The organism is Pseudomonas ogarae (assembly GCF_014268695.2).
Lineage (GTDB): Bacteria > Pseudomonadota > Gammaproteobacteria > Pseudomonadales > Pseudomonadaceae > Aquipseudomonas > Aquipseudomonas kilonensis.
On record NZ_CP077086.1, the window covers coordinates 2257189 to 2314859 of the forward strand.

The 57671-nt window shown below is 61.3% G+C and carries 50 protein-coding genes (2 of these 50 only partly in view); 37 read left to right on the top strand and 13 right to left on the bottom strand.

All coding sequences use genetic code 11. The features are described 5' to 3' along the window. The 5 genes from nirB to HU749_RS10085 form a co-directional block, all read right to left on the bottom strand. Positions 1–850 carry the start of a nitrite reductase large subunit NirB gene (nirB, locus tag HU749_RS10065; RefSeq protein ID WP_018605254.1) on the bottom strand. The gene continues 1604 nt to the left of window position 1, outside the view, so 850 of the gene's 2454 nt are visible here — the first part of the coding sequence; the start codon lies at positions 848–850; its stop codon lies off the left edge, out of view. Positions 851–1276: 426 nt separating this feature from the next. Then, complete coding sequence (locus HU749_RS10070) at positions 1277–2947, bottom strand: bifunctional protein-serine/threonine kinase/phosphatase (RefSeq protein ID WP_046063806.1); 1671 nt, start codon at positions 2945–2947, stop codon at positions 1277–1279. Between the two features lie 9 nt (positions 2948–2956). Continuing rightward, positions 2957–4168: a nitrate/nitrite transporter gene (locus HU749_RS10075; protein WP_014337339.1), complete on the bottom strand. Its 1212-nt coding sequence runs from the start codon at positions 4166–4168 to the stop codon at positions 2957–2959. A gap of 337 nt (positions 4169–4505) precedes the next feature. Beyond that, positions 4506–5081, bottom strand: a complete 576-nt coding sequence (locus HU749_RS10080) for an ANTAR domain-containing response regulator (protein WP_003199539.1) — start codon at positions 5079–5081, stop codon at positions 4506–4508. Between the two features lie 14 nt (positions 5082–5095). Then, positions 5096–6307: a CmpA/NrtA family ABC transporter substrate-binding protein gene (locus tag HU749_RS10085; RefSeq protein WP_018608725.1), complete on the bottom strand. Its 1212-nt coding sequence runs from the start codon at positions 6305–6307 to the stop codon at positions 5096–5098. A gap of 180 nt (positions 6308–6487) precedes the next feature. Here HU749_RS10085 and HU749_RS10090 point away from each other — a divergent pair, with 180 nt between their 5' ends. The 18 genes from HU749_RS10090 (at position 6488) to HU749_RS10175 (ending at position 24006) form a co-directional block, all read left to right on the top strand. After that, complete coding sequence (locus HU749_RS10090; protein ID WP_079302180.1) at positions 6488–7225, top strand: helix-turn-helix domain-containing protein; 738 nt, start codon at positions 6488–6490, stop codon at positions 7223–7225. A 4-nt stretch (positions 7226–7229) separates the two neighbouring features. Next, a complete protein-coding gene (gene sctC, locus HU749_RS10095) occupies positions 7230–8879 on the top strand; it encodes a type III secretion system outer membrane ring subunit SctC (protein ID WP_186650249.1) in 1650 nt (549 codons plus the stop codon). Next, positions 8876–9982 (top strand): type III secretion system gatekeeper subunit SctW, encoded by a 1107-nt coding sequence (gene sctW, locus HU749_RS10100; protein ID WP_186650252.1) that lies wholly within the window; start codon positions 8876–8878, stop codon positions 9980–9982. Before sctC ends, sctW begins: the two co-directional genes overlap by 4 nt. Positions 9983–10005: 23 nt before the next feature. Then, positions 10006–12057 carry an EscV/YscV/HrcV family type III secretion system export apparatus protein gene (locus HU749_RS10105; protein WP_079302177.1) on the top strand — a complete coding sequence of 684 codons (2052 nt, stop codon included), beginning with the start codon at positions 10006–10008 and terminating at the stop codon, positions 12055–12057. Positions 12058–12122: 65 nt separating this feature from the next. Then, positions 12123–13409 (top strand): type III secretion system ATPase SctN, encoded by a 1287-nt coding sequence (gene sctN / locus HU749_RS10110; protein ID WP_186650255.1) that lies wholly within the window; start codon positions 12123–12125, stop codon positions 13407–13409. Then, on the top strand, positions 13393–13848 hold the full coding sequence (locus HU749_RS10115; protein WP_095974060.1) for a SpaM family type III secretion system protein: 456 nt from the start codon (positions 13393–13395) through the stop codon (positions 13846–13848). The genes sctN and HU749_RS10115 overlap by 17 nt, the downstream gene beginning before the upstream one ends. Next, the gene (locus HU749_RS10120) at positions 13845–14744 is read left to right on the top strand and encodes a SpaN/EivJ family type III secretion system needle length determinant (protein WP_095974061.1); all 900 of its coding nucleotides are present in this window, start codon (positions 13845–13847) and stop codon (positions 14742–14744) included. The genes HU749_RS10115 and HU749_RS10120 overlap by 4 nt, the downstream gene beginning before the upstream one ends. Further along, the gene (locus HU749_RS10125; protein ID WP_079302173.1) at positions 14741–15664 is read left to right on the top strand and encodes a FliM/FliN family flagellar motor switch protein; all 924 of its coding nucleotides are present in this window, start codon (positions 14741–14743) and stop codon (positions 15662–15664) included. The genes HU749_RS10120 and HU749_RS10125 overlap by 4 nt, the downstream gene beginning before the upstream one ends. Further along, positions 15657–16316 carry an EscR/YscR/HrcR family type III secretion system export apparatus protein gene (locus tag HU749_RS10130; RefSeq protein ID WP_079302172.1) on the top strand — a complete coding sequence of 220 codons (660 nt, stop codon included), beginning with the start codon at positions 15657–15659 and terminating at the stop codon, positions 16314–16316. Before HU749_RS10125 ends, HU749_RS10130 begins: the two co-directional genes overlap by 8 nt. 8 nt (positions 16317–16324) lie before the next feature. Beyond that, positions 16325–16579: an EscS/YscS/HrcS family type III secretion system export apparatus protein gene (locus HU749_RS10135; protein ID WP_014337351.1), complete on the top strand. Its 255-nt coding sequence runs from the start codon at positions 16325–16327 to the stop codon at positions 16577–16579. A 4-nt stretch (positions 16580–16583) separates the two neighbouring features. Beyond that, positions 16584–17387 (top strand): type III secretion system export apparatus subunit SctT, encoded by an 804-nt coding sequence (sctT, locus tag HU749_RS10140; RefSeq protein WP_186650257.1) that lies wholly within the window; start codon positions 16584–16586, stop codon positions 17385–17387. Beyond that, positions 17362–18396 (top strand): EscU/YscU/HrcU family type III secretion system export apparatus switch protein, encoded by a 1035-nt coding sequence (locus HU749_RS10145; protein ID WP_186650260.1) that lies wholly within the window; start codon positions 17362–17364, stop codon positions 18394–18396. The genes sctT and HU749_RS10145 overlap by 26 nt, the downstream gene beginning before the upstream one ends. A 278-nt stretch (positions 18397–18674) precedes the next feature. After that, complete coding sequence (gene sicA / locus HU749_RS10150; protein WP_079302169.1) at positions 18675–19157, top strand: type III secretion system translocator chaperone SicA; 483 nt, start codon at positions 18675–18677, stop codon at positions 19155–19157. Positions 19158–19159: 2 nt separating this feature from the next. Continuing rightward, positions 19160–20929 (top strand): type III secretion system translocon subunit SseC family protein, encoded by a 1770-nt coding sequence (sctE, locus tag HU749_RS10155; protein WP_186650263.1) that lies wholly within the window; start codon positions 19160–19162, stop codon positions 20927–20929. Positions 20930–20954: 25 nt separating this feature from the next. Further along, positions 20955–22046 carry an IpaC/SipC family type III secretion system effector gene (locus tag HU749_RS10160; protein WP_225919148.1) on the top strand — a complete coding sequence of 364 codons (1092 nt, stop codon included), beginning with the start codon at positions 20955–20957 and terminating at the stop codon, positions 22044–22046. Positions 22047–22058: 12 nt separating this feature from the next. Further along, complete coding sequence (locus tag HU749_RS10165) at positions 22059–23156, top strand: IpaD/SipD/SspD family type III secretion system needle tip protein (RefSeq protein WP_186650266.1); 1098 nt, start codon at positions 22059–22061, stop codon at positions 23154–23156. A 75-nt stretch (positions 23157–23231) separates the two neighbouring features. After that, entirely contained in the window at positions 23232–23477 is a 246-nt protein-coding gene (locus HU749_RS10170) for an acyl carrier protein (protein WP_186650269.1), read from the top strand. Between the two features lie 226 nt (positions 23478–23703). Beyond that, a complete protein-coding gene (locus HU749_RS10175; RefSeq protein WP_225919149.1) occupies positions 23704–24006 on the top strand; it encodes a winged helix-turn-helix domain-containing protein in 303 nt (100 codons plus the stop codon). A 290-nt stretch (positions 24007–24296) separates the two neighbouring features. Here the strand turns inward: HU749_RS10175 and HU749_RS10180 are convergent, their stop codons facing one another. Next, positions 24297–25874, bottom strand: coding sequence for a hypothetical protein (locus HU749_RS10180; RefSeq protein WP_186650271.1), 1578 nt, complete (start codon positions 25872–25874; stop codon positions 24297–24299). A 433-nt stretch (positions 25875–26307) separates the two neighbouring features. On the opposite strand from HU749_RS10180, the gene HU749_RS10185 reads away from it, so the two are divergent. The 11 genes from HU749_RS10185 (at position 26308) to HU749_RS10235 (ending at position 34856) form a co-directional block, all read left to right on the top strand. Further along, complete coding sequence (locus HU749_RS10185; RefSeq protein WP_079302163.1) at positions 26308–27567, top strand: winged helix-turn-helix domain-containing protein; 1260 nt, start codon at positions 26308–26310, stop codon at positions 27565–27567. After that, positions 27564–28028 (top strand): transglycosylase SLT domain-containing protein, encoded by a 465-nt coding sequence (locus HU749_RS10190; RefSeq protein WP_186650274.1) that lies wholly within the window; start codon positions 27564–27566, stop codon positions 28026–28028. The genes HU749_RS10185 and HU749_RS10190 overlap by 4 nt, the downstream gene beginning before the upstream one ends. A 130-nt stretch (positions 28029–28158) precedes the next feature. Then, positions 28159–29334 carry a PrgH/EprH family type III secretion apparatus protein gene (locus HU749_RS10195; RefSeq protein WP_186650277.1) on the top strand — a complete coding sequence of 392 codons (1176 nt, stop codon included), beginning with the start codon at positions 28159–28161 and terminating at the stop codon, positions 29332–29334. 3 nt (positions 29335–29337) lie between these two features. Then, positions 29338–29601 carry a type III secretion system needle filament subunit SctF gene (gene sctF / locus HU749_RS10200; RefSeq protein ID WP_014337362.1) on the top strand — a complete coding sequence of 88 codons (264 nt, stop codon included), beginning with the start codon at positions 29338–29340 and terminating at the stop codon, positions 29599–29601. A gap of 58 nt (positions 29602–29659) precedes the next feature. Further along, complete coding sequence (sctI, locus tag HU749_RS10205; RefSeq protein ID WP_079302160.1) at positions 29660–29968, top strand: type III secretion system inner rod subunit SctI; 309 nt, start codon at positions 29660–29662, stop codon at positions 29966–29968. After that, a complete protein-coding gene (locus tag HU749_RS10210) occupies positions 29965–30684 on the top strand; it encodes an EscJ/YscJ/HrcJ family type III secretion inner membrane ring protein (RefSeq protein WP_079302159.1) in 720 nt (239 codons plus the stop codon). The genes sctI and HU749_RS10210 overlap by 4 nt, the downstream gene beginning before the upstream one ends. Further along, positions 30671–31237 (top strand): OrgA/MxiK family T3SS sorting platform protein, encoded by a 567-nt coding sequence (locus tag HU749_RS10215; RefSeq protein WP_079302158.1) that lies wholly within the window; start codon positions 30671–30673, stop codon positions 31235–31237. Before HU749_RS10210 ends, HU749_RS10215 begins: the two co-directional genes overlap by 14 nt. Next, positions 31209–31916: an oxygen-regulated invasion protein OrgB gene (locus HU749_RS10220; protein ID WP_079302157.1), complete on the top strand. Its 708-nt coding sequence runs from the start codon at positions 31209–31211 to the stop codon at positions 31914–31916. Before HU749_RS10215 ends, HU749_RS10220 begins: the two co-directional genes overlap by 29 nt. Beyond that, positions 31906–32343 carry a hypothetical protein gene (locus HU749_RS10225; protein WP_225919151.1) on the top strand — a complete coding sequence of 146 codons (438 nt, stop codon included), beginning with the start codon at positions 31906–31908 and terminating at the stop codon, positions 32341–32343. Before HU749_RS10220 ends, HU749_RS10225 begins: the two co-directional genes overlap by 11 nt. Positions 32344–32389: 46 nt before the next feature. After that, positions 32390–33739: a hypothetical protein gene (locus tag HU749_RS10230; RefSeq protein ID WP_095961982.1), complete on the top strand. Its 1350-nt coding sequence runs from the start codon at positions 32390–32392 to the stop codon at positions 33737–33739. A gap of 97 nt (positions 33740–33836) precedes the next feature. Continuing rightward, entirely contained in the window at positions 33837–34856 is a 1020-nt protein-coding gene (locus HU749_RS10235) for a quinone-dependent dihydroorotate dehydrogenase (protein WP_186650280.1), read from the top strand. A gap of 267 nt (positions 34857–35123) precedes the next feature. Here the strand turns inward: HU749_RS10235 and rmf are convergent, their stop codons facing one another. Beyond that, positions 35124–35339, bottom strand: a complete 216-nt coding sequence (gene rmf, locus HU749_RS10240) for a ribosome modulation factor (RefSeq protein ID WP_003223300.1) — start codon at positions 35337–35339, stop codon at positions 35124–35126. A gap of 531 nt (positions 35340–35870) precedes the next feature. Here rmf and rlmKL point away from each other — a divergent pair. Both rlmKL and HU749_RS10250 read left to right on the top strand, forming a co-directional pair. Further along, entirely contained in the window at positions 35871–38141 is a 2271-nt protein-coding gene (gene rlmKL / locus HU749_RS10245; RefSeq protein WP_079302155.1) for a bifunctional 23S rRNA (guanine(2069)-N(7))-methyltransferase RlmK/23S rRNA (guanine(2445)-N(2))-methyltransferase RlmL, read from the top strand. A gap of 143 nt (positions 38142–38284) precedes the next feature. Next, complete coding sequence (locus HU749_RS10250; RefSeq protein ID WP_186650283.1) at positions 38285–40669, top strand: sensor domain-containing diguanylate cyclase; 2385 nt, start codon at positions 38285–38287, stop codon at positions 40667–40669. 134 nt (positions 40670–40803) lie between these two features. On the opposite strand, the gene dacB is transcribed toward HU749_RS10250, so the two are convergent. Continuing rightward, positions 40804–42270 carry a D-alanyl-D-alanine carboxypeptidase/D-alanyl-D-alanine endopeptidase gene (gene dacB / locus HU749_RS10255; RefSeq protein ID WP_186650286.1) on the bottom strand — a complete coding sequence of 489 codons (1467 nt, stop codon included), beginning with the start codon at positions 42268–42270 and terminating at the stop codon, positions 40804–40806. 231 nt (positions 42271–42501) lie between these two features. On the opposite strand from dacB, the gene HU749_RS10260 reads away from it, so the two are divergent. Continuing rightward, positions 42502–42846 (top strand): YggL family protein, encoded by a 345-nt coding sequence (locus HU749_RS10260; protein ID WP_003199553.1) that lies wholly within the window; start codon positions 42502–42504, stop codon positions 42844–42846. A 158-nt stretch (positions 42847–43004) separates the two neighbouring features. Here HU749_RS10260 and HU749_RS10265 read toward each other — a convergent pair whose 3' ends face one another. Beyond that, the gene (locus HU749_RS10265; protein ID WP_079302153.1) at positions 43005–44195 is read right to left on the bottom strand and encodes a benzoate/H(+) symporter BenE family transporter; all 1191 of its coding nucleotides are present in this window, start codon (positions 44193–44195) and stop codon (positions 43005–43007) included. Positions 44196–44439: 244 nt separating this feature from the next. On the opposite strand from HU749_RS10265, the gene HU749_RS10270 reads away from it, so the two are divergent. Next, positions 44440–45204 (top strand): GntR family transcriptional regulator, encoded by a 765-nt coding sequence (locus HU749_RS10270; RefSeq protein ID WP_003183531.1) that lies wholly within the window; start codon positions 44440–44442, stop codon positions 45202–45204. A 122-nt stretch (positions 45205–45326) separates the two neighbouring features. Here the strand turns inward: HU749_RS10270 and guaD are convergent, their stop codons facing one another. From guaD to xdhA, 4 genes are all read right to left on the bottom strand, one after another. Then, entirely contained in the window at positions 45327–46631 is a 1305-nt protein-coding gene (gene guaD, locus HU749_RS10275; protein WP_079302152.1) for a guanine deaminase, read from the bottom strand. Between the two features lie 19 nt (positions 46632–46650). Then, a complete protein-coding gene (gene xdhC, locus HU749_RS10280) occupies positions 46651–47493 on the bottom strand; it encodes a xanthine dehydrogenase accessory protein XdhC (protein WP_079302151.1) in 843 nt (280 codons plus the stop codon). Between the two features lie 120 nt (positions 47494–47613). Then, a complete protein-coding gene (gene xdhB / locus HU749_RS10285; protein ID WP_095974066.1) occupies positions 47614–50013 on the bottom strand; it encodes a xanthine dehydrogenase molybdopterin binding subunit in 2400 nt (799 codons plus the stop codon). Further along, positions 50006–51460 (bottom strand): xanthine dehydrogenase small subunit, encoded by a 1455-nt coding sequence (xdhA, locus tag HU749_RS10290; protein WP_186650288.1) that lies wholly within the window; start codon positions 51458–51460, stop codon positions 50006–50008. The genes xdhB and xdhA overlap by 8 nt, the downstream gene beginning before the upstream one ends. 346 nt (positions 51461–51806) lie before the next feature. Here xdhA and HU749_RS10295 point away from each other — a divergent pair, with 346 nt between their 5' ends. The 4 genes from HU749_RS10295 to ligA all read left to right on the top strand — a co-directional run. After that, positions 51807–52466: a GntR family transcriptional regulator gene (locus HU749_RS10295; protein ID WP_053186814.1), complete on the top strand. Its 660-nt coding sequence runs from the start codon at positions 51807–51809 to the stop codon at positions 52464–52466. 2 nt (positions 52467–52468) lie between these two features. Then, on the top strand, positions 52469–55957 hold the full coding sequence (smc, locus tag HU749_RS10300; protein WP_186650290.1) for a chromosome segregation protein SMC: 3489 nt from the start codon (positions 52469–52471) through the stop codon (positions 55955–55957). A 258-nt stretch (positions 55958–56215) separates the two neighbouring features. Beyond that, positions 56216–57061 carry a cell division protein ZipA gene (gene zipA, locus HU749_RS10305; RefSeq protein WP_079302147.1) on the top strand — a complete coding sequence of 282 codons (846 nt, stop codon included), beginning with the start codon at positions 56216–56218 and terminating at the stop codon, positions 57059–57061. Between the two features lie 134 nt (positions 57062–57195). Next, positions 57196–57671 carry the 5' portion of an NAD-dependent DNA ligase LigA gene (gene ligA, locus HU749_RS10310; protein ID WP_186650292.1) on the top strand. Its footprint extends 1882 nt past the window's final position, so 476 of the gene's 2358 nt are visible here — the first part of the coding sequence; the start codon lies at positions 57196–57198; the stop codon falls past the right edge of the window.

Genomic DNA, 57671 nt, shown 5'->3' on the forward strand with positions numbered 1-57671 from the left:
GGTGGCTGGCGCATTCACCGATGGCGTAGATGCGCGGGTCGTAGGTTTGCATCGTGTCGTTGACCAGGATCCCGCGGTTGCACGGGATGCCGGATTTTTCCGCCAGTTCGGTATTGGGACGAATGCCGGCGGCCATCACCACCAGGTCGGCGGGGATGATGTCGCCGTTCTTGAACTGGACCGAGCCGACCCGGCCATTGCCGGCATCGTGCAAGGCCTGGGTCTGTTCGCAGAGGCGGAATTTCAGGCCACGGTTTTCCAGGGCGGTCTGCAGCAGTTGGCCGCTGGTCTTGTCCAGTTGCCGTTCCAACAGCCATTCACCGATGTGGACGACGGTCACGTCCATGCCCCGCAGCTTCAAGCCGTTGGCCGCTTCCAGGCCGAGCAGGCCGCCGCCGATCACCACCGCGTGCTTGTGGGTCTTGGCGGTGTTGATCATCGCCTGGGTGTCGGCGATGTCGCGGTAGCCGATCACGCCTTCCAGGGTGTTGCCAGGAATCGGCAGGATGAAGGGCGTGGAGCCGGTGGCGATCAGCAGGCGGTCGTATTCGGCTTCGCTGCCGTCTTCGGCGATGACCCGGCGCTTGACCCGGTCGATCTCCACCACTTTGCGGTTGAGCAGCAGCTTGATGTTGTTGTCCAGGTACCAGCTCAGGTCGTTGAGCACGATCTCTTCGAACGTCTGTTCACCGGCCAGCACCGGCGAGAGCAGGATGCGGTTGTAGTTGGTGTGGGGCTCGGCGCCGAACACCGTGATGTCGTACAGCTCGTTGCTCAGCTTGAGCAGTTCCTCGAGGGTTCGAACCCCGGCCATGCCGTTGCCGATCATCACCAGTTTGAGTTTTTTCATCAGGGTTCTCCGCAAGCTCAGGTCCGCTTTATCACGGCGATCGGACTGGCTCGGTCATTTTTACGAAAACAAAAAAAGGCGTCCCGCTAGCAAGCTAGCGAGGACGCCTTTGTCCTGGTCCCGTTCTCTCGGGAAGCACCGCCTTCATCGTTGGAGGCGTTGCTTTATGTATGGTGAAAGAGGTTATGCAGTGGTTGTGCCAACTGGCTCGAAGGCGCGAATTTATTGAGCAGCGGGCTGGTTGAGCGGATTGGGGAGGGATTTATTGCACCGAATCAAAGCGTGTTGCCCGGTAATGGAGCGTGGAAGGGCTGGCGAGAAAGCTTTTGTGGCGAGGGAGCTTGCTCCCGCTCAAGCGCGCAGCGGTTGCCTGTTTTTTGGGTCTGCTTCGCAGCCCAGCGGGAGCAAGCTCCCTCGCCACGGTTGTCATGAGTGAAACACCAGGAACAGCAACACAATATTCACCACCAACGACACCAGCGCCAACGTCCGCCAGACCTTCAGTGGTTCCCTTTCCAGCAGCGGCCTGGGCCTTACGCTCAAGCTGCGGCGCTCGCCCTGTTCCAGCAGCAACAACCATTCCTCGGCCGTCTCAAAACGCTGCTCCGGATCCGCCGCGACGGCACGTTCCAGGCTCTGCCCGAGCCATTCGGCCAAGTCCGGCCGATAGCGACTGGCACTGACCGGCACGCCAAAGCGCGGGCGTTGAAAGGCTTCGATTTCGCCGTAGGGATAGTGCCCGGTCAGCAGGAAATACAAGGTCACGCCGACGGCATACAAATCCTGCTGCGCCGTGGGTGCGGTGCCGCCGAAGGCTTCCGGAGCGATGTAGCTGGGGGTGCCGGGCAAGACGTTGGCCTGGTCCTCGGACAGGCCCGGGCAGTACGCCAGGCCGAAATCCAGAAGGCGCAACTCGCCGTCGTCGCCCAGGTGCAGGTTTTCCGGCTTGATGTCGCGGTGGTAGATCTGCCTTCGATGCAACAGGCCTACCGCCCGTACCAGCCGCTGCGCCAGGTCCTGCCATTGAGCCAGGGGCAGCGGACCGCCCTGGTTGAACAGCTCGGCCAGGGTCGCACCTGGATACTCACGCATCACGTAGTACAAATGCTGACGCTGGGGAGCGCCATGGACCTCGGGAAACTGCCGCCCGGCGACGCGCTTGAGAAACCACTCCTCCGAGAGCAATGCCTGCCCAGCCCGGCTATCGTCCCGTAGCTGCACGGGCAAGGTTTTCAGCAGCCAGGGTTGGCCCTGGCCGTCGCGTACCCGGTAGAGCAACGATTGCTGACTCTGGCCGAGCAGGCTTTCGATCTGCCAGCCCTCGAACACCTGGCCCGGTTTCAGCGCAGGCGGCAGGGGCCATTGCTGCAACTGGATCAGGGCATCGCCAATGCTGGCTTCGCCCACGGCATCGACCCGCACCAACAAGGCGCTGGCGTTGTCCTGGCTACCGGCCAGGTGCGCGGCGTTGACCAGCGTCTGGGCCGCAAGGTCCAGGTCCGGTTGGTCGCGCAGGATGCCGGCGATGGCCGTGTCCCCCAGGACTGCCCAGACGCCATCGCTGAGCAATACGAAGGTTTCGTCGGTGCGCAGTTCCCCGTCGAGGAAGTCGAGGATCAGGTGTTGGTCCAGCCCCAGGGCCCGCTTGAGCACATGTTGCATGCCTTGCTGTTCCCAGACGTGATCTTCACTGACCCGTTGCAGATGATCGGCGTGCCAGCGGTAGACCCGGCAATCACCGACATGCGCGAGGGTGAAGCGCCGGCCCCGCAGGACCAGGGCGCTGACGGTGGTGAGCAGCGGTTGCCCGCCACCGTTGGCTTGCAGCCAGCGGTTCTGGGCCAGCAACAGCCGGTCGAGCGCCTGGGCCACGCCCCAGGTTTGCGGCGTGGAATAGTAGTCCAGGGCCAACGCCTGCAAGGTCGAGCGGGCGGCCAATCCGCCATCGGCGCATTGGCTCACGCCGTCGGCGATGGCGAACAGGTAACCCTTGCTGGCGGCCAAGGCCGGGGCGGGGGTGACCAGGCGCAGGGCGTCCTGGTTTTCCTCCCGTGGGCCGATGGCGCTGGCTTCGGCGAAACTCAATTGCAGGCTCATGGTTGCAGGTTATACCCGAGCAGCGGTGACAGCTGCCGAACCCCAAGTGGTTCTCCAGCGACGCTTGACGCCGTACAGGCCGAACCAGGCCAGGACACCGAGGCTGGCAAACAACCACAGGGCCAGTTGATAGCTGCCGGTGCTCTGCTTGATCGCGCCCATGCCTGCCGCCAAGGCGAAGCCGCCGATGCCGCCGGCCATGCCGATCAGCCCGGTCATCACGCCGATCTCGCGACGGAAGCGTTGTGGCACCAGTTGGAACACCGCGCCGTTGCCCGCACCCAAACCGAGCATGGTGCAGACGAACAGCGCCAGGGCCGCGTAGGAGCTCGGCAGGTTGAAGCCCACTGCGGCGATGCAGACGGCCGCTACGGTGTACATGCCCAGCAAGGTGCGGATGCCGCCGAAACGGTCCGCCAGCGCGCCGCCCAATGGACGCATCAGGCTGCCACCGAAGACGCAGGCGGCGGTGTAGTAGCCGGCCGTGACGGGGCTCAGGCCATACTGGTCGTTGAAATAGCCGGGCAGGGCGCTGGCCAGGCCGATGAAGCCGCCGAAGGTCACGCTGTAGAAGAACATGAACCACCAGCTGTCACGGTCGCCCAGGGCCTTGAGGTAGTCGGCCATGGATTTGGCTTTCGGCCGCTCGGGGGCGTTCTTGGCCAACCAGGCGAAGAGCACCAGGGTCAGCACCAGCGGGATCAGCGCAAAGCCGAACACGTTGCTCCAACCGAAGGCCACCGCCATCACCGGTGCGATCAGCGCCGCGAGCACGGTGCCCGAGTTACCGGCGCCGGCAATGCCCATGGCCTTGCCTTGATGCTGTGGCGGATACCACTGGGAGGCCAGCGGCAGGGCTACGGCGAACGAAGCGCCGGCCACGCCCAGGAACAGGCCGAGCAGCAGGGCTTGTTCGTAGCTGTGGATGCCCAGTTTCCAGGCGCAGAACAGCGCTCCGATCACGATCACCTGGCCCACCATGCCGGCGGTTTTTGGCGAGATCCGGTCGGCCAGCAGGCCCATGAACAAACGCAGCACGGCGCCAGCCAGGATCGGCGTCGCGACCATCAGGCCGCGTTGCTGAGTGGTCAGGTGCAGGTCGGCAGAGATCTGTACCGCCAGTGGACCGAGCAGGTACCAGACCATGAAGCTCAGGTCGAAGTAGAGGAAGGCCGCGAACAGTGTCGGGGTATGGCCGGATTTCCAGAAGCTTGAATTCATCGCGCACCTCAGCTGTAAAAGTCTCGAGAAATGAGTCAGTGCTTTGAGCAGTGCGCCGTCTGTGGTCGCACCACCGGTCCCGAAGGGCCAAAACAAAAAAACGCCGCAACCCGGATCGCCAGAGAGGCAAGAAGGGTGTGCGACGTCTTTGTCGTAGGTGGGGCAACCGCCGTTGGTTACCTGTGGGTTTGCTTAAGCGAGATCTGTGCCAACCTGGGAGATTGGGGGGGAGGCCTATCGCGAGCAGGCTCGCTCCCACGATGGGATCAGAGGTGTTCTCCGAACCTGTGGGAGCGAGCCTGCTCGCGATGGGGGCAAGGCAGGCGCTACAAGGCTTTCAGCCTAGCAGCTCATTCATGGCAATGATCTGTTCCGCCACCTGGATCAGCTTCTGCTGGCGGCTCATGGCCTGGCGGCGCATCAGGGTGTAGGCCTGTTCCTCGTTGCACTCCTTCATCTTCATCAGCATGCCCTTGGCCAGTTCGATGCGCTTGCGCTCAGCCAATTGCTGGTCCCGGGCCAGGAGTTGGGCGCGCAGGGCCTGGTCGCTTTCGAAGCGGGCCATGGCTACATCGAGGATCGGTTGCAGGCGCGCGGCGTGGATGCCTTCGACGATGTAGGCGCTGACGCCCGACTTGATCGCCTGGCGCATCACATTGGGGTCGTGCTCGTCGGTAAACATGACGATCGGTCGTGGCTGGTCGCGACTGACCAGCACCACTTGCTCCATCACATCGCGCCCGGGTGACTCGGTATCGATCAGGATCACGTCCGGACGCACCGTTTCGACGCGCGCCGGCAGGTCGATGGTCAGGCCGGATTCGTCAATGACTTCGAACCCGGCCTCAATCAGGGCAGCCTTGAGGCGACCGACTTTTTTCGCGGTGTCGTTGATCAGCAGGATACGCAGCATGGTCGTGGCTCCTGTCAGCGGCTGGCGAGAAGGGGAGCCGCATCGCTCAAGGCGTGCAGTTTGAAGCTGCGGGCGTACCCGGCCGGGTCCGAGCCGTCCCAGGTGGTGCCGTCGATCAGTTGGCTGCTGCGCATGTCCTGGCGCGGGGACGCGATGTCCAGTGCCGCGCAGGCTTCGCGGTAGAGCTTGAGTTGCTGGACGCCCTGGGCCACGGCCAGGTAATCCGGGTCTTCGCGCAGCAGGCCCCAGCGGCGGAACTGGGTCATGAACCACATGCCATCGGACAGGTACGGCAGGTTCACCTCGCCGTTGCCATGAAAGCGCATGGCGTGGGGATCCTGCCAACTGTTGCCCAAGCCGTCGGCATAGATGCCCAGCAGGCGCGGCTCGATGCAGTCCAGCGGAGCGTCGAGGTATTCGGGCGCACTTAACAGTTGCGCGGTGCTGCGACGGTTTTCGCTGCTTTGTTCGATGAAGCGGCTGGCTTCGAGGATCGCCATCACCAGGGCCCGGGCGGTATTGGGGTATTGCTCGACGAACGCGCGGGTGCAGCCCAGGACTTTTTCCGGGTGATCGGGCCAGATGGTCTGGGTAGTCGCCAGGGTAAAACCGAGGTTCTGCTTCACCGCGCTGGCGCACCAGGGCTCGCCGACGCAAAAACCGTCGATACGCCCGGCTTGCAGGTGCGCGATCATTTGCGGCGGAGGCACGACCACGCTGTCGACATCCGACAACGGGTGGATGCCCTGGGCGGCGAGCCAGTAATAGAGCCACATGGCGTGGGTGCCGGTGGGGAAAGTCTGGGCGAAGGTCAGTTTCGGGCGAGTTTGGTGCACGTGCCGTTCCAGTGCCTCAGGACTGGTCACGCCCTGGGCCTGCAGGCCATGGGACAGGTTGATGCTTTGGCCATTCTGGTTCAGCCCCATCAGCACGGCCATGTCGCTCGCCGCGACCCCGCCGATGCCCAGGTGCACCGCGTAGATCAGGCCATACAGGCTGTGGGCTGCATCGATTTCACCGCTGACCAGCTTGTCGCGCAGGTTGGCCCAGGACGCCTGGCGCTTGAGGTTCAGTGTCAGGCCGTAGGGCTGGGCGAAGCCCTGGGTGGCGGCCACGACGACCGGGGCGCAGTCGCTCAAGGCCATGAACCCGAGGTTGACCGCGCTCTTTTCCGGGGCATCGCTGCCGTTGACCCAGGCCAGGGGGTTGGCTGGAACTTCATTCATCGCGCTTCACCTTCCACTTAATCAGTTTGGCACTCATTTGGCCTTTGGCACCGGCGCCGATGAGCAGTAATGGTGCAAGGCATATGCCAGCCGAGCCCTCATCACCTTTCCATCAAGATTCCAGGCGTCGTGTCTTTCATCCTGTCGGTCCTTCCAACGCCACTTAGCAAAGGAGACGGCATGCAGGACACATCCATTCGCGCCACAGCATTGCCTGATCTGGGCGAGCGCGTGCTGCACCTGCGCGTGGCCCGGGCCCCGGTTCAACTGAGCGCCGGGCGGTTGGGCCGCAGCCACTGCCTGCCCGTCGGTTGGGAGGGGTTGGTGGTACAGAGCGATTCGCTGCGCTTCTGTGGCGGCGAGTTGCATGTCACGCCGGTTTGCGAAGCGACGCTGGTCAAGCTGCAGGCGTTCCTGGACATGAGCGATGCCCTGGTGGATGCCGGGCAAAGACTGGACGCCGGGCCATGGGCCCTGTTGCCGGTGGCAGGGGAAACCGTCCGCTCGCCGCAACGGTTCGAACGCTGGTACATCGGCCAGGCGATGAGCGGCACGCCGGCCTATCACGCGGTCGCCCACCTGCTGCGTCATCACGAGAGCTACGGGCTCGTGCGTTTCCTTCTGGAGCAAGGCACCCGCAGCGAAAAGCTGAACACGCTGGCGCAACGCTACGGCGTATCGGTTTCGCATTTTCGCAGGCTTTGTCGCCAAGCCCTGGGCTCTGCGGCCAAGCCGGCCTTGCGTGGTTGGCGCACGGCCCAGGCGCTGTTGAACATGAGTCTTCAGGGCGGCTCGTTGACCGATGTCGCGTTGGAGTTCGGCTTTGCCTCGTCGTCACATTTTTCCAAGGAAATCCGCGAACTGGTGGGTTTCGCGCCCAGCAGCCTGGCGGATATCACCTACCTTCCAGGCAAGTGAGCCGATGAGCCGCCAACCGTTATCCCTGTCCCGGTTATCCGCCTGCTTCAGCATGGTGATGCTGTTCGCATCCGGTGCCGCAAGGGCCGATGTCTATACCTTCGAAGCCCGCGAACAGAGCGCGCGGACCTTTTTCAGCGAGCTGTCCGGGTCACTGGGCAAGCCAGTGATCGTCAGCAAGGCCGCGGCGGCCAAGCGCATTGGCGGTACGTTCGACCTGCGCATGCCGCAACGGACCTTCGAGCGAGTCAGCGCACAGATGGGGTTGATCTGGTACAGCGATGGCCAGGCGACCTATCTGTATGACGCCTCGGAAATCAAGAGCGCGATGATGTCGCTGCAGACCCTGACCGTCGCCAAGCTCCAGGCGTTCCTGGGGCGTTCGGGCTTGCACGATGCGCGTTATCCGCTGCGTCACGACGGTTTGCGGACCTTCCATGTGTCGGGTCCGCCGATGTATGTCGACCTGGTGGTGCAAGCGGCCGGGCTGATGGACAACCAGCGCTCGGAGCTGTTGCTGGGCAAGCAGCAGATTGGCGTCATCCATGTGCGCAATACCTTCGTCAGCGACCGCCGCTATGAACTGCGCGACGACAAGGTGACCATCCCCGGTATGGCCACCGTGATCGAGGACCTGTTGCGTGGCGAGAAGCAGCAGGTCGAGCCGTCGGTGGCCCAACCCGCCACCCCGCGGCCGCGGGGCGCGATGCCGGTGTTTCCCCTCGAAGGCCTGGCGAACAGCTCTTCGGACCAGGATCCGACGGCACCGCGAATCATTGCGCGCGAGGTGGCCGCCGGCAACATTCGGGTGGTGGCCTACCCGGACACCAACAGCCTGTTGGTCAAGGGGCTGCCCGAGCAGGTGCGCTTTATCGAGAATCTGGTCAATGCCCTGGACACGCCGAAACGCCATGTCGAGTTGTCGTTGTGGATCATCGATCTGCACAAGGACGAACTCAATCAGTTGGGTATCAACTGGCAAGGCGCGGTGAAGTCAGGCGGGCAATTCAGCGCCTCGCTCAACGCCGGTTCGGCCACCACCCTCGACGGCGCCTCGTTCGTGACCCAGGTCATGGCGCTGGAGCGCACCCACCGGGCGAACGTGGTCTCGCGACCGGTGATCCTGACGCAAGAAAACGTGCCGGCGATCTTCGACAACAACCGCACGTTCTACGCCCCGCTGGTGGGGGAGCGCAGTGTCGATCTGCAGCACATCACCTACGGCACGCTGGTCAGCGTACTGCCGCGCTTCGCCCAGGCGGACGAGATCGAGATGTCGCTCAATATCGAGGACGGCAACGAAGTCGAGAATCCCGGCCGGGGCGAGCAACAGAGTGCGTTGCCGACGGTCGGACGCACGCGCATCAGTACCGTGGCGCGGGTGCCCCAGGGCAAGAGCCTGCTGGTGGGCGGCTTCACCCGTGACGATCATGGCGAGCAGGTTGGACGCGTGCCAGTGTTGGGATCGATTCCGTGGATCGGCCGCTTGTTCAGCTATCGCCAGAACCGCTCGGCCAACACGGTGCGGGTGTTCCTGATCCAGCCCAAGGAAATCCGCGACGCTCTTGAACCCGTGGAGACGGGCATGCCGTTGCTCAGTCCTGAGCAGCACGAACGTGTGCGCCGAATGTACTTCCGGATGTCAGGGCAATGATCCTGCCCCCGGTTTCCCTGGGTGGCCGGGCCGCCCAGGCGCGGCTGAACGCCGAGAAGGCCGCCGAACATCCACAACCGCAAGTCGACGCCGAGGCGGGGCTGGACGACAGCGCAACGGCGGCGGTGGCGCAGCGCATCGTGCAGATCAGCGACGAGCTGTCAGCGGCGCTGACGCAGTTCCGTGGTCGGCGCTTGTTCGAACTCAAGTCCGAGACGCTGACCGACACCTTCGAACGCGTGCTCGAGGACGACACCGTGCCCAAGGCTCGACAGGTGCTGAGCCTGGCGCGGCTGGCGGACAAGCCCGTGGCCTGGTTGCTGCAAATGGCGCGCAGCCTGTTCCCCGATGACAGCGACCTGGCGCTGGTGCTGCGGGCATTGTTGCGCCGTCGGAACCTGGAAACCCGCACCCGCCAGCGGCTCGAAACGCTGTTGCAGACGGTGGTTGCCCAAGGCTCGCCCAAGCGCATGAATGCCGGGATCAACGCGGCGCTCAAGGCCAGGATGTTCGGCAGGAGCATGGCGGTGCGGGCCGGCCTGCTGCGCGAGACCTACCGGGATTTTCTCGAGTCCGACGAAGGCCCACTCAGTTGCTACCAGGACTGGATTGCCCTGTACGGCCCGGCACAGCGCACGAATGTGCTGGCCTTCATCGAAGCCGCGCTGCTTACCGACATCAGCGCCCAGGACCCCAGTTGCTCGCGCATCGAGTTCGGCCAACTGTTGACCCGGGTCACCGACCTCAAACGCCTGCGCTCGGCCGACGCGCTGTTTATCGGCACCGTGCTCGGCGATGCATTGCTCTGCCGGCACAACCCCCACGAGGCCGACTGGCTGGTGTTCATGTTCGGCGTGTTGACCTACCCCGATGACCTCGACCAGCTGTTGCTCGGCGCGTTGGGCGAGCAGGTGCTGCTCAGTGCCCACCGGGAGCGCTCGACGGTGTTGCAGGCCGTGCGTCGGCTCAGCCTGCAATTGCCGACGCCGCTGTTTGCCGATGAAGAGGCGCCGCAACGCCTGGCCATTCAATTCACGCGCCTGGCCGACGTTGCCTATGCCCACGAATGCATCGAACAGCGCCGGTCCGGCGGTCACCCATGATCTTGCCCCGGAGCTAGGCCTGAATGCTCAACGTGTTCTTGCGCAATGTCGGCGCGCGCCCGGAGCTGCTGATCCTCACCTTGATGGTGATGATCATCGCCATGCTGATCATCCCCTTGCCGACAGTGCTGGTGGACTTTCTCATCGGCCTGAACATCGTCATCTCGCTGTTGGTGTTCATGGGCTCGTTCTACATCGAACGCATCCTCAGCTATTCGACGTTCCCGGCACTGCTGCTGTTGACGACCTTGTTCCGGCTGGCGCTGTCGATCAGCACCAGCCGGCTGATTCTCAGCCAGGCCGATGCCGGCGAGATCATCGCGTCGTTCGGCGACTTCGTGATCGGCGAAAGCCTGGTGGTGGGTTTCGTGATTTTTTCCATCGTCACCATTGTCCAGTTCATCGTGATTACCAAAGGCTCGGAACGGGTCGCCGAAGTGGCGGCGCGCTTTTCCCTGGACGGCATGCCCGGCAAGCAGATGAGCATCGACGGCGACCTCAAGGCCGGTGCCATCGATGCGGCCCAGGCGCGGGAAAAACGCAGCGTGCTGGAGCGTGAAAGCCAGTTGTACGGCTCTTTTGATGGGGCGATGAAATTCATCAAGGGCGATGCCATCGCCGGCATCATCATTATCTTCGTCAACTTCATCGGCGGCATGGCCATCGGTGTCGGGCAATTGGGCATGGACCTGTCCACGGCCTTGTCCACCTACACGCTGTTGACCATCGGCGATGGCCTGGTCGCGCAGATCCCCGCGCTGCTGATTGCCATCGGCGCCGGCTTCATCGTCACCCGAGTCAACGGTGATGACAGCAACCTGGGGCGCAACATGCTCACCCAGATGCTGGGCAATCCGTTCGTGCTCGGTGTCACCGCGTTGCTGGCGGTGGGCGTGGGCCTGTTGCCCGGTTTTCCGCTGCTGACCTTTCTCTCGATTGCCAGTGTGCTGGGGCTGGTGGTGTTTGTGCGCCATCGCAAGTCCTTGCGCCAGGCCAGCCCGGGCGAAAGCCGCAACGAACCTGCCGAGCCAGGCGCGGGGCAGGGTGAGTCGGGGTTGCTCGATGACGTCGACAACATTGCCACCGAAACCATCGCCCTGATGCTGCTGGTGCCCACGGTGCGCTTGCAAGCGCTGGAGAAGGAGCGTTGGGCAGCGCGCTTTCGCAGCCAGTTCTTCGTCGATTACGGGCTGCGCATTCCCGAACCGCGGCTACGGGCCAGCGAGGCGTTGCCGGCCCATCAAGTGGCGGTGCTGATCAATGAAGTGCGCGCCGAGCAGTTCGATATTCATTTCGATCACTGGCGCCTGCTGGACTATTCGCCGGAGCTGGAGCCGTTGGGCTTTGCCCTGGTGCGTGGCAACGACAGCAATCGCCTCGGTGGTGTCTGGGTCAACGCCGCCGACCGCGAGCGCGTGCAGCAGTTGGGCTATCACCTGCGACCTGCCGACGAAGAATGCTATCGCTGCCTGGTCACGCTGCTGGCGCGCAACATCCAGGAGTTTTTCGGCGTGCAGGAAACCAAGCAGTTGCTCGATGAAATGGAAGCGCGCTACCCCGACCTGCTCAAGGAAGTCTATCGCCACGTCACGGTGCAGAAGATCGCCGAAGTGCTGCAGCGCTTGATCGGCGAGCGCATCTCCGTGCGCAACATGAAGCTGATCCTCGAATCCCTCGCCCATTGGGCCTCCCGGGAAAAGGATGTGCTGGCGCTGGTCGAGCATGTTCGTGGCGCGATGGCCCGCTACATCAGCAACAAGTTTGCCCAGGGCAACGATCTGCGGGTGCTGCTGTTGTCGGCGGAGTTCGAAGACGTGGTGCGCCGGGGCATCCGGCAAACCTCGGGTGGCAGTTTCCTCAATCTGGAACCGGCCGAATCGGAAGAACTGATGGACCGCCTCAGCGTCGGCCTGGACAGCGTGCACATCGCCCACAAGGACATGGTGCTGCTGTGTTCGGTCGATGTGCGGCGCTACATCAAGAAACTGGTCGAGGGACGTTTCCGGGAGCTGGACGTGATGTCGTTCGGCGAAGTCTCCGAGACCGTCTCGGTCAATGTCATCAAGACGCTTTGAGGAGATCTGCCCATGCTGGACACCTTGGTACTGGCCACCGAAACGCTGCTGCGAAGCCTACGTCGATGAGCCTGCGTCTGGAAAGACTGGCGGCTCATCCCCTGCGTTTGAGCGGCCCATTGATCGAAGCCGCACTGAGCGAGGTGGTGGTGGGCGAAATCTGTGAGGTGCGCCGGCATTGGCGTTCGCCCCACGTCGCCGCCAGGGCGCAGGTCATCGGCTTCAAGCCTGGCGCGGTGCTGCTCAGTTTGCTGGGCGAGGCGAAAGGCTTGTCCCGGGAGTCGATGATCGTGCCCACCGGCTCGACCCTGCAACTGACCTGCAGTGATGCCTTGCTCGGCAGTGTTGTCGATCCCCAAGGCGTTATCGTCGAACGCCTGGCGCCGTCGACGGCGGTCGCCCAACGGGACTGTCCGGTGGATGCCGACCCGCCGTCGTATCAGCAACGGCGGCCGGTGGTGGAGCCGTTGCGCACCGGCATTCGCGTCATCGACGGTTTGCTGACCTGCGGTGTCGGCCAGCGCATCGGCATTTTTGCCGCCGCCGGCTCCGGTAAAACCACCTTGATCAACATGCTGATCGAGCACACGAACGCGGAGGTTTTTGTCATTGGCCTGATTGGCGAGCGCGGGCGCGAAGTGACCGAGTTCATCGAGCATTTGCGCCAATCGCCCATGTGCAACCGTTGCGTGGTGGTGTACGCCACGTCGGATTTTTCCTCGGTGGATCGCTGCAACTCGGCGCTGCAAGCCACCACCATTGCTGAGTATTTTCGCGACCAGGGCCGGCGCGTGGTGCTGTTGCTGGACTCGTTGACCCGCTACGCCCGCGCTCGCCGCGACCTGGCCTTGGCGGCCGGTGAAGCACCGGCGCGGCGTGGTTATCCAGCCTCGGTGTTCGATGCCTTGCCGCGCTTGCTCGAACGTCCGGGCGTGACCGCGTCGGGCAGCATCACCGCCTGGTACACGGTGCTGCTGGAAAGTGACGACGAGCCGGACCCGATCGCCGAGGAGATTCGCTCCATCCTCGACGGCCACGTCTACCTCAGCCGGGCCCTGGCCGCCAAGGGGCACTACCCAGCGATTGATGTCTTGCACAGCGTCAGCCGGGTGGCGACGCAAGTCACCTCGCCACAGCTTCGGCAACTGGCGGCCGCGACCCGCGACACCCTGGCGCGTCTGGAACAATTGCAGGTGTTGCTTGACATGGGTGAGTACAGCCCGGGCGTGGACGCGGCCAATGACCACGCGCTGCAACGTCGCGATGCCCTCAACCAGTGGCTGCGCCAGCCAACGGATCAATGCGTTGAACCGGATGAAACCTTGCGGAGCCTGCATGAACTCATTGCTTGATCGACGGCGCCTGCTGGCCTTCAGTCAGTTCCGTCGGCAACGCGGCGAGCAGGCGCTGTTGCGTGTCCAGCGTCAGTTGCAGCCGCTGTTGCAGGAGCAGTCCGGTTTCGAGGAGCAGGAGGCTGCGCTGCAACGTTTGTTGAGCAGTCATCGGGCCAATGACTGTGTGCTGGATCACGGGCGGTTGTTGGCGTTGTTGCGAACCCAGGCGGTCATCCGTCGGCGCATCGATCTGCTGCGAGTCGAACGTGACCGCGTGGATCAGCAGCGCCGGCAGGTCGAGCAACAGCTGCAGGTGCAGCGCGAACACCTGCGTGGGCTGCAACGCAAACACGACAAGTATGAGCGTGCTGTCCAGCAGCTGTTGCGTGGGCAACGTCTTGAGGCGGTGCGCCGCGAAGAACGAGAGCTGGAAGAGTTGATTGGAGTTCGGCGATGAAAGAGGTCTGTGTGCCGCCAACCCGTCTGGTCCACGCCCTGGAACCGGTCGACGAAGGCCCGCTGGATGAGCTGCAAGATCTGCTCGTCCCGGTGCCGGAGGATGAGCTGCCGCAAGGCGTGCTGGACCTTGTGGTTGCGCTGGTTCGGCAGCAGCGACCCCCGATGGAAACCGCCCGTGTGCTGGCCTGGCATGCGATGAGCGTGGGGGAGGAAACGCAGGCGCTCGATCGTGATGAGGCGCAGCCGATTGCCCGGGAAACGCGGGCGGTTGAAGCCGATGGCAGGCGATTGGCGGCCCGGGAAACGATGGCTTTTCCTCAGGCAGGACCGCTGTTCAGCGAGCCCACACAGCGTCCGTTACTGCAACGTCCGTCACCGCAACGCCTGGAGCCTGTTGTTGCTGTCATCGATAAAGCCACAGCGCCGAGGGATGGGGTGTCGATCGAGCCGCTGCCACTGGACCCTGTCATTGTTCCCCATGCACGGTCGGCCCCCCGTATCGACGAACAGTTGTCCCAAGCGCCGTTGAGCTTTCAGGGCACGCGCCATGGGGCACCGATTGCACCGGCGGCCCTGCCTGCACCAGCGCTGCCGCCAGCACCTGAGGTCATGGTCGAGGTCTTGCCGGACACGGGCCGGGGCTTGCTGCAAATACCGTTCAGTCGAGGGGCGGCCAGTGGACAGATCACGATCAGCCGGCTGCCTGAAGAGCCCACTCGGAACCTGACGCTCAGCCCAAGCAATGCCCTGGTGTTCGAGCAACTCAAGGCACCTTTCGAGCTGGCCCGGGAGCCCGCCTGGCGCTTGACTGACAGTGGCGGTGAGCAGCCGCGCCAGGGTTCGCAGCAGGCGCCGGATGAGGAGCAGGACGAACAGGGCGAGCGTCCGGCATGAGCGCGTTGCAGCTACGCCGGGTCGACCCTCTGGCGCATGCCCAGGCCCAGGCGATTCAACGCTGGCGGCGTGCCGGGCGCGATGCGGGGTTGGGTCGGGTGCCAGAGCGCTCCGGCTATTTGCGGTTTTGCGCCCAGGGTGACGGCGGCGACTGGCAAGGGCTGATCGCGGCCCATGACTGGCTACATTGCGCGCTTCCACAGTTGCGGTCTTTGCTGACGAGCGAAACGTCGTGGACGAATGTCCTCGGATTGTTTCGTGCCGCGCCGCGCCCCTTGCTGCTGGAAGTGGATGAGCTGCACTACCGGGCGCTGTCCGACATCGAAGGCGTCGCTGCGGCGCGATTGCCAACCCACGACCTGCCATGGCTCGACACGCCTCGGGGACGGGTGTGGTTGCTGCAATTGCCGCCGGTATCCGTTGCCGGCGAACGCTGGGGCGTCGGCTCATGGCTGGATGCATTGCCATTGCGTCTGGAACTGCTCCTCGGCTTCAGCCACTTGAGTCTTGCCAGTCGACTGCGCCTGGATGAGGGCGATGTCCTGCGCATCGTCCAGCGAACTCAGTGGTGCTGCCTGGCCGACCGTTGCCTTGGCACTTTTACCTTTACCCAAGAGGGGCTACACATGCAACCGACCGTGAGCGATGCCAGTCCAGAGCAGCCGCCGGAACCCGACGCGGCTATCGACCTGGGCGCGCTGCCGGTGCGCCTGGAATTCCTGCTCGCCACCCACCCAACCGACCTGGCAACCCTGTCGCGCATCATCGAGGGGCAACTCATCCCGTTGGCCGAAGATGCCGCGCGGCACATCGAGGTGCGCGCCAACGGCAAGCCGGTGGCCCAGGGGGAACTGGTGCAGTTGGACGGCCAGTTGGGGGTCGAGTTGTTCAAGGTCTATCGAGCGGGCGCCGATGAATGACGTCTCGCTGATCGCGCTGCTGGCGTTCGCTTCGCTGCTGCCGTTCCTGGTGGCGGCGGGCACCTGCTACATCAAGTTCTCCATCGTCTTCGTCATCGTACGCAACGCGTTGGGCCTGCAGCAGGTGCCATCGAACATGGCGCTCAATGCGATTGCCCTGATGCTGGCGATTTTCGTCATGACGCCGGTCATGAAGCAGGGCCATGACTACTACAAGACCGAGGCGGTGACCTTTACCGACATTGCGTCGGTGGTGGACTTCGCCGAGAACGGCCTGGGCAGCTACAAGGATTACCTGCGCAAGTACACCGACCCGGAGCTGGCGCAGTTTTTCGAGCGGGCCCAGGCGTTCCAGGATGAAACCGACGCGGGCTTGCCTGCCGATGAAGAGGTTGAGGCCTCGCTGTTTTCGCTGTTGCCGGCCTATGCGCTGAGTGAAATCAAAAGTGCCTTCAAGATCGGCTTCTATCTGTACCTGCCCTTCGTGATCGTCGACCTGGTGATCTCCAGCATCCTGCTGGCGCTGGGCATGATGATGATGAGCCCGGTGATCATTTCCGTGCCGATCAAACTGGTGCTGTTTGTCGCACTGGACGGCTGGGCGTTGCTGTCGACCGGGCTGGTCAAGCAATACCTGACCTTGCTGGCCTAGGTGCGCCGATGAACGATCTGGTCTATGCCGGCAACAAAACCCTGTACCTGATTCTGCTGATGGTGGCCTGGCCGATCATCGTCGCCACGGTGGTCGGCCTGGTGGTCGGGTTGATCCAGACCGTGACGCAGCTGCAGGAGCAGACGCTGCCGTTCGGCTTCAAGCTGTTGGCGGTGGCGGCGTGCCTGTTCCTGCTTTCGGGCTGGTATGGCGAAACCTTGCTGGATTTCAGTCGTGAAGTCATTCGCCTGGCGTTGAGTTAGGTCGATGTCGGTGGCGTTGTTTTTCGAGCTGTACGCCTGGTTCGCTGCGGCGGTGTTGGGCGTGGCGCGTCTGGCGCCGATTTTCTTCATGTTGCCGTTTCTCAATAGCAGCGTGCTGACCGGCGTCGCGCGCCAGGCGGTGATTGTGCTGGTGGCACTGGGCTTCTGGCGCTACGTCGGCGTGCCTACGCCAGCCCTCGACAGCGTGGCGTTCCTCGGTCTGGTGCTGCGTGAGGCGGGTATCGGAGTGCTGCTGGGCGTGCTGCTGGGCTGGCCGTTCTGGGTGCTGCATGCCATGGGCAACCTGATCGACAACCAGCGCGGGGCCATGCTCAGCAGCACGGTGGACCCGGCCAACGGTGTCGATACCTCGGAGTTGGCGAATTTTCTCCAGTTGTTTGCCGCAGCGGTTTATCTCGAAGGTGGCGGCATGTTGTTGATGCTCGAAACCGTCGGCCACAGCTATCGCCTTTGCGCGCCAGCGAGCAGTTGTGAGTTGCACCTGCCCGCGCTCTATTCGTTGCTTGATGCGCTGGTGAGCAAGACCCTGGTCATCAGTGCGCCGGTGGTGGCGACCTTGCTGGTCAGCGAGGCGCTGCTTGGGTTGCTCTCGCGGTATGCGCCGCAGATGAACGCTTTCTCGGTGTCGCTGACGGTCAAGAGCCTGGTGGCGCTGGTGGTATTGATGCTGTATTTCGGCGTGCATCTTCCCGATGAAGTCCTGCGCATGGGCACGCTGTCCGACGGCTTGGCGCAGTATCTGGATGGCGGGGAGGGCGGAGATGTCATCCAGCGCCTCGAAGACTGAAAAGCCCACCGCCAAGCGCCTCAGGGATGCGGCGCGCAAAGGGCAGACGTTCAAGGCCAAGGACCTGGTCATCACCTGCCTGACCCTGTGCGGCATCACCTACATGGTCTTCAACAGCTCGTTGAGCGAGATCATGGAGGTCTACCGGCGCATCATCGCCAGCGATTTCGACGCTGAGCTGCAAGCCTACTCGGCGATGCTGGTGCTGCTTGGCCTCAAGGTGTTGCTGCCGCTGTTGCTGGTGTGCGTGCTGACCAGTGCGTTGCCGGCCTTGCTGCAAAGCGGTTTTGCCTTGGCCAGCGAGGCGTTGAAATTGAATCTGGGCGCGTTGAACCCGGTCAATGGCTTCAAGAAACTGTTCAGCCTGCGCACCGTCAAGGACACGTTCAAGGCGCTGTTGTACCTGGGCAGTTTCGCCATGGCGCTGTGGATCGTCTGGCTTACCCAGCGGCAATTGCTGTTCGCCCAACTGTTCGCCCAGGCGCCGGCGTTGTTCGCGATCTGGGGGCATTTGTTGCTGGTGCTGGTGCTGGCGTTCCTGGCCTGCGTCCTGTTGATCGTCGTGCTCGATGCCCTCAGCGAATACTGGCTGTTCATGAAAGACCAGATGATGGACAAGGATTCGGTCAAGCGTGAACACAAGGAGCAGGACGGCAACCCGCAGATCAAGGGTCGTCGCCGCGACTTGCACATGGAGCTGTTGTCGGAGCAGGTCAAATCCGATGTGCGCAGCTCGCGCATGATCATCGCCAACCCCACCCACATTGCCATCGGCGTGTATTTCCGCCCGGAGATCACCTTGCTGCCGTTTATCTCCCTGATGGAAACCAACCAGCGCGCCCTGGCGGTTCGGGCCTACGCCAAGGAAGTGGGTGTGCCGGTGATCAACGACATCGCCTTGGCCCGCCGCATCTTCAAGACCCACCAGCGCTACAGCTTCCTCCAGATGCAGGAAGTCGAGGAGGTGCTGCGGCTGCTGATCTGGCTTGAGCAGGTTGAGCAGGCGTGAAGCCAAGCAAAGCCAGGCACAGCCCTTGTGGCGAGGGAGCTTGCTCCCGCTGGGGCGCGAAGCGGCCCCAAAGCCTGGCGACGCGATGTTTCAGGTGGATTGAGTGGCCTTTTGGAGGGGCTGCTGCGCAGCCCAGCGGGAGCAAGCTCCCTCGCCACAAAGAGCGATCTGGTTTTTTCGTTGCACCGCAGCATGAGCGCAATTTGGCAGCGTGCTTGCCGGCGTTTTGGCTCAATGCATCGGTCAGCGACGCTGGCGTTTTTTCAGGAGTGTGGCTGATGAGTCGCGATAACAAACAAGACGAGCAGGTGGCCCTGGAAGTCGTCGATGCAGTGCTCGGTGGTGCGGCGTTGAAAGACGTGCAAGGCATCAGCGACGAGCACATGGGCAGTCTCTATGCCTTCGCCTTCCAGTTCTATGAACAGGGGCGATTGGATGATGCCGAGAAGTTCTTTCACTTCCTGTGCATCTACGACTTCTACAACAGCCATTACTGGATGGGACTGGCTGCGGTGCACCAGCTCAAGCAAAACCACCAAAAGGCGATCGACCTTTATGCGATCGCTTTTGCCCAGGGCAAGAACGACTATCGGCCAATGTTGTACACCGGCCAATGCCATCTGGCCCTGGGCAAGGTCGGAAAGGCCCGGTTGTGTTTCGAATACGTGCTTGAACAAGCCACGGAAGACGATCTGCGCGAGCAGGCCAAGGTGTATCTCGACACCCTGGCTCACATGGAACAGCAATGTTCGGAGGACTGAACATGAGTGAAATCAGAAACACCGCAAGCCCCGCATTCCAGGGCGCAATGAGCCGCAGCGAGGCCTTTGAAAAATATGGTGCGGCTGCCAGCAAGGCCGCCAGGACCGTGGATTATCAGGAGGCCGGCCAGAAAGCGCTGGCAGACCTGATGTCGGTGAAATACGAAGGTCACAACGGCCCGTGCGCCGCCAATACCGGCCGGCCCGCGCTGCACCCGCCAGCGCCGCGCGCCGATGGCAACAAACAGGAAACCAACGGCGATCTGTTCACGTTATTGATGGCGATGATCAGTGAGCTGATCGGCGAGGTCGACGTCAAGAAACTGAAAAACCGCCTGGCGATGCTGCAGAGCATGGCCGGCGCCAGGCAACAGGCTCATCAAAACCTGTCGGCGCAATACACCGCTGCCGTCGAGGCCATGGCGGCGGCCGAGGGCAATGTTGGAAGCAGCCAGGAACACCTCGATCAGTTACAGGAACGGGTCCTGCATTTCCAGGGGTTGCTGGCTGAAAGCGAAGCGCGGCTGGCGCAACTGGCCCCTGAATCACCTGAGTATGCGCAGGAACTGGCGCGTCGCGACCAACTCAGAGGCGACTTGGCGAGCCATACCCAAACCCTGCAAACAGCAACGGCTGCGCACCTGAAACTGATCGAGGTCGCCAACGCCTGTGCCAGAACAGTCACTGCCGTGGTCGCCAAAATGCAGGAGTCCAGCGTCAACGGTTCCGCCATCAAGGACACCGATGAAAAGGCCCTCAGCAGCAGTGCGCTGGCGTTGCTCAATCGCTTGAAAATCATCGAACTGCTCGGCGAATCAGCGCAGCACAAAGAAGAGCTCAGCCAGGAGCTTTTCCAGGAGCTGCAAGCCAGGCTGCAGGAACACATGCAGCGTGAGTCGGATAAATACCTGGAAGAAGTCCGCAAGGCCGAAGCACTGCAAAAAACCATGGGCTGCATCGGCAAGATCATCGGGGCGATATTGACCGTCGCGACCATCGTTGCCGGGGTCATGACCGCTAACTTGCCGCTGATCGTGATAGGGGTGGTTGGCGCGGGAGTCATGATTGCTGATGTGGTGGTGGAGGAAAAAACCGGCAAGTCGTTCATGGCCGAAGCCATGAAACCGCTGACCGTCGTCATGCAGGAAGCCATCAAGCGGTTCAGCGAGCTCTACACCCAATTGCTGATAGAGCTGGGCGTTGATGAAGACAAGGCCAAGGAAATCGGGCAGATCGCCGGCATGATCCAAGGCATCGTTTCGACGTTGGCCGCCGTGGCGCTGGTGGCCATTGTCGGGGCGCAGGTGATCGGGCCGATGGTCAGTGCCGTCGCCTCGAAACTGGCGTCGGTGGTCGCCCAGGCCGCACCCGCCGCGATGCAAGCGATGAAGCAAGTGGCTACTTCGGTCGGCAACACGCTGACCCAGATGCTCACGCAGTTGCGTGGGTTCATCACCAACGGCGCCGATCCGGTACTGCTGGCCCGTTATGCCGCCAACCTGGAGATCGCCCAGGCCGTCACCGAGTTCGGCAACGTGGCGGTGCAGGGCGGGCTGCAAATCAAAAGCGGCCAGCACCAGGCCCAGGCCGCCGTGCACCTGGCCGATGTACGGGTGCGCATGGCGATCAGCGAAGCAATCAGCGCCTACCTCACCCAAGTGGTCGACGACTACGGCCAGGCGATGCGCGAGCGAACCCGCCAGATCGAACAGCTCTTTGCTGACATGCAGCGCAGCCATTCCGTCAGCCTGCAAATGGCTCGGCATGTTTGAACTTCACCGCTAACAGGTATCTACGATGACCCAATACGTTACGACCAGGATGGCTCCGGTTGTCATTGCCCACGAGCTGAGCAACGACGCGGGGCTGAGCGAATTAGTCGCCCAGGAACAGTTTTCGAAACGCAAGTCAGTGGCGGGCTTGAGCCTCGACAACATCACCGCACAGCAAGTGCTCCAAAAAACCACCGTCCCAGCGCCCTCGGCGGCGGAGCTCGAGCGTGAGATCAACGCCTACCAGCCCACCGATTCGGACTGGCAAGACTTCCTGGCCGCCTCAATGGTGCTCAGCGATGAGGTGCGCAACGAGCTGATTTTTGACCCCAGCGCCTGGGAGAAACACGTCAACGTGTTGGTGTCGGTGATCATTGCGTTGAATGTTGCGCGAGTGGTCAACGCGCAACTGCGTGGCCATTTCAGCGTCATGGCCTCCGATGCCGCCAAGGCCCAAGGCGCGGCCATTGTCGAATCGGGCAAGGCAGCGCTTTACAGCGCCATTACCGCCGCAGTCGTGTCTGGCGCCATCGCCGGGTTCGCCATGCTCAAGACTTTCCAGGGCCAGGCGATGAAACATGCCGATATCAACCTGCATAGGCGTAACGCGATGGATGCCGGCAATATCGAACGCGACCTCAAGCTGGGTCGTAACCGTGAGCACTGGGACCCAAAAGAGGTCTATGCATTCGACAGTTTCGATAAATCCGGTCATACGAAAGTCAGTACGTTCCAACCCAAGGGATCGGTATTGACCGATCAGGAGAACGCCTGGTTCGACAAGCGAATCCTCAGGGCCCAGAAGGTCGGGCAGACCTCGGACTGGCTGAGCCAGATGAGCAGCAAGGGGATCGAAAGGAAACTGGAAACCGGTCGCGCGTTCAATGCCATGTCGATGAGCCTGAGCCAGGTGGTGGCGAACCTGGTGCGCCTTACCGAGCACGCCGCGCGGGAGAAAGAGGTGCTGATGCAAAGTGCGCAGAGCAGCCAGAAGAGCCTGGCCGATGAAGCCGGCCAGAAAGACGCGTCCGATGCGGCGCTGTTGCAGAAAATAATGGAGCTGGTGATGCAGCTGTTTCAATCGCGCAGTGATGTTGTTCGTGGCATGACGGCTTGAGGGATTAACGAGATGAATATTCAGGGTTCTACATCAACAACAAGCCAGCCACTGACCGACGTCACCCTCGCAGACCATGCACCGACTCCACCTGAAATACCCACGGCAGTTGCACCAATGTTCAACCCGACGGAGTCGTTGGAGCGTTCGGTAAAGCAGCTCAATCGTCATCTAGAGCGCGGGCTCGTTTGTTCATCGGGGATCACCCGGATAGCCAAGGAGCTGATTACCGAGGGTGCGGAAAAAGTCAACCTTGCAGACTTTGTCGAACAGACCCATGCCAAGCGGATCCGCTCGGAAATGTGGGCGCTGCAATTTCGCCAATGTTGCGCTGTGATGACCCATAGCCAGAGCGCAGGGCTTTTGGATAAAAGTCAGCTCCAGCAGCTCAATGACGAACAAAGCAAAAGCCTGCACGCCCTCCGAGCACATCTGGAAGAGAAGGAGCCTCTTGAGATCTCCGAGGCTCTGGATGCGACGATAAATTCATCGAATGACTTCTTCGAAAAGCTGCTCGAACTGATCGACCTGATCAAGAACGGCTACCTTGCCGGTTATGAGCACGTGATCTCGGCTTATTCGGACTTCTTTGCCGATTTCAACGCCCAAATCACTGGGGTGATGAAGGAGTGGATCGAAGGCGTGAACGACGGCAAGGAGGTGAAGTTGAATGCGGGCGCATTGTTCGCCGCCTTGACTGACCTGATCGCTAAATACACCCACCCTAACCCCGACTCCGTTCTATTTCCGAAACCGGGTGATGACGGGGTCTGCAGGGACGAAGCCGAGAAGTGGCGTATTGCGCTGGGCCTGCCCCCGCAATGCCTCAAGGAAAACGCCGATGGCACCTGGTGCGTTGTCATTGATACAGGCCCGCTCCATAGGATGAAAGACGGTTTGCCGCCCAGCGGCACGGTGACCTGGGATACCGCCAAATTCAACGCTTGGCAAAGCGGTATCAACGCTCAAGAGGAACGCATGAAAAATATGCTGCAGTCCTTCACGCAGAAATATTCGAATGCCAATTCTTATCATGACAATTTCAATAAGACGTTGTCGGCGCATTTGAATCAGTTTGCGGATATGTTGAGGGCGATGTTGAATTTTTGAAGTTGAGTAAAAGTGGTGATGTTTAATCTGGCTAGGTGTGTGTTTCACGCCTGCCAGTTTTATTAGGAAAGAAAAATGTCAGGAAGCCTAATTGATCGGCTTGAAAGTATTCAGCTGATCATCAAATCATTGGTGGCTGGTATTTCTTGTGGTGGTCGAGTCGTTGGAGGTGGCTCGCGGTTGGTCGAGGACCTGCATATCGATTCCATGGATTTGGTTGAGCTTGTCCTGGAAGTGAATAACGCTTTCGGTATTGAATTGTCCGAAGATGAGGTGGGGGAGTGGAGGACGGTGCAGGATATATTCGATTCAGTGGTGTGAGACGTTTAAGTTTTTGTTCGCCCTTCCCAGTGTGCTTAGGTTTTATACCTTGATTCTATTGGATTCATTCCTACGATTCTGGTCGTGGTTTCCTACGTCAATAACATTCAACATCCTACGGAATCCCCCTGCGCATCTTCCTATAGTCACGCAGCTCGCCATCCCGAGCCTGTTACCCACAGGCTCAATCGCGCTTCAGTAACTTTCTATAAAAAAACCTCAGAGTATGGACAGTGCAACTGATCAACCGCTGGTGAAGCCATTCGTTTTTGACCACTGGCTATTGCAAAGCGATGGAACGCTGATGCGAGATGGACAAGGAGTTCATGTGCCACCCAAAGAACTGCACGTGCTGCGCCTGCTACTTAAGTCGGTGGATTCGGTCATGAGTAAGGATTATCTGCTGGACCATTTTTGGCCGCGGATGGATGCCGCTGAGGAGTCATTGACGCGTTGTATCCACGCACTGCTCAAGGAGCACAAGGAGCACAAGGACTTCATTATGACGGTGTATGGCCAGGGCTATTGATTCACCTGTCCGGTGAGCTCGAGGTGCCGAGCCAGGTGAGGGCATCTTCGTTGGCGCTGTTACCTTTCCGCAATCTGGATGAGAAGGCGGCGATGAGTTTATCCGTCAGTTGGTTGCAGGCTGCTACTATTTGAGGGACGCTTTATCGTCTCGGTTGAGGCGCAACACCGATCGGTAAAGTAACTCGGAAACAGCTAAGGGGCGGATTATTGATTTTGTTGGGCGCACCCTTCTAGACGTTTAGGGGTGCGCCCATTCATCATTAGCTGTGTTGAAGCTGGGACTCTACATCAGGCGCGAGCATTTATGGACCTGGAAAGCTTTCTAGGCATTTCCAAGACCTTGGCGCGCCAATCCATTATCTGCTGCTCAGATGCATGGAACTCTACATCGGGCACGAATGATTCCAAGTCGGGATGTTGCTGCTGTAGCGACTGTAGAACTTGTCCATGGCTCTGATGAAATCGGGCTAACTGTTCAGAGCCTTGCGGACAGAAACGCTCCGCGACATCTCCCATCCGTTGATATAGGTCAGGCCTATTAATCACGGCGAGATTGGTGGGGAAATAAGGGCGATTGGCAGCAGCAGCCTCAGCGATTGGAAAAGTTTCCGAAAAAGTGTGGTAACCGCCAAAGTTCATGAATGCTGCAATACCCAAACCAGCAGGCAGTACCAATTCTGCATTACCGTAAATTCGTTCCGGATTCAATGTCGAGAGTGCCAATAGAATATCGCAAGTGCCGCCTGAGTGTGCGCCCGCTGATGGTAAGCCTTTTAGATTGGTTTCCATCGCAAAGGTACCAAATAGCTGCCAGCGATTGATGCCGGTACCGTGTAGCATCGCATACTGGTCCAACATCTCAGCGATACCTAACTGGGTGTAGGCATCAGGGACATTTTCCATATCGATTTCTGACATCGTGAACGGTCGGGTCAAATCCGCTATAGGCGCACCTTCGCGAGCAATGCCATTAATGTTTTGATTGCGATCACCTAATGCGGCACGCAGGGCAAACTGTTCGGCGCTATCAGGATCAGCGGTGTTTTGTATTACTTGACCAAAACCTAATCCAAACTTGGCAGCGTCTTCATAAATCCCATTGACGCGCCTTAGTTCTCCACCTATTTCTACCATCGGCATTCGTTCGCTGCGGGACCGACTAAGTGGGTTGTCAAAGGCAGGTGTGCGGGTCTTGTTTGAGAACTCTTTAAAGCGTTCAGCGAAGTCATCTGCCTGGGCATCGAAACCTACCTCGCGTAACAAGGCAACACACGCTGCAGTATTGGCTTCCTTATGCTGCGCATAGAGTTCAGGTTGCTTGTGATTCTCTACAGGGTTCATCAACTGCCAAATCGTAGTGCCAAAAGCACTCAGTGCTCGAACTTTGGTCAAGAACTCGATATGACTCTGCTTGCCGGATCCGTCGAGCCGACCCTGGAGTGGAGTGCTCAGAATATCTAGAAGCCATGGATGGAACGCCTGATCGACGGTCATCTGTCGACCGATCTGATCTGATTGTGCCGATAAGGGGGCAATGGAAGCCTGTAACAAATCCCGTAAATGCTGCTCCTGCCCCTGGAAATATACAAGGGTCTCTCCAGCTTCGCTCTGCTCATTTAAACCATGCTTCAACAAGGTGGCCAGTTCTTTGGCATGCTCGTCGAAAACATCGCCCATCTTACCTGGCTGGTCCAGCAATGACATGCTGGCACCAGCCTCAAAAAACTTGCTATTGCTAATGGCCTGCTTTTGCGCGTCCGAAAGAGCCACACCCTGGGGGCTGCTCTTGGCGAAAATTTCCGGTTTACCCTGTGGGTCCATGCCATAAATGGCATTCAATGACGCGCCTGATCTGGAAACGAACATAAGATCTCTTCTAATGGAATGTGTTCGTATGCTGAGGTGGAAGGCCTTATGAGCGCATTCAAAAAAAGCTCATCACTATTGTGCTACTCCAGTGCGGTTCCTGCTGCTATTTTTAATAGAGGGGCAGTCTTGCACAGTGTCTGGTGCTTGATTATTTAAAAAGCTTGGTGTTTGGCATAAGTGATCTTTACTTGGAAATATTTCTTGAGGAAAGAATTGTTGCTAAGGAAGGGGCGTGTTTTGGCAGCGAAAATTATGCAGTGTTATTGGGGGATTTTCCTACAGTGTTTGTCGTGTTTTCGTCCGCGTATTGGCTAGTTACCTACGGAATCCCCCCACACATCTTCCTATAGTCACGCAGCTCGCCATCCCGAGCCTGTTACCCACAGGCTCAATCGCGCTTCAGTAACTTTCTATAGAGAAACCTCAGAGTATGGACAGTACAACTGATCAAACGCCGGTCAAGTCATTCGTTTTTGACCACTGGCTATTGCAAAGCGATGGAACGCTGATGCGAGATGGACAAGGAGTTCATGTTCCACCCAAAGAACTGCACGTGCTGCGCCTGCTACTCAAGTCGGCGGGTGCGGTCGTGAGTAAGGATTATCTGCTGGACCATGTCTGGCCGCGGATGGATGCCGCTGAGGAGTCATTGACTCGTTGTATCTACGCACTGCGCAAGTTGCTCAAGGAGCACAAGGATTTCATTGTGACGGTGTATGGCCAGGGCTATCGATTCACCTGTCCGGTGGTTGAACTCGAGGTGCCGAGCCAGGCGAGGGCGGTGGCGCCTTCGCTGGCGGTGTTGCCTCTTCGCAATCTGGACGAGACGGCGGCGCTGGATCTGCAGGATGTGATGATCCGGCAGTTGACCCTGGCGTTCGGCGAGACGTTGCATGTTATGCCTTCTGGGGTGATCGCGGCCTGTGGGGCAGCAGACGATGTGCGTTCGTTGGCTGGGCGGTTGTCGGCGGATTATTGTTTGAGCGGGCGCTTTATCGGCTCGGGCGAGCAGCGACATTGGTCAGTGGAGTTGATTCATGGCCGCGACCAGGCCTTGCTGCATGGGCAAACGCTGGACGCCGGTGACCTCGGGGAGGCGCTTGGCGTGTTGACCTGCCTGGTTGCCCAACGCGTACCCGGGTTGCGTCCGGTCGGTGAGCGCTGTGGGTCGTATGCGGTGGCGGTGGCCTATCTCAATGGGTTGTGCAGTGTGCAGCAGCACACGGTGCAAAGCCTGCGCGATGCCCTTGTGCTGTTCAGGCAGTGCGTGAAGCTCGATGCCGGGTATGCACCACCCTGGTGTGGTTTGGCCGATGTGTGGCTGGGGCAAGCGTTGATGGGCCTGGGCGACCCGGTACGCGCAATCGACGAAGCGCATTCGGCGGTTTCCAGTGCCTTGGCCCTGGACCCCGGCAGCATTCCGGCGTTGACGCGCCTGGCGTTGCTCACCAGTTTGCGCGGCTGCGAGCAGGCGGCGCAGGTGTTGTTCCGGCGCTGCCTGTTGTCGGCCGATCAGGCTGACGTGCTGTACTTTCACGCCTGGCATCACTGGTTCTGGCGGCGCAACGAGCAGGCGGCGCACATGATCGACCAGTGCCTGGAGCAGGATCCGGGTTGTGTCCGGGCGCAGATCTTGCGGGTGCGCATTCATGAACAGCTGACTTGGATCAGCGAGAGGCGCCTGGCATGAAGCGGCGCCGGAAAGCCTGGTTATGCGTGCCGGTGTGTCTTGGCCTGGGGTTAGGCATGTCCCAGGCGCACGCCTGGTGCTGGAGCAAGGCGGGGCAATTGCATGCCATCGAGCCCGAGCTGCTGCAAGCGATTGCCGATGTCGAATCCGGGCTGAAGCCAGATGCAATCAACCACAACCGCAACGGCACCCGCGATATCGGGCTGATGCAGATCAACAGCATTCATCTGTCGCGCCTCGGTGCCGAGGGCATCACCGAACAGCGCCTGCTGGAGGAGCCTTGCCTGTCGGTGGACGTCGGGGCATCGGTGCTGGCCGGGTTTATCGCCCGCTATGGCTACAACTGGACGGCGGTCGGTGCCTACAACGCCGGTAATTCCCCCCATCGTCAAGCCGCGCGACTGCGCTATGCGCGCAAAGTCTGGCAGCGCTACCAGGTGTTGACCCAGGCCCGGGAATGACGGCGCCGTGAACAAGGGCTGGCTGAGGATTCTGATCCTATGCAGGACGTAATCGGCAGAATTGGATCAGGAATCCTGCGGCCAGCCTTTCTAACCTACTTGCTCATTCGACCTTCCTGGAGTTTGGACGGTGACAGTCCCGACGGCCCCCACGCTACAGCCCTGCATCCTGCGGATCCTCAACGGCCCGTTGCAGGGCTGTGAATTCCCGCTCGGCGAGGGCACGACCCTGTTCGTCGTCGGGGCAGTGGAGGTGTTGGGGGACGGCGCACGTGTTGCCAGCGTGCCGGCGGATACGATCTTCATTCCCCTGGAGGTAGGTGGCTGCAATTTCGAGGTGCTGGCCGACCAGGCCACTCCGGACGGTGTGCCGTTGCGCTTGCTCGGCGATTCGGTCGAAGTTCGTCACTGCGTCTTCCAGGCCCGGGTGCAACTCGGCGGGTTGCAAGTGACCTTGCGTTCAGCAGATCAACCCTGGGCGCCCGAATGTCTTGGTCCGGCAGACAGCCCGTGCAATGCCGCCGCGTTCAGCGGATGGCGCGCCCATTGGACCCGCTGTATTGCCGGCGCTCTGGCGCTGGTTATGTTGGTCACCGTGGTCAGCCTCTGGTCGATGCCGGGGCCGCCACCTGAAACCGACATTCGTGCGTTGATTGCCGGCGCCAGTGCGCCGGTCCAGGTGCTGCGCGGTCGTGATGAGGCGGTTTATGTCTTCGTGTCTTCCGAACGCGATGCCGGTTGGAGCCGGCAGGTGCTGACGCGTCACGCCCGCGTGAACAGCGAGGTACTGCTGCTGAACCAGGAGCGTCGCCGGCTGGAGCAACTGCTGGTCGACCATGATCCGCAGCTGGCTTGGCATTTCCTGGACCTCAAGGATCCGTCGGTGCCGCGCCTGTTGCTCAGCGCACAACGCAATCTGCTCACGCCCGACAAGGAGGCCAAGCTGCTCGATACCTTGCTCGCGGCTGCGCCTTATGCCCGCGACGTGGTGGTGCAGAGGCAGGATGATGCGCTGTTGGCCGCTGTTGCGCAGGCCGGGTTGCAACGTCTGGCACTGACCTTCAGCCGGCTCGAACACGAAGACGCGGTCGCGTTCGCCATCGAGGGCAACCTGCAGGATGTCGAGCTGGCTGCCGCTCGCCAGTATGTCGAGCGTTTTTACCGGCAGTGGGGTGATCGCTACGTGCATTTCACTGTCGAGCTCAAGGACGACGCGCTCAAGGGCAAGTCGTTTCAAACCGGCCCCCAGGGCTACGTCAAGACGAGCCCCTCGTCCTGGCATTTTTCCAACAAGCAAAGCAGGTGACGTATGGCTGGTATCCCGATCATGTTTCCCGAATTTCCCGATGACTTTCTCGGAGAGCAGGCGGCTGCGTTCGAGCGTGGCGCCCAAGGCCTTAAAGATGCACTGGATCAAGCGCTGGAGGACCTCAAGCTCGATGCCTCGGACCCTGGAAAGCTGGCGGCCTACCAGACCGCGTTTTCCTCCTACACGGTGTTCCGCAACGCCCAGACCAACACGATCAAGGGTTTCAAGGATATCGACATGGCGATCATCCAGGCGGCCCGCTGACGCTTTCCCTTTCGACTGGCCATTGCTCGTGATGATGGCCATTTCATGAGTGCATCGTATGTCCATCCAGAATCTTGCCTCGTCGCTTGTCGCCCGGTCCGCCTTCGTTGAGTTGCGTGGCGCGCAGGAAGGTCCGATCGTTTCCCTGGAGTCGCGCTTGATCGAAGCGTTTGCCGGTTCCGCCGTCGACAGCGCGCAAGAGGTCTCGGCGATCAATCAGTTGCTGCAACGTCCGGATATCACCGACCCTGAAGTATTGGCCCAGTTGCAGGAACTGACAGGGCAATACAACGTGGATATCAACTTGCTCAACGTGCTGGTGCGCAAGGCCGTGGGCACGGCAGAAACCCTGTTGCGTGCATCATGAAACCGGGCGTGCTGTTGCTGCTGTTGTGCCTCGCGCTGGTGGGGTGCCGCCAGCCGAACCTGCTGGAAGGGCTGGATCAGCAGCAGGCCAATGAAGTGCTGTCGGTGCTGCAGCGCAACAACATCGCGGCGGTGAAAGTCGACACCGGCAAAACCGGCTATGCGGTGAAAATCGACGCGCTCGATTTTTCCGCGGCCGTCGATCTGCTCAATCTCTATTCGTTGCCTTCCCGGCCACGCCTGCAAGTGGCCGAGATGTTTCCGTCCGATTCCCTGGTGGCCTCCCCCCGTGCGGAAAAGGCCCGCTTGTATTCAGCGCTGGAGCAGCGCATCGAACAGTCGCTGGCGGTACTCGAAGGCGTGGTGTCGGCACGGGTCCATGTCAGTTACGACCTGGAGGCAGGCGAGGGCGGGCGCAAGCCGCCGCCGGTCCACCTGTCGGCGGTGGTGCTGCATGAGCGCGATGTCGAAGCGCAATTGCTGATCACCGACATCAAGCGTTTCCTCAAGAACAGTTTTGCGGCGGTGGAGTACGAGAACGTCTCGGTGGTGCTGTCCAAACGCTCCCCGACCCAGCATGTGGCGCCGTCGGCTGTCGCCACACCGGGGCCTTCACCGTGGCCATGGTGGGCGGCGATCAGCGCGCTGCTGCTGGCCGGCGGCGGCGCCTGGGCCTTCCGCCAGTCCAGCGCGGGGCGGCGTGATGTCGGACCTTGAGTGCCTGGAGCAAATCCTCGCCGAGCCTTTGGCGTATCTGCACCCCCAGCGCCTGGTTGTACCGGCGGGATTCGAAGGCGGCGAGGCCCACACTTTGCTCAACTGCATCGTGCTCGAGGGGCTGGGACTGCAAGAGCCGTGGCCTTCGACGCCGCTGACAAGCGTGGCGCAGCTATGGGTTCGCCATTGGCGACAATTACCCTATATCGCCTTGCTGATGGGCGCCTATCGCTTGATGCCCGACCTGGCGCGGGGCGCGGCGCTGCAGTGCTTGCCCGTGTCGGTTCGCCGGTTCGCCAGCTTCAATCTGGGAGGGCGAGGCGGTCTGCCGGTGGAGTGCGCGACGGTTTCAATGGCGCGGGTCGAAGCGGCCGGCCTCAATGCGTTGTGGAGCTGGAACGAGCACGTTCCTCATCTATTGCTCGAGCGCCTGAGCTTGCAGTTCTGCGAGCCGGTCGTTCGCTTGCATCGGCAATGGCCCGTTACGAAACCTGATCCAACCCTGTTCTTTTTGGCGGTGCAGCATGCTCGACTCCATCCGAACCCTGACTGACCTGCCCGCTGGCGAAGAGGTGCGCCTGGCTCGCGAAGACATCGCTGCCGCGCGCCGTCGTCAGCGCTTGCAGTTGGAAGCCCAGCGCCGCGCGCGCGCGTGTGTCGAGCAGGCACACCGCGATGCCGAAGCGCTGCATGCCCGGGCGTTTCAACAAGGTTATGCCGAGGGCATCCTGCGCGCGACCGAGCATCTGGCCGATGGCTTGCTGAAATCGCAACGCCTGGGGCTGCAATTGCGCAGCGATCTGGCCCTGGCCGCCCGTGATCTGCTCGCGCAAGCCTTGAGCCACCCGCAATGGCTGGATGAAATGCTGGAGCGCTGGCTGGCGGGGCAGGCGGGCGACTCGGGCGCGGTCCTGCACCTGTTGTTGCCGCTGCATTGCCGCCCGCGCGGCAATGCACTGCGCGAACGCTTGCGCACGCGCTGGCCCGGCGAGCTGATGCTGGAATATCACCCACAAGACCGCTATGTGCTGCGGCTGGCGGATCAACTGTTGGAGTTCGATGTCGAGACGACCGGCGAACGGCTGGAATCCCGGTTATTAGCGAGTATCGCCAGCCTGCCGGAGGCGGTTCGCTTGTTGGATCAGGCCTCAAGGCAGGCGCTGGCGGACGTGTGCGCAAGCTTCTCCGATTTCGCGCCAACCGACACTGCCGAGGTTCGCCATGAAGATTGAATCCATGCCGGTTTCCAGCCTGCTCGATCACGACGCGAATGAGTCGGTCCAGACACTGGAATCGCGGCTGTTGGCGGCTCGCGAGCAAGCACCTGACAGCAAACGCCCGGACCCTGAGTTTGAGCACTTGTATCAATTGTTACTGGCGATGGAGGGGCAGGGGGAAAAGGCGATTCATGAATTCCTCCGTACGTTGCGGGGGGCGGATGGCACAACGGCGGCGTACCCCACCGCCCAGGCGTTGATGGCGATCACGCTGCAGGTTTTGGTGCGATTGAAGGACGAGGGTTTGGAAAAGTCGCAGCTCTATAAAGAGGTCAGCGGTGCCAATGGCCTGGCGTTCGCGATGGATCTGTTTACCAAAAGCTTTATGCGGGATGTGTTCCAGCCCATGGGGGATGAGGCTTGGGAGAAGAGTGAGTGGTGAGAATCGCTCGAGAAAATTGCTATTTAAATAACAAGGAGAAATAAATATGCGACTCGAAATGTCATCTGTCCCTTCCATGATTTCCACAGAGTCCGGTTGCGTTTCATCCTTAGAATCGACGATCTGCTCGCTTGATGTTTCGACGGTGGCGGTTGGGGATTTTAGGGTGAGCGATTTAGGAACATCCAAGCAAGTCGTCGCGGGTCTGGAGCGTCTAGATCGCTCGATAGCGCTTTCGTTAGATCAATTGTCGGGCAATTTGGGTGAGTCAGGCCGCAATATTTTGGCGCACGTTGAACGCTACACCCTCACCGGTGAAATTCACCCCGAGGCTGGGTTTGGTGACAGTTTAAAGGGAGCTTTAAACACCGAAAACCGTGAAGGTCGATTGAAGGCTGTACTCGAAGCCGGCCTGGGACTGCTCGAAGCCGCGAAAAGGCCCGGACTCAATCTGCTAAATATCACCGGGCGCACCGGTTTGATCATTGTGCTGGCTACCCTTTTGCGTGAATACATTGCCTCTCTCGTCGTGCACGCTACCCGCGAAGGCGATACACCTGAGGCCTCCCAGGCGTGGGCGGCCGTTGCGCTGGCAATGACGGGGCCTGTGCTGACGCTGATAGGGGCCGTCGGCAGGGAGTTCGAAGGGGAGGCGACCTTGCGTTCAAGACTGTCGTGTATCGGCATGGCGAGCGCGGTGATGGGAAGTGCGATCATGGCATGTGTCACGGGCACGGCCTCGAAGCTATTCCCCGCAATGATCGGCGGAGTTGTCTATAACACGGCCAGGGCCGTGGCTGAATCCTTCTTTCCTTTGAAGGACAATGCGGAGCGTGCGAACGTAATGACAACCGGGGTTACAGCGGCGGTTCACGGCGCCGTCTTCGGTATGCTGAGGGAGCTGGGTAGCGTTATGCCGTTGAGCGGTCCCGCCAGGGCTGCCGCGGAGCTGGGTTACGATTTCGGGGCGGACGCTATTCAAGCTGGGCTCAATGGTCTCGGAATGGTAGTCGATACGGTCGTCTCGATTCTCTGTAAAAGTTGGCATGTGCTGTCACCCTCGCGAGGACTGGACTCGGTACTTTCTGATCCGGAATCTTTGCAACGAATAGTCTTGGAAGTGCGAGCTGGCGTGCAACGACCCACTAGCGCCCAATTGGCGGACGCTCTGACTCTTGGGGGACTACGTCTCTCGTTTGGTCATACTGTCAATCTGGTCGGAGGCGCGGCAGCGTTATGGTTAAGTGAGTCCGAGGTCGGCGACGATACTCAAGGCCATATCGTCAATGGCTGTCTCGCTGTGATGATGATGCTTCTTTACTTCCCTCTCATCTTTGGCAACTTGAAACGCACTGACCACACCTACGCGCTGCCCCAGGAAACACCCGTCCCTTGACCCAAACCGAGGAGCCGGCAACCATCGGTTGCTCGCTCCCATCCCTCCACCCCGCTATAATCCGCGCCTCATTTCTTCGAACGAGTCAAACCCACCCATGTACACCCTGGCCCGTGAGCTGCTGTTCAAACTTTCCCCGGAAACCTCCCACGACTTGTCCCTGGACCTGATCGGTGCGGGCGGACGTTTGGGCCTCAATGGGTTGCTGTGCAAGGCCCCGGCAAAATTGCCGGTGACGGTCATGGGCCTGGAATTCCCCAACCCGGTCGGGTTGGCGGCGGGCCTGGACAAGAATGGCGCGGCCATCGACGGGTTCGCCCAGTTGGGTTTCGGTTTCGTGGAAATCGGCACCGTCACCCCCCGACCGCAGCCGGGCAACCCCAAGCCACGGCTTTTCCGCCTGCCGCAAGCCGAGGCGATCATCAACCGCATGGGGTTCAACAACCTGGGCGTCGATCATCTGCTGGCCCGTGTGGCCGCGGCCAAGTACAAGGGCGTGCTGGGCATCAACATCGGCAAGAATTTCGACACGCCGGTGGAGCGCGCCGTCGACGACTACCTGATTTGCCTGGACAAGGTCTACGCCCACGCCAGCTACGTGACCGTCAACGTCAGCTCCCCCAACACCCCGGGGCTGCGCAGCCTGCAATTCGGTGATTCGCTCAAGCAACTGCTGGCCGACCTGGCTCGGCGTCGTGCGGAACTGGCGTTGATTCACGGCCGGCACGTGCCGCTGGCGATCAAGATCGCCCCGGACATGACCGACGAAGAAACCACCCAGGTAGCCCAGGCCCTGATCGAGACGGGCATGGACGCAGTAATCGCCACCAACACGACCCTGGGGCGCGAAGGTGTCGAAGGGCTGGAACACGGTGACGAGGCGGGTGGCTTGTCTGGCGCTCCAGTGCGTGACAAGAGCACCCACACCGTGAAGGTGCTGGCCGCTGAATTGGCGGGGCGCTTGCCGATCATCGCCGCGGGCGGAATTACCGAAGGCCGCCACGCCGCCGAGAAGATCACCGCCGGGGCGAGCCTGGTGCAGATTTATTCGGGCTTTGTCTACAAGGGGCCGGCGTTGATTCGTGAGTCGGTGGATGCGATTGCGGCGTTGGGTTGATTCTGTGGGAGCAAAGCTTGCTCGCGATGCGGGCGCCTCGGTTCCAGACAGACCGCGTTGCCTTCATCGCGGGCAAGCCTTGCTCCCACAGAGCCTTGCCACAACAGTGTTTGCAACTCAGGCACTCACCGTACTCTTGAAACCCAGGCATTAAAAAGGGCTCCTCGAAGGAGCCCCCTGGGCCGTAGCCCGCCGTCCGGATGGGACGTGCGTGGTTAAATCGATATGGGTGTCAGATTGTCGAGTTCTTGAGTATTAAGCCCTGTGTCAGCCGACGGCGTGAAGTTCGTTGAGTCTATGGATACCCGCAGTGCCGGTCATACCGTCCCAGTTGTCGCCGCGTCCTTCTCGCCAGCCATTGATCCAGGCTTGACGTACCGACGGTAGAGTAAAGGGGCAAAGCTCACGGGATTTACCACCAACGCCATATTGGTAACCACGTAAAAATGCTCTTTCCAACGGATCACGCTTAAGTCTTCTCATAGGGTGTTGCCCTCACTTGTTGACTGTTACTTAGCGTCGACCTCTATCGAGGCCGGGGCAGAATCATTCTGCCGTTGGTGGCTCGTTGCCGGCGTGACGAGCCGAGGTGTTGACGCCGTTGCGACGTCAACCTGTGTTGAGTTCTAACCAAAGCGTCACATGGATGGAATGATCGTTTTGTCATAAGCACGTAACAATAAAGATGTTAGGGCGATAAGTAACTTGATGTTCGTTGACCGCTTTTGAGCAAGACCCCTGTATGATCGGCCCTGCGCCGAAAGGGGGAGGTCTGGCTCGGATGAGAATGTCCTCCCGCTGCACTCGGGTACTATTCGACGAAAGGGTCGAGTTTTCACAATTTGTTGCACAGAATCTTTTATCTGCCTTCGCATCTAAGCTCTTTTAACCTGAGCGGCGAGGGTGGCACGGCACACTTTCGTGCCACGCGGGTGCTCTTGAGAAAAGCACCTGATTGAACCCGGCCCGGCAATGCGTTGCCCGGTCCACTTAGCCAAAGGCTCTGGAAATCCCATGTCCGATCGTTTCGAACTCTTCCTCACTTGCCCCAAGGGCCTCGAAGGCCTGCTCATCGAGGAAGCCGTCGGGCTTGGCCTTGAAGAGGCGCGCGAGCACACCTCGGCCGTGCGCGGCATGGCCGACATGGAAACGGCATATCGCCTGTGCCTGTGGTCGCGCCTGGCCAACCGCGTGTTGCTGGTGCTCAAGCGCTTCCCGATGAAGGACGCCGAAGACCTGTACCACGGTGTGCTGGATGTCGACTGGCAAGACCACATGCTGGCCGATGGCACCCTGGCGGTGGAGTTCAGTGGCCACGGCTCGGGCATCGACAACACCCATTTCGGCGCCTTGAAGGTCAAGGACGCCATCGTCGACAAGCTGCGCACGCCGTCGGGCGAGCGACCATCCATCGACAAGCTCAACCCGGACCTGCGCATCCACCTGCGCCTGGACCGCGGCGAAGCGATCCTCTCCCTCGACCTTTCCGGCCACAGCCTGCACCAGCGCGGTTATCGCCTGCAGCAAGGTGCCGCGCCGCTGAAGGAAAACCTCGCTGCCGCGATCCTGATCCGCGCCGGTTGGCCGCGCATTGCCGCTGAAGGCGGGGCGCTGGCCGACCCGATGTGCGGCGTGGGTACGTTCCTGGTGGAAGCCGGGATGATCGCCGCCGACATGGCGCCGAACCTGCGCCGCCAGCAGTGGGGCTTCACCGCCTGGCTTGGCCATGTGCCGGCGTTGTGGAAGAAACTCCACGAAGAGGCCACCGACCGTGCCGCCGCCGGGCTGGCCAAGCCGCCGCTGTGGATTCGCGGCTACGAAGCCGACCCACGGCTGATCCAGCCGGGCCGCAACAACGTCGAACGTGCCGGCCTGAGCGAGTGGATCAAGATATATCAAGGCGAAGTCGCCACCTTCGAGCCGCGTCCAGACCAGAACCAGAAGGGCCTGGTGATCTGCAACCCGCCGTACGGCGAGCGTCTGGGCGACGAAGCCAGCCTGCTTTACCTCTACCAGAACCTCGGTGAACGCCTGCGCCAGGCCTGCTTGAACTGGGAGGCGGCGGTGTTCACCGGCGCGCCGGACCTGGGCAAGCGCATGGGTATTCGTAGCCACAAGCAGTATTCGTTCTGGAACGGCGCCTTGCCGTGCAAGTTGCTGCTGATCAAGGTGTTGCCGGACCAGTTCGTCACTGGCGAACGTCGCACCCCGGAACAGCGTCAGGCCGAGCGTGAACAGGCCGCCTACGATCAGGCCCCCGAAGTACCGCAAGAGCGCCAGTACAACAAGAACGGCAACCCGATCAAGCCAGCAGCGGCGCCGGCCCCAGTGGTCGAGCAGGCGCGGTTGAGCGAAGGCGGGCAGATGTTCGCCAATCGCCTGCAAAAAAACCTCAAGTTGCTGAGTAAGTGGGCCAAGCGTGAAGGCGTGGACTGCTATCGGGTCTACGATGCCGACATGCCGGAATATTCCATGGCCATCGACCTGTACCACGACTGGGTGCACGTCCAGGAATACGTCGCGCCGAAGTCCATCGATCCGGAAAAAGCCTCGGCCCGGCTGTTCGACGCCCTGGCGGCGATTCCCCAGGCGCTGAACGTGGACAAGAGTCGCGTGGTGATCAAGCGTCGCGAGCGCCAGAGCGGCACCAAGCAGTACGAGCGCCAGAGCGCCCAGGGCAAGTTCACCGAGGTCAACGAAGGTGGCGTGAAGCTGCTGGTCAACCTCACCGACTACCTGGACACCGGGCTGTTTCTCGACCATCGGCCGATGCGCCTGCGGATCCAGAAAGAGGCGGCCGGCAAGCGTTTCCTCAACCTGTTCTGCTACACCGCGACCGCCAGCGTCCACGCTGCCAAGGGTGGTGCTCGGAGCACCACCAGCGTCGACCTGTCGAAAACCTATCTGGATTGGGCACGGCGTAACCTGTCGCTCAATGGTTTTTCCGACAAGAACCGCCTGGAGCAGGGCGACGTGATGGCCTGGCTGGAAGCCAGCCGTGACGAGTACGACCTGATCTTCATCGACCCGCCGACCTTCTCCAACTCCAAGCGCATGGAAGGCGTGTTCGATGTGCAGCGTGACCACGTCCAGTTGCTGGACCTGGCCATGGCGCGCCTGGCGCCGGGCGGTGTGCTGTATTTCTCCAACAACTTCCGCAAGTTCCAGCTCGAGGACAACCTCGGCGAGCGTTATGCGGTGGAAGAAATCACCGCCAAGACGATCGATCCGGATTTCGCCCGCAACGGCAAGATCCACCGCGCCTGGAAGATCATGGCGCGTTGAGTCGGGGCTGATTGGATCCACGAAGCCTTGTAGTTCAAGGCTTCTAGCCTCGTTTGGGGACTGGTCAAAGTGATGGCGAATAGCTATAACTTAGGCTGTGTCCAGGGCTGTGCCTATGCCTGGTTCCTTTCTGAGTTGTATTTATGGCATTGCATCAGGTACGTCCCAGGATCCTGGGCTTTATCAGCGAAGACGTGTCGGCCTGGCTGGTCGCTTCGCTGGTCCTGCTGGCCGGTATGTTCCTGACCGGGTTGCTGACCTGGGCGATGATGAACCTGTTCAATCAGCAATTGCGCCAGCGCTTCGAGCTGCAAGCCGAGGAGCGCTTCAGCCGCATCGAAGAACGATTCCAGGATCAGGAGCAACGCCTCGACAGCCTCAGACGTTTCTTTGCCAACTCCGAAGGGGTCTCCAACAACGAATTCCGTGGTTACGCCGACGCACTGTTGCGCCGCACCCGGGCCTTCGCCTGGGCGCCGAGGGTGCTGCCGGACGAACGGTACGCATTCGAACAGCAGGCGCAGGCTGAAGGGGCCACTCAATTCACGATCCGCGAGGTGGACGGTAGCGGTGGCCTGCGACGGGCCGCCGAACGGGACGAATACGCACCGCTGCTCTACATCCAGAGCCAGGCCTCCTACGGGACACCGCTGGGCCTGGACCTGCTTTCCGAACCCTTGCGCCGTGCCGCCGTTGAGCGGGCCCGCCAGCGAGGCGGACCGGTGGTCTCGCAGCCATTGGACCTGATGGGCGCCGACCCGGTATTTACCCGTGGTGTCCTGCTGGTTGCGCCGGTCATCCGGGAATCGGCCAGCGAACCGTTCGGCTACGTGGTGGCGGCCATCAGCATGCGGCAACTGGCGGGCGATGGACTGCCGGCGTCCGGCCACGACAATCTGTCGATGCGTATCATGGATCCGTCTCCCCAAAGCGGCGAGGAGGCGCTGTTCGAGTCCCGCAACCCGCCGGGCCAGAGCGATTTGGCGGCGAGCCGCTTGCTACGCCTGGCCGATCGCGACTACCGGGTGGAGCTGCGACCCAGCCGGGTGTTCCTGTCTACCAATCATTCTTCGGTCACCAGCATGGTGATATTCGGCGGTTTGCTCAGCCTGCTACTCAGCGCCTTGCTCTATGTGCTGGTCAGCCAGCGGCAGCGGGCCTTGAAACTGGTGGAGCAGCGTACCCGTGAACTGCGCGCCCGGGAGCAGGAGCTGCGCGGTACCCATGGCCAGTTGCGCGGTGTGCTGGACGCCGCGACCCAGGTCGCGATCATCGCCACTGACCTGCGTGGCGTCATCACCACCTTCAACGCCGGTGCCGAACAGATGCTCGGTTACCAGAGCTGCGAGGTCCTGCAGAGCATGACCCTGGAAAGCCTGCATGTACCGCGCGAACTCCAGGCCCGCGCCGCCCAACTCGGCGCGCGCTTTGGCAAGCCGATTCCGACGTGTCACGCGATGCTGCTCGAGGGCGGCGAGCAGGGCGGGCAACAGGCGCGGGAGTGGACCCTGGTGCGCCGCGATGGCAGCCACTTGACCGTGAACATGCTTGCCACACCGATGCTCGATGATCAGGGGCTGTGGGTCGGGCACCTGGCGATCTGCATCGATATCACCGAACGCAAGCGTGTCCACGAAGCATTGGCTGCCCGTGACTTGTTGCTGAAAAAGCTCAGTGCCCACGTGCCCGGTGGCATCTACCAGTTCAAAATGGATTTCAATGGTCGCTTCAGCGTGATCTATGCCAGCGACGGCATTCGCGACATCTATGAAATGGAACCCGATGTGCTGGTGCAGAACGCCGAGGCGATTTTCTCGCGGATCCACCCGTTGGACAGTACGCGCGTCCGCGCTTCGATTCGTGCTTCGGCCCATACCTTGAGCCCGTGGCGGGAAGAGTATCGGGTGCAATTGCCCCTGCGCGGGCTGCGCTGGGTACGTGGCGAGGCCACGCCCGAGGAGCTGCCCGGCGGCGGAGTGTTGTGGCATGGCTATGTCTCGGATATTTCCGACCTCAAACGGGTGGAAGAAGAGCTGCGGGCCTTGTCCGTCACCGATGCCCTGACCGGCATTCGCAACCGCCGCTATTTCCAGGATCGCCTGACTTCGGAGATGGCTCGGGTCGAGCGCGGTTCCGGGGGGCTGGCGGTCATCATGCTCGACATTGACCACTTCAAGCGCATCAACGACCAGCATGGTCACGCAGTGGGCGACCGGGTGTTGCAGGCGGTCTGCCAGCGCGTCGCCCAACGGTTGCGTCGTACCGATGTGTTCTGCCGGCTGGGTGGGGAAGAGTTCGTCGTGCTGTGCCCGGACACCGACAGCGAAAGCGCCTACACCTTGGCATTGGAGTTGTGGGAAGGCTTGCGGGCGGCGCCCATCGAGGGTGTGGGGTTTGTCACCGCCAGCTTCGGTATCGCCACCTGGCGCGCCGGGGAGGGCGCCGATGCGTTGCTGCTAAGGGCTGACTCGGGCGTGTATGCGGCCAAGCAGGCCGGGCGCGATCGGGTTGAGGTGCAGTTGGGCTAGCCACTCTGGCTGGGTATATGGGTAAAGTGTGGGAGCGGGCTTGCTCGCGAAGGCGGCGTATCAGTCAACGAAGTTGTTGAATGTTACACCGCCTTCGCGAGCAAGCCCGCTCCCACAGTTGATCTCTGGTGGGGTTAGAGCACCGAAGCCGTCTGCGGCAGTTTCGGCTGGCGATACAGGTCCAGCAGCACCTGGTCCAGCACCGACGAGGCGCCCCATGGTTTTGGATCGTTGAGAATCGCTACCACCGCCCAGGTATTGCCATTGATGTCACGGCTGTAGCCGGCGATGGCGCGGACGGTGTTCAGGGTCCCGGTCTTGACGTGGGCTTCGCCGGCCATCGCGGTGGTCTTCAGGCGTTTGCGCATGGTGCCGTCGGTGCCGGCAATCGGCATCGAACTGATGAACTCGGCCGAGTACGGGCTGCGCCAGGCGGCTTGCAGCATGGCCGCCATTTCCCGGGCGCTGACCCGTTCGGCGCGGGACAGACCGGAGCCATTCTCCATCACCAGGTGCGGCGCGGTGATGCCTTTCTTGGCCAGCCACTGGCGCACCACCCGCTGCGCCGCCTTGGCGTCATCACCGTCGGCTTCGTTACGGAACTGCGCGCCGAGGCTCAGGAACAGTTGCTGGGCCATGGTGTTGTTACTGTATTTGTTGATGTCGCGGATGATTTCAGCCAAGTCCGGGGAGAACGCCCGGGCCAGGACCTTGGCGCTGCTCGGGGTCGCTGCCAGGCGGTCCTTGCCCTGGATGCTGCCGCCCAGCTCTTTCCAGATCGCTCGCACCGCACCGGCAGTGTAGGTGGCGTGATCCAGCAACGACAGGTAGGTCTGGGAGCTGCAACCGTCCCCGAGCTGGCCGCCGACGGTCACTGTCACGCTGCCGTCTGCTTGCGGTACCGGGTTGTAGCGCACGCCGCCGGCGCATTGCTTGGAATTGACGGCCTTGACCTGGTTTTCGATGCGAATGCTGGCGATCGGCGGCTCCACCGACACCAGCACCCGGCCGCTGTCATTGCGGGCAACGAAGCGCAGGGCCTTGAGGTTGACCAGCAGCGAGTCGGGCTTGACCAGGAACGGTTTGTTTTCGTCGTTGCCGTCGTCGTTGAATTCGGGCAGTTGCGGCTGGATGAAGAATCCACGGTCCAGCACCAGGTCGCCGGTGACCTGCTGCACGCCGTTGGCCCGCAGATCGCGCATCAGCAGCCAGAGTTTTTCCATGTTCAGCTTGGGATCGCCGCCGCCCTTGAGATACAGGTTGCCGTTGAGGATCCCGCCGTTGAGAGTGCCGTCGGTGTAGAACTCGGTTTTCCACTGGTGATTGGGGCCGAGCATTTCCAGGGCCGCGTAGGTGGTCACCAGCTTCATGGTGGACGCCGGGTTCACCGAGACGTCGGCGTTGTACAGGGTAGGAGTGCCGGGGCCGTTGAGTGGCACCATCACCAGGGACAGCGCGTCGTTCTGCAGCTTGCTGTTCTTGAGCGCCTTTTGCACGTTGGGCGACAGGGCGGTGTTGATGGTGGCGGCGTAGCTGGTGACAGGGAGGGCCAGGGGAAGAAGAAGGCTGGCCAGAAGCAGTGGACGCAAAGATTTGATCATTTGAAATAAAACCCTACGGGCGAGGGGGAAAAGACGAGGGCATGAAAATGAACGCCCTCAACGGTCATGAAAGTGTCGGCATTATGCCCCAAGCCGCAACGGCTGGGGCCGTGCCTGAGCCCTTCGGCTGCTATTTTTTACCGACGGTAGGTCGATACGCCCGATCAGTCGGGCAATCGACGCACCAAACTGGTAAAGTGCCGGCCGTTATTACTTATGAGGATTGTTCCAATGGCGACTAACCGTTCCCAGCGTCTGCGCAAAAAACTGTGCGTGGATGAATTTCAAGAGCTGGGTTTCGAACTGAACCTGGATTTCAAAGAAGATCTGGCCGATGAGGCTATTGACGCTTTCCTCGACGCTTTCCTGAAAGAAGCCATGGAAGCCAACGGCCTGGGCTACGTCGGCGGCGACGACTACGGTCTGGTTTGCCTGCAGAAGCGTGGCTCGGTTTCCGAAGAGCAGCGCGCTGCCGTTGAAGCCTGGCTCAAGGCGCGTCCTGAGCTGACCAGCGTTGAAGTCAGCCCGCTGATGGACGTCTGGTACCCGGAAAAGCCGATCAATCCGGTCGCTTGATGGTCAGAAACCGGCAGCCCTTTCGGGCGCCGGTTTTTTTGTGCCAGTCTGTTGGGTGGCTGTTGCCCTTCAGGCCGTTATCGCGAGCAAGCTCGCTCCCACAGTAGTGATGTGAACGACACACATCCCCTGTGGGAGCGAGCTTGCTCGCGATGCTTTCAATCGTTGCTCCAGTTCAGGATCAGCAGCGTCAGTACCCCCGCCACAATCCCCCAGAACGCCGAACCGATGGAGAACAGCGTCAGCCCCGACGCCGTGACCATGAAGGTGATCAGTGCCGCTTCCCGCTCCTTCACTTCGCTCATGGCGATGCTCAAACCGTTGATGATCGACCCGAACAGCGCCAAGGCCGCGATGGACAGCACCAGCTCCTTGGGCAGCGCCGCGAACAACGCCGCCAGCGTCGCGCCGAACACCCCGGCAATCCCGTAGAAAATCCCGCACCAGAGCGCCGCCGTGTAGCGCTTGTTGCGATCTTCGTGGGCATGGGGGCCGGTGCAGATGGCCGCGCTGATGGCCGCCAGGTTGATGCCATGGGAACCGAACGGTGCCAGCAGCAGCGAGGCGATGCCGGTGCTGGTGATCAGCGGCGATGCCGGCACGTTGTAGCCGTCGGCCCGCAGCACGGCGATGCCGGGCATGTTCTGCGAGGTCATCGCCACCACGAACAACGGAATGCCGATGCTGATGGTGGCCGCCAGGGAAAAGTGCGGCGTGGTCCAGACCGGCGTCGCGACTTCCAGGGCAAAGCCGCTGAAGTCCAACAGCCCCAGCAGGCCCGACAGCGCCGTGCCGATCAACAGTGCCGCCAGTACCGCGTAGCGGGGCGACAGGCGCTTGACGATCAGGTAAGTGAAAAACATCCCCAGCACCAGGCCGGTGCGATGCTGGGTGGCGACGAAGATTTCGCTGCCGATCTTGAACAGGATCCCCGCCAGCAACGCCGCCGCCAGTGACGCCGGAATACGTTTGACCAGGCGCTCGAAACTGCCGGTCAGGCCGCAGATCGTCACCAATACTGCACAGGTAATATAGGCGCCGATGGCCTCGCCATAACTCACGCCACCCAGGCTGGTGATCAGCAGTGCTGCGCCGGGTGTCGACCAGGCGATGGTGATGGGCGTGCGATAGCGCAGCGACAGGCCGATGGAACACACCGCCATGCCGATGGAGATCGCCCAGATCCACGAGGAAATCTGCCCGCTGGTCAGCCCGGCGGCCTGGCCGGCCTGGAACATCAGCACCAGGGAACTGGTGTAGCCGGTCATCATCGCGATGAACCCGGCGACGATGGCTGAAGGCGAGGTATCGGCCAATGGACGAAGTGGCGTGGTCGTGACTTCGGTCATGGTGGGCGGTGGTCCTTGTTGTAGATTGGCTGGGCTTGATCGCGCCACAGATTTTGGGTTTGCAGCCTAAACTCAACGCAGTAGCCGATTGCAATACAGCCATGCCCGCAAACAGCCGTACAGTCGTGTTGCCATCAGAGGTTGTGTACAATCGAGCTGTTTTTTACGCGATACTTGCCAGCGACCCGCTGTGCCGTATTACAGTCACGGTCAATTCGCCGCAGTTCTCCCGACTCGAGTGCCCATGAACGAACAGTTGCAGCCCCTCAAGAAACAACCGCGAGCCGGTAAAGCCGGCCGCAGCGGAACCCAGGACGATATTGTCTATGCGCATATCTTCGAGGCCATCCTCGAACAACGCCTGGCGCCCGGTACCAAGTTGAGCGAAGAGGCACTGGGGGAGATTTTCGGGGTCAGCCGCACGATCATTCGCCGGGCGCTGTCACGCCTGGCCCACGAAGGCGTGGTGCTGCTGCGGCCCAACCGCGGTGCCGTGGTGGCGAGCCCGAGTGTCGAAGAGGCTCGCCAGGTATTCATGGCCCGGCGCCTGGTAGAAAGGGCGATCACCGAATTGGCGGTGCAGCATGCCACGGCCGAACAATTGGCTGAGCTGCGGCAGATGGTCAGCGACGAGCGCGACAGTTTTTCCCGTGGCGACCGCGGCGCCGGCATCCGTCTGTCGGGCGAGTTCCACCTCAAGCTGGCCGAAGCGGCGAAGAACGCCCCGCTGATCAGCTTCCAGCGCAGCCTGGTGTCCCAGACGTCGCTGATCATCGCCCAGTACGAAAGCGGCAACCGTTCCCACTGCTCCTACGACGAACACACCCAGTTGATCGACGCCATCGAGGCCCGCGATGCCACGCTGGCAGTGGACCTGATGATGCATCACATGGATCACATCGACAGCAAGCTCAACCTCGACGAGGAAAGTGCGTCGGATGACTTGCATGCGGTGTTCTCGCACCTGCTGCAGAGCAAGAAGCCTGGGCGGTCGACGGCCAAGCTCTGAGGGTTGAATCAGTCATACCGCCAATCGCGAGCAAGCTCGCTCCCACAGTGGATTTGTGCTGTTCACATAACCTTTGTGGGAGCGAGCTTGCTCGCGATGGCGATTCAACAGGCAATAAAAATCTACCGCTGATGCACCAACTTACCTGCCGCATACGTCTGCGCCACCGCCCGGTCATCCCCCAGCGTCATCAACACGAACAACCGCTCGGCAATGTCCTTGGCCTGCTTGAGGCGATAACCCAGCAGCGGCGTGGCGTTGTAGTCCAGCACCAGGAAATCCGCGTCGGTACCCGGCTGCAACGTGCCGATTTTGTCCTCCAGGCGCAGGGCTCGGGCGCCGCCGAGGGTGGCCAGGTACAGCGACTTGAACGGGCTCAGCCGCGCGCCCTGCAACTGCATCACCTTGTAGGCTTCGTTCAGGGTTTGCAGCAGCGAAAAACTGGTGCCGCCACCCACGTCGGTACCCAATCCCACGTTCACTTTATGCTTCTCAGCCATCGGCAGGTTGAACAGGCCGCTGCCGAGGAAGAAGTTCGAGGTCGGGCAGAAGGCGATGGCCGAACCGGTCTCTGCCAGGCGTGCACATTCGTCGTCGCACAAATGCACGCCATGGGCGAACACTGAGCGCTCGCCGAGCAACTGGTAGTGATCGTAGACGTCCAGATAGCCCTTGCGCTCGGGGAACAGCTCCTTGACCCACTGCACCTCCTGCAGGTTCTCGCTGATGTGGGTCTGCATGTACAAGTCTGGGTATTCCCCCAGCAACTGACCGGCCAGGGCCAGTTGTTCCGGGGTGCTGGTGGGGGCGAAGCGCGGGGTCACCGCGTAGTGCAGGCGGCCCTTGCCGTGCCAGCGCTCGATCAGCGCCTTGCTCTCGGTGTAGCTGGATTCGGCAGTGTCGACCAGGTAGTCCGGGGCGTTGCGGTCCATCATCACTTTGCCGGCGATCATCCGCAGGTCGAGCTTCTGGGCCACTTCAAAAAACGAATTCACCGATTGCGGGTGCACGCTGCCGAACACCAGTGCGGTGGTGGTGCCGTTGCGCAGCAACTCCTTGACGAAAATATCGGCCACGGCATCGGCGTGGGCCTTGTCGGCGAACTGGCTTTCGCAGGGGAAGGTGTAGGTGTTGAGCCAGTCCAGCAATTGCTCGCCATAGGCGCCGACCATGCCGGTCTGTGGCAGATGGATGTGAGTGTCGATCAAGCCGGGGGTGATCAGCGCGTCCTGGTAATGAGTGACTTCGATGTCCGCTGCCAGGGTCGGCAGTAGGTCATGGGCGTGGCCGATGGCGCTGATCTGGCCGTTTTCCACCACCAGCAAGCCGTCTTCGAAATATTCATAGGACGCCTCGATACCGACTTCAGCTGGGTCGGCGAGGCTGTGGAGCAGGGCGGCGCGGTAGGCTTTGCGTGTCAGGGGCATGGGAATTCTCAACGAGTGTTCAACGGTTCGCCTGGCTACGGCGCGAGGCCGGCAGCAGCTTGGCAATCGGTTCGGCGCGGGCGGTGCGCTGGCCGAAATCGGCGTTATAGGTGGCGATGATTTCGCCGGCGATGGAGATGGCGATTTCCACAGGCAGCTTGCCTTTGACTTCGCCGATGCCCATCGGGCAACGCATGCGCTGCAAGGTGCTGCTGTCAAAACCACGATCACGCAGGCGATGCTCGAACTTGACCCGTTTGGTCTTCGAACCGATCAGGCCGAAGTAGGCAAAGTCGTTGCGCTTGAGGATCGCGGCGCTCAGTTCCAGGTCGAGCTGATGGTTGTGGGTCATGACGATGCAGTAGCTGCCGACGGGCAATTCGTCGACTTCATCCAGTGGCTCTTCGGTGACGATCTTGCGCACGCCATGGGGCAACTGTTCGGGGAACTCCGCCTCCCGCGAGTCGATCCAGCGCACCTTGCAGGGCAGGCTCGCCAGCAGCGGCACCAGGGCGCGGCCGACGTGGCCGGCGCCGAACACGGCGATTTGCGCCTGGACCTGGCCCATGGGTTCGAACAGCAACACGGTGACGCCGCCACAGCACTGGCCCAGGCTCGCACCGAGGCTGAAACGCTCCAGATGGGTGTTCTGCTGGCCGCTGGCGAGCATGTGCCGGGCGATTTCCATGGCCTTGTATTCCAGGTGTCCGCCACCGATGGTGTCGAACGTCTGGCTGGCGCTGATGACCATCTTCGAACCGGCGTTGCGCGGGGTGGAGCCGAGTTCTTCGATGATCGTCACCAGCACACACGGTTCACCGCGGGTTTGCAGGTCGGCGAGGGCGCTGATCCAGTTGTACATATTCACCTCGACATCTCTTTGTCTGTTCCGGCCTCATCGCGAGCAAGCTCGCTCCCACATTGGATCGGCGTACACAAATCCCCTGTGGGAGCGAGCTTGCTCGCGATAGCCGCGCGCGGTCTAAAGCGAAGCCAGCTCGGCCTCGGCTTGCGCAGGCTTCACGGTCTTCAACTGCCGCATCTGCTCACACCCCCACAACACCCGCTCCGGCGTTGCCGGGGCGTCGATGTTCGGTTGGTGCTGGTAATCCCCCAGGCTCGCCACGGCGTCCTTGATGGCGCACCACGCGGCGATGCCGAGCATGAACGGCGGCTCGCCCACGGCCTTGGAGTGGAACACCGTGTCTTCGGGGTTCTTGCGGTTTTCCACCAGCTTGACCCGCAGGTCCAGCGGCATGTCGGCCACGGCGGGGATCTTGTAGCTGGCCGGGCCATTGGTCATAAGCTTGCCCTTGTCGTTCCACACCAGTTCTTCCATGGTCAGCCAGCCCATGCCCTGGATGAAGCCACCCTCGACCTGGCCGATGTCGATGGCCGGGTTCAGCGAGGCGCCGACGTCGTGAAGGATGTCGGTGCGCAGCATCTTGTACTCGCCGGTGAGGGTGTCGACGATCACCTCGGCACACGCCGCGCCATAGGCGTAGTAATAGAACGGCCGGCCACGGGCCTGGCTGCGGTCGTAGTAGATTTTCGGGGTCTTGTAGAAGCCGGTGCTCGACAGCGAGACCTGGGCGAAATATGCCTGCTGCACCAGCGCCTCGAAGGTCAGGATGTGATCGCGCACCCGCACATGGCCGTTGTGGAATTCCACGTCCTCTTCGCTGACCTTGTACTGCCGCGCGGCGAATTCCACCAGGCGCCGCTTGATGGTTTCGGCGGCGTTCTGCGCCGCCTTGCCGTTCAGGTCGGCACCGCTGGAGGCGGCGGTGGGCGAAGTGTTCGGCACCTTGTCGGTGTTGGTCGCGGTGATTTGCACGCGGTCCATTTCCACCTGGAACACCTCGGCCACTACCTGGGCGACCTTAGTGTTCAGGCCCTGGCCCATTTCGGTGCCGCCATGGTTGAGGTGGATGCTGCCGTCGGTGTAGACGTGGATCAAGGCGCCGGCCTGGTTGAGGAAACTGGCGGTAAAGGAAATGCCGAACTTGACCGGGGTCAGCGCCAGGCCCTTTTTCAGGATCGGACTATTGGCGTTGTAGCGACGGATCGCTTCTCGGCGCTCGGCGTACTGGCTGCTTTCTTCAAGTTCGGCGGTCATTTCCTCGAGCATGTTGTGCTCGACGGTCTGGTAGTAATGGGTGACGTTGCGTTCGGTCTTGCCGTAATAGTTGGCTTTGCGCACCGCCAGCGGATCGAGCCCCAGGTGCCGGGCGATGGCATCCATCACCTCTTCGATGGCGACCATGCCTTGGGGCCCGCCGAAACCGCGGTAAGCGGTGTTTGACGCGGTGTTGGTCTTGCAGCGGTGGCCGTTGATGGTCGCATCGCCCAGGTAGTAGGCGTTGTCGGCATGGAACATTGCCCGGTCGACGATCGAGGCCGACAGGTCCGGCGAGCACCCGCAGTTGCCGGCCAGTTCCAGGGCGATGCCGTGCAGGCGCCCGCGACTGTCGAAGCCGACGTCGTATTCGATGTAGAAGGGGTGGCGCTTGCCGGTCATCAACATGTCTTCGACACGGGGCAGGCGCATCTTGGTCGGCTGGCCGGTGAGGTGTGCGATGACGGCGCACAGGCACGCCGGGCTGGCGGCCTGGGTTTCCTTGCCGCCAAAGCCGCCGCCCATGCGCCGCATGTCCACCACGACTTTGTTCATCGACACGCCCAGCACTTCGGCCACCAGTTTCTGCACTTCAGTGGGGTTCTGGGTCGAGCAGTAGACGAGCATGCCGCCGTCTTCGGTGGGCATCACCGAGGAAATCTGGGTTTCCAGGTAAAAATGTTCCTGGCCGCCGATATGCAGCGAGCCCTGGATACGATGTTCGGCGCTCGCCAGTGCCGTGGCCGAATCGCCGCGCTGGTGGGTGTGGCTGTCGAGCACGAAGTGCCGCTTGCACAGGGCCTCGACCACGTCCAGCACCGGTTCCAGGTCTTCGTATTCGACGATGGCCGCCATCGCCGCCTTGCGCGCGGTGTCCAGGTCTTTGGCGGCGACAGCCAGCACCGGTTGGCCGACGAACTGCACGTCATCGATAGCCAGCAACGGATCGCCGGGCAACAGCGGGCCAATGTCCTTCAGGCCGGGGATGTCTTGGTGGGTAATGGCGATGCGCACGCCTTCGAAGGCGTAGCAGGGCGCGGTATCGATGCGCAGGATACGGGCGTGGGCGCGGTCCGACAGCCGGGCATAGACGTGCAACTGGTTCGGGAATTCCAGGCGGTCATCGATGTACTGGGCCTCGCCGGACACGTGCTTGGCGGCGCTGTCATGCTTGACGCTGCGGCCCACGCCAGTGGTGAGATCGCGGGCGAACAGCTCGGCCAGTTCGGCTTGGGTCTTCTCTACGGTGTGATGGTTAGACATAAGCGGTCACCCGAGTCTCGATGTGCGGCGTTTGCAGTTCGATGAAGTATTTGCGCAGCAAGTTGCGGGCGCTGAGCAGGCGGTATTCCTTGCTGGCGCGGAAGTCCGACAGCGGCGTGAAATCCTCGGCCAGGGCTGCGCAGGCGCGTTCAATGGTGCTGTCGGTCCACGGCGCACCGATCAATACCGCCTCACAATGTTTGGCGCGTTTTGGGGTCGCGGCCATGCCGCCGAAGGCGACGCGGGCGTCGCGGACCATGCCGTTGTCGATGCGCAGGTTGAACGCCGCGCATACGGCGGAAATGTCATCGTCCAGGCGCTTGGACACCTTGTAGGCGCGGAACGCCTGTTCGGCGCTGGCTCGCGGCACGATGATCTTCTCGATGAATTCGCTTTCCTGGCGGGCGGTGACCCGGTAGTCGATGAAATAGTCTTCCAGGGCCAGGGTGCGGCGGGTCTGGCCCTTGCACAGCACGATCTGCGCGCCGAGAGCGATCAGCAGCGGTGGCGAGTCGCCAATCGGTGAGGCGTTGCCGATGTTGCCGCCGAGGGTGCCCTGGTTGCGGATCTGCAGCGAGGCGAAGCGCTGCAGCAATTCGCCAAAGTCCGGGTACTCGGCTTTCAGGGCTTCGTAGCAATCGGAGAGGGCGGCGGCGGCGCCGATCTCCAGGCGATCGTCGAAACGCTCGATACGCTTGAGTTCGGCGACGTTGCCCACGTAGATCATCACCGGCAGGGTGCGGTGAAATTGCGTGACTTCCAGGGCCAGGTCCGTGCCGCCGGCCAGCAGGCGCGCCTGGGGATAAGCATCGTAAAGATCAGCCAGGTCGGCGACGGTCAGAGGTACCAGACAGCGCTTGTCGCCACTGTTGAGCTCACCGGTGTCGGTCGGGGCGATGGCTTTGAGGCGGGCGACGGTCTCGGCCTCACGGGCATCGAACTGGTCTGGCTGCTTGCCACAGCAGGCCTGCTCGGCGGCGGCCAGGATCGGCCGGTAGCCGGTGCAACGGCAGAGGTTGCCGGCCAGGGCTTCGTGGGTTTTATGGGCGTCGGGTTGTTCGCTGTTCTTTTGCAGGGCGAACAGCGACATGACGAAGCCCGGTGTGCAGAAGCCGCATTGCGAGCCGTGGCAATCGACCATCGCCTGCTGGACGCTGTGCAGTTGGCCCTGGTGCTTGAGGTCTTCGACGCTGATCAGTTGCTTGCCGTGCAGGGACGAGACGAAGGTCAGGCACGCATTGAGGCTGCGATAGCGAATGCGTTCGTGGCCATCGGCGTCCGTTTCCAATTCGCCTACCACCACAGTGCACGCGCCACAGTCGCCACTGGCGCAGCCTTCTTTGGTGCCTGGTTTACCAACGTGTTCGCGCAAATAGTTGAGCACGGTCAGGTTCGGGTCCAGGGCGTGCTCGCTACGGAGTTCCTGGTTGAGTAAAAACTGGATCACGGAAGGCCTCGCAGACTCATTATTGTTGTATCGACGTGGGCCTGAATTTATCAGGTCTGACTTTTCGGTCAACGATTTTCTGACTTAAAGGTCAAGAAAAGCCATTTGGTCGATGAACAACGATCTATGGACACTGTAGAACCCTGTGGGAGCCGAGCTTGCTCGCGATGACGGCGGTACATTAAGTATGGATGCAAGCTGATATACCGCTATCGCGAGCAAGCTCGGCTCCACAGGACTTTTTTGCTTGAATCGTGCCAAAAACCCGGTACAGGCCCTGCGCCATGACGTATCGAGTGCGCTACACTGCGCCGCTTGTGCAAATCGAAGAGTTTGAAGGACAACCATGACGTTCAAGGCCCCGGACAGCCTCGCCGAGCAAATCGCCCATCACCTCGCCGAACGCATCATTCGCGGCGAAATGAAACCGGGAGAGCGCATCCAGGAGCAGAAGGTCACGCTGGCGCTCAACGTCAGCCGCGGCTCGGTCCGCGAGGCCTTGCTGATCCTGGAACGACGCCATTTGATTGCTATCCTGCCTCGCCGTGGCGCACACGTCACCGAACTCACCGAACACAAGGTGCGCAGCCTCTGCACGCTGATGAGCGAGCTGTACATCCTGTTGGGCAACGCCGTGGCCCATGGCTGGAAAGAGCAAGCCGACATGGCGCCGTTCGTGGCGATCCAGCAGCGTCTCAACGACGCCTACGCGCGCCAGGACATCCGCACTTTCGTCGATGAAAGCTTCAGTGTGATGCGCGCTGCCTATCCCTTTGCCAACAACCCGTACTTGCAGGAAACCGTCGAGAACCTGCAACCGGCCATGAGCCGTGCCTATTTCCTGGCCCTGGACCAGCGCAAGGCTGAAATGAGCGAGTTCCTCGACCTGTTCCAGCGCCTGCTCGCTGCTGTGCTGGCCCGTGATTTGCCGCAGATCCGCATCGTGCTCACGGCCTACGCCCAGCGCAGTTGCGATCTGGTGGTCTCTGCACTGACGAAGGCCTGAACGTGCGGCTCAAGTGCATCAAGCTGGCGGGGTTCAAATCCTTCGTCGACCCGACCACGGTGAACTTCCCCAGTAACATGGCGGCAGTGGTCGGGCCCAATGGTTGCGGCAAGTCGAACATCATCGACGCCGTGCGCTGGGTGATGGGCGAAAGTTCGGCCAAGAACCTGCGCGGCGAGTCGATGACCGACGTCATCTTCAACGGCTCCACCAGTCGCAAGCCGGTGAGCCAGGCCAGCATCGAGCTGGTGTTCGATAACTCCGACGGCACCCTGGTGGGTGAATACGCGGCCTATGCGGAAATATCCATTCGTCGCAAAGTGACCCGCGACAGCCAGAACAGCTATTTCCTCAATGGCACCAAGTGCCGGCGTCGCGACATCACCGATATCTTCCTCGGCACCGGCCTGGGCCCGCGCAGCTACTCGATCATTGAGCAAGGCATGATCTCCAAGCTGATCGAGGCCAAGCCCGAAGACCTGCGCAACTTCATCGAAGAAGCCGCCGGTATTTCCAAATACAAGGAACGGCGACGCGAGACTGAAAACCGCATCCGTCGCACCCATGAAAACCTCGCTCGCCTGACCGACCTGCGCGAAGAACTCGAACGCCAGCTCGAGCGTCTGCATCGTCAGGCCGAGGCCGCGAAGAAATACCAGGAATACAAGGGCGAGGAGCGCCAGCTCAAGGCCCAGCTTTCCGCCCTGCGCTGGCAAGCGTTGAACGAGCAGGTCGGCCAACGCGAGGCCGTTATCGGCAACCAGGAAGTCAGCTTCGAGGCCCTGGTGGCCGAGCAACGCAACGCCGACGCCGCCATCGAGCGACTGCGTGATGGGCACCACGACCTGTCCGAGCGCTTCAATCTGGTGCAGGGGCGCTTTTATTCCGTGGGGGGCGACATCGCCCGGGTCGAGCAGAGCATCCAGCATGGTCAGCAACGGCTGCGGCAGTTGCAGGATGACTTGAAGGAAGCTGAGCGGGCGCGCTTGGAAACCGAGTCGCACCTGGGCCACGACCGCACGTTGCTGCTGACCCTTGGCGAAGAACTGGACCGGCTCACGCCAGAGCAGGAAATCACCAGTGCCGCCGCCGAAGAGGCCGCCGCGGCCCTGGAAGAAGCCGAGTTGACCATGCATGGCTGGCAAGAGCAGTGGGACAGCTTCAACCTGACCTCGGCCGAGCCCCGGCGCCAGGCTGAAGTCCAGCAGTCGCGCATCCAGCAGTTGGAAACCAGCATGGAGCGCCTGGCCGAACGTCAGCGCCGCCTGTCCGAAGAACGCGCCTTGCTCGCGGCGGACCCGGAAGACGCCGCGATTCTGGACCTGAGCGAACAACTGGCGGCCAGCGAAGCCACCCTCGAAGACTTGCAGGCCAGCGAAGACGCCCAAGTCGAACGGCTCGAGCAGTTGCGCCAGGCCTTGCAACTGGCCTTGCAGAACCAGCAGCAGGGCCAGGGCGAATTGCAGCGGCTCAATGGGCGCCTGGCCTCGCTGGAAGCCTTGCAGCAAGCTGCGCTGGATCCGGGTACCGGCACCGCCGAATGGCTGCGCGACCAGCATCTGGCCGAGCGTCCGCGACTGGCGGAGGGGCTGAAGGTCGATGCCGGTTGGGAACTGGCGGTGGAAACCGTGCTGGGTGCCGACCTGCAAGCAGTACTGGTGGATGACTTTGGCGGCTTCGACCTCTCGGGTTTCACCCAGGGCGATCTGCGCCTGCTCAGCCCGGCTGGCGACGGGGTACGAATCCCCGGCAGCTTGCTGGACAAGGTCGAGGCCCTGGTCGACCTGTCGCCCTGGCTGGGGCAGGTCAAGCCGGTGGACAGCCTTGAGCAGGCCTTGGCCCTGCGTGGGCAATTGGCGGTCGGCGAAAGCCTGATCAGCCGTGACGGGTATTGGGTCGGCCGGCATTTTCTGCGAGTGCGCCGGGCCAGCGAAGCCGAGAGCGGCATGCTCGCCCGTGGTCAGGAAATCCAGCGCCTGAGTGCCGAGCGCGAAGAGCGCGAGGCCAGCGTCGAAGCCCTGGAAACCGAATTGCAGAACCTGCGGGCGCAGCAGCGTCAACAGGAAAATGGCCGCGAACACCTGCGGCGGCTGTTGCAGGATGAGGCGCGCCAGCAAGGCGAACTCAAGGCGCAGTTGTCGGCCGGCAAGGCCAAGGTCGAACAGCTGGCGCTGCGCCGCACCCGCCTGGAAGAAGAAATCGCCGAACTGGGCGAGCAGCGGGCGCTGGAGCACGAACAGATCGGCGAGGCGCGCTTGCAACTGCAAGAAGCCCTCGACGCCATGGCGCTGGACACCGAGCAGCGCGAACTGTTGCTGGCCCAGCGTGACAGCCTGCGTGAGCGCCTGGACCGGGTACGCCAGGAAGCACGCCAGCACAAGGATCATGCCCATCAATTGGCGGTGCGCCTGGGCTCGCTCAAGGCCCAGCACGATTCCACGCGCCAGGCCTTGGAACGGCTGGAAATGCAGTCCGAGCGCCTGAGCGAAAAACGCGAGCAGTTGAGCCTCAATCTGGAGGAGGGCGAAGCGCCGCTGGAAGAGCTGCGTCTCAAGCTCGAAGAGTTGCTCGATAAGCGCATGAGCGTCGACGAAGAGCTCAAGACGGCGCAGATCGCCCTGGAGGACGCCGACCGCGAACTGCGCGATGCCGAGAAGCGCCGCAGCCAGGCCGAGCAGCAATCGCAACTGATCCGCGGCCAGATGGAACAGCAGCGCATGGAGTGGCAGGCCCTGACGGTGCGGCGCAAAGCCTTGCAGGACCAATTGCTGGAAGACGGCTATGACCTCGACGGTGTGCTCGCCACCCTGGTGGCCGGGGCGAACGAGAAGGAAGCCGAGGAGGAATTGGAACGCATTGCCCAGCGCATCCAGCGCCTGGGGGCAATCAACCTGGCGGCCATCGACGAGTACCAGCAGCAGTCCGAGCGCAAGCGTTACCTGGACGCCCAGAACGACGATCTGGTGGAAGCGCTGGAGACTCTGGAAAACGTCATCCGCAAGATCGACAAGGAAACCCGCAACCGCTTCAAGGATACCTTTGATCAGATCAACGGCGGTCTGCAGGCACTTTTCCCAAAAGTTTTCGGTGGCGGCAGCGCTTACTTGGAACTGACGGGCGAAGATTTACTCGATACAGGGGTGACAATCATGGCGCGTCCTCCTGGCAAGAAGAACAGCACCATCCATTTGCTCTCCGGTGGCGAAAAGGCGCTGACCGCGCTGGCCCTGGTCTTTGCCATCTTCAAATTGAACCCTGCGCCGTTCTGCATGCTCGACGAAGTCGATGCACCACTGGACGACGCCAACGTAGGCCGTTACGCACGGCTGGTGAAGGAAATGTCTGAAACGGTGCAGTTCATCTACATCACCCACAACAAGATCGCCATGGAAATGGCCGATCAGTTGATGGGCGTGACCATGCATGAGCCGGGCTGTTCGCGGCTGGTGGCGGTGGATGTGGAGGAGGCCATGGCCATGGTGGATGCCTGAACAACGGCTTGTAGGGCTTCTACTTGGAACGCTGTAGGTATTTTTTACCCTTAGGCCTGTTGTTCAAATCACAGATTGGGCACAAGCCTGTGCGACAGACGGTGTAAAGTTATCTTTGGTCGTGCTAGTTTAATGTCAATTTTTCGTATGCGTGGGCAAAATGCCATTCAGAACATAGAGTTGGCACCACGTTTTAAAGCGGTTTGCAAATAGCTAAGCCCCTTATTTTTCAGCATTTTTATAGAGGCACGGGATTACATGGAAATCGGTCTGCGCGAGTGGCTGATCGTCATCGGCATCATAGTCATTGCCGGTATTCTTTTCGACGGCTGGCGTCGCATGCGCGGCGGCAAGGGGAAACTGAAGTTTCGCCTGGATCGCAGCCTGTCGAACCTGCCCGATGAGGATGACAGCGCCGAACTGCTGGGCCCGCCGCGGGTGCTGGACACCCACAAGGAGCCGCAGCTGGACGAGCACGACTTGCCGTCGATGAGCGCACCTGCCCGTGAGCCACGGGAATCGGGTTCCAAGCGCGGCAAGCGCAACAGCGAGCCGTCCCAGGGTGATTTGAACCTGAACCTCGATCTGGATGGTGGGCCGAGCTTCAGCAGCCGCGACAACGATTTCCCGGACGAGAGCAAAACTTCGGGCGCCGACAAGGACCAGGCCCAGGCTGAAGAAGTGCTGGTGATCAGCGTGATCTGCCGCGACCCGGCTGGCTTCAAGGGCCCGGCGTTGCTGCAGAACATCCTCGAAAGCGGCCTGCGTTTCGGCGAGATGGACATTTTCCATCGTCATGAGAGCATGGCCGGCAATGGCGAGGTGCTGTTCTCCATGGCCAACGCCGTCAAGCCTGGCGTGTTCGACCTCGACGACATCGATCATTTCAGCACGCCGGCGGTGAGTTTCTTCCTCGGTCTGCCTGGCCCGCGTCATCCCAAGCAGGCCTTCGACGTGATGGTGGCCGCGGCGCGCAAACTGTCCCAGGAACTCAATGGCGAACTCAAGGATGACCAGCGCAGCGTACTGACCGCCCAGACCATCGAGCACTACCGCCAGCGCATCGTCGAATTCGAGCGCCGGGCATTGACCCAGAAGCGCTGAAGTCGCCAGTGTCTTTATGGCTGGGGCTTTTTGTGGCGAGGGAGCTTGCTCCCGCTGGAGGGCGAAGCCCTCCCAAAAAGTCTTGAAAAAAATGAGCAGCCCAGGCTGCTCTTTTGCTTTATGAGAGAACACCCATGAACGCCGTTGAAACCCGCATCCAAAAGCTGCGTACCGAGCTGGATCAGCACAACTACCGTTACCACGTCCTCGATGAGCCAAGCATCCCGGACGCCGAGTACGATCGCTTGTATCACGAGCTCAAGGCCCTGGAAGAGCAACACCCGGAACTGGTAACCAGTGATTCCCCGACCCAGCGGGTCGGCAGCGTGGCACTGTCGGCGTTCAGCCAGGTGCGCCACGAGATCCCGATGCTCAGCCTGGGCAACGCCTTCGACGAAACCACCATGCGCGAATTCGACCGCCGGGTGACTGAAGGCCTCGATCTGCCCATGGGCGATTTGCTGGGCGGTGGCGCGGCGGTGGAATACAGCTGCGAGCCGAAGCTCGATGGCCTGGCGGTCAGCCTGTTGTATCAGGACGGCATGCTGGTGCGCGGAGCCACGCGCGGTGACGGCACCACGGGCGAGGACATCAGCGTCAACGTGCGTAC

Excerpts from the sequence above, each read along its gene's own strand:
- HU749_RS10120 (WP_095974061.1), top strand. The coding sequence starts at position 13,845 with ATGAAAGAGGTCTGTGTGCCGCCAACCCGTCTGGTCCACGCCCTGGAA.
- zipA (WP_079302147.1), top strand. The coding sequence starts at position 56,216 with ATGGAAATCGGTCTGCGCGAGTGGCTGATCGTCATCGGCATCATAGTC.
- HU749_RS10125 (WP_079302173.1), top strand. The coding sequence starts at position 14,741 with ATGAGCGCGTTGCAGCTACGCCGGGTCGACCCTCTGGCGCATGCCCAG.
- sctF (WP_014337362.1), top strand. The coding sequence starts at position 29,338 with ATGGCTGGTATCCCGATCATGTTTCCCGAATTTCCCGATGACTTTCTC.
- xdhC (WP_079302151.1), bottom strand. The coding sequence starts at position 47,493 with ATGTACAACTGGATCAGCGCCCTCGCCGACCTGCAAACCCGCGGTGAA.
- HU749_RS10230 (WP_095961982.1), top strand. The coding sequence starts at position 32,390 with ATGCGACTCGAAATGTCATCTGTCCCTTCCATGATTTCCACAGAGTCC.
- HU749_RS10070 (WP_046063806.1), bottom strand. The coding sequence starts at position 2,947 with ATGAGCCTGCAATTGAGTTTCGCCGAAGCCAGCGCCATCGGCCCACGG.
- HU749_RS10090 (WP_079302180.1), top strand. The coding sequence starts at position 6,488 with ATGCAGGACACATCCATTCGCGCCACAGCATTGCCTGATCTGGGCGAG.
- sctW (WP_186650252.1), top strand. The coding sequence starts at position 8,876 with ATGATCCTGCCCCCGGTTTCCCTGGGTGGCCGGGCCGCCCAGGCGCGG.
- sctT (WP_186650257.1), top strand. The coding sequence starts at position 16,584 with ATGTCGGTGGCGTTGTTTTTCGAGCTGTACGCCTGGTTCGCTGCGGCG.
- rlmKL (WP_079302155.1), top strand. The coding sequence starts at position 35,871 with ATGTCCGATCGTTTCGAACTCTTCCTCACTTGCCCCAAGGGCCTCGAA.
- HU749_RS10210 (WP_079302159.1), top strand. The coding sequence starts at position 29,965 with ATGAAACCGGGCGTGCTGTTGCTGCTGTTGTGCCTCGCGCTGGTGGGG.
- guaD (WP_079302152.1), bottom strand. The coding sequence starts at position 46,631 with ATGCCCCTGACACGCAAAGCCTACCGCGCCGCCCTGCTCCACAGCCTC.
- HU749_RS10265 (WP_079302153.1), bottom strand. The coding sequence starts at position 44,195 with ATGACCGAAGTCACGACCACGCCACTTCGTCCATTGGCCGATACCTCG.
- HU749_RS10180 (WP_186650271.1), bottom strand. The coding sequence starts at position 25,874 with ATGTTCGTTTCCAGATCAGGCGCGTCATTGAATGCCATTTATGGCATG.
- HU749_RS10270 (WP_003183531.1), top strand. The coding sequence starts at position 44,440 with ATGAACGAACAGTTGCAGCCCCTCAAGAAACAACCGCGAGCCGGTAAA.
- HU749_RS10115 (WP_095974060.1), top strand. The coding sequence starts at position 13,393 with ATGAACTCATTGCTTGATCGACGGCGCCTGCTGGCCTTCAGTCAGTTC.
- HU749_RS10220 (WP_079302157.1), top strand. The coding sequence starts at position 31,209 with ATGCTCGACTCCATCCGAACCCTGACTGACCTGCCCGCTGGCGAAGAG.
- sctC (WP_186650249.1), top strand. The coding sequence starts at position 7,230 with ATGAGCCGCCAACCGTTATCCCTGTCCCGGTTATCCGCCTGCTTCAGC.
- sicA (WP_079302169.1), top strand. The coding sequence starts at position 18,675 with ATGAGTCGCGATAACAAACAAGACGAGCAGGTGGCCCTGGAAGTCGTC.
- HU749_RS10260 (WP_003199553.1), top strand. The coding sequence starts at position 42,502 with ATGGCGACTAACCGTTCCCAGCGTCTGCGCAAAAAACTGTGCGTGGAT.
- HU749_RS10160 (WP_225919148.1), top strand. The coding sequence starts at position 20,955 with ATGACCCAATACGTTACGACCAGGATGGCTCCGGTTGTCATTGCCCAC.
- HU749_RS10135 (WP_014337351.1), top strand. The coding sequence starts at position 16,325 with ATGAACGATCTGGTCTATGCCGGCAACAAAACCCTGTACCTGATTCTG.
- HU749_RS10295 (WP_053186814.1), top strand. The coding sequence starts at position 51,807 with ATGACGTTCAAGGCCCCGGACAGCCTCGCCGAGCAAATCGCCCATCAC.
- xdhB (WP_095974066.1), bottom strand. The coding sequence starts at position 50,013 with ATGTCTAACCATCACACCGTAGAGAAGACCCAAGCCGAACTGGCCGAG.
- HU749_RS10130 (WP_079302172.1), top strand. The coding sequence starts at position 15,657 with ATGAATGACGTCTCGCTGATCGCGCTGCTGGCGTTCGCTTCGCTGCTG.
- HU749_RS10170 (WP_186650269.1), top strand. The coding sequence starts at position 23,232 with ATGTCAGGAAGCCTAATTGATCGGCTTGAAAGTATTCAGCTGATCATC.
- HU749_RS10235 (WP_186650280.1), top strand. The coding sequence starts at position 33,837 with ATGTACACCCTGGCCCGTGAGCTGCTGTTCAAACTTTCCCCGGAAACC.
- HU749_RS10190 (WP_186650274.1), top strand. The coding sequence starts at position 27,564 with ATGAAGCGGCGCCGGAAAGCCTGGTTATGCGTGCCGGTGTGTCTTGGC.
- HU749_RS10225 (WP_225919151.1), top strand. The coding sequence starts at position 31,906 with ATGAAGATTGAATCCATGCCGGTTTCCAGCCTGCTCGATCACGACGCG.
- HU749_RS10175 (WP_225919149.1), top strand. The coding sequence starts at position 23,704 with ATGGACAGTGCAACTGATCAACCGCTGGTGAAGCCATTCGTTTTTGAC.
- HU749_RS10080 (WP_003199539.1), bottom strand. The coding sequence starts at position 5,081 with ATGCTGCGTATCCTGCTGATCAACGACACCGCGAAAAAAGTCGGTCGC.
- dacB (WP_186650286.1), bottom strand. The coding sequence starts at position 42,270 with ATGATCAAATCTTTGCGTCCACTGCTTCTGGCCAGCCTTCTTCTTCCC.
- sctI (WP_079302160.1), top strand. The coding sequence starts at position 29,660 with ATGTCCATCCAGAATCTTGCCTCGTCGCTTGTCGCCCGGTCCGCCTTC.
- sctE (WP_186650263.1), top strand. The coding sequence starts at position 19,160 with ATGAGTGAAATCAGAAACACCGCAAGCCCCGCATTCCAGGGCGCAATG.
- sctN (WP_186650255.1), top strand. The coding sequence starts at position 12,123 with ATGAGCCTGCGTCTGGAAAGACTGGCGGCTCATCCCCTGCGTTTGAGC.
- HU749_RS10250 (WP_186650283.1), top strand. The coding sequence starts at position 38,285 with ATGGCATTGCATCAGGTACGTCCCAGGATCCTGGGCTTTATCAGCGAA.
- HU749_RS10075 (WP_014337339.1), bottom strand. The coding sequence starts at position 4,168 with ATGAATTCAAGCTTCTGGAAATCCGGCCATACCCCGACACTGTTCGCG.
- HU749_RS10105 (WP_079302177.1), top strand. The coding sequence starts at position 10,006 with ATGCTCAACGTGTTCTTGCGCAATGTCGGCGCGCGCCCGGAGCTGCTG.
- HU749_RS10085 (WP_018608725.1), bottom strand. The coding sequence starts at position 6,307 with ATGAATGAAGTTCCAGCCAACCCCCTGGCCTGGGTCAACGGCAGCGAT.
- HU749_RS10145 (WP_186650260.1), top strand. The coding sequence starts at position 17,362 with ATGTCATCCAGCGCCTCGAAGACTGAAAAGCCCACCGCCAAGCGCCTC.
- HU749_RS10185 (WP_079302163.1), top strand. The coding sequence starts at position 26,308 with ATGGACAGTACAACTGATCAAACGCCGGTCAAGTCATTCGTTTTTGAC.
- rmf (WP_003223300.1), bottom strand. The coding sequence starts at position 35,339 with ATGAGAAGACTTAAGCGTGATCCGTTGGAAAGAGCATTTTTACGTGGT.
- HU749_RS10215 (WP_079302158.1), top strand. The coding sequence starts at position 30,671 with ATGTCGGACCTTGAGTGCCTGGAGCAAATCCTCGCCGAGCCTTTGGCG.
- HU749_RS10165 (WP_186650266.1), top strand. The coding sequence starts at position 22,059 with ATGAATATTCAGGGTTCTACATCAACAACAAGCCAGCCACTGACCGAC.